50 protein-coding genes are annotated in these 49,691 nt (G+C 47.5%); 6 read left to right on the top strand and 44 right to left on the bottom strand.

What is annotated here, in order from left to right:
* Positions 1–146: 146 nt before the first annotated feature.
* The 25 genes from rpiA to ACWP87_RS10235 all read right to left on the bottom strand — a co-directional run bounded on the left by rpiA (position 147) and on the right by ACWP87_RS10235 (position 22,878).
* On the bottom strand, positions 147–836 hold the full coding sequence (gene rpiA, locus ACWP87_RS10115) for a ribose-5-phosphate isomerase RpiA (protein ID WP_005688260.1): 690 nt from the start codon (positions 834–836) through the stop codon (positions 147–149).
* A 265-nt stretch (positions 837–1,101) separates the two neighbouring features.
* On the bottom strand, positions 1,102–1,401 hold the full coding sequence (locus ACWP87_RS10120) for a hypothetical protein (protein ID WP_005688258.1): 300 nt from the start codon (positions 1,399–1,401) through the stop codon (positions 1,102–1,104).
* 301 nt (positions 1,402–1,702) lie between these two features.
* Positions 1,703–3,088 (bottom strand): 6-phospho-alpha-glucosidase, encoded by a 1,386-nt coding sequence (locus ACWP87_RS10125; protein WP_029943973.1) that lies wholly within the window; start codon positions 3,086–3,088, stop codon positions 1,703–1,705.
* A gap of 11 nt (positions 3,089–3,099) precedes the next feature.
* On the bottom strand, positions 3,100–4,704 hold the full coding sequence (locus ACWP87_RS10130; protein ID WP_005688255.1) for a PTS transporter subunit EIIC: 1,605 nt from the start codon (positions 4,702–4,704) through the stop codon (positions 3,100–3,102).
* Between the two features lie 215 nt (positions 4,705–4,919).
* Positions 4,920–5,114 carry a hypothetical protein gene (locus ACWP87_RS10135; RefSeq protein ID WP_005688254.1) on the bottom strand — a complete coding sequence of 65 codons (195 nt, stop codon included), beginning with the start codon at positions 5,112–5,114 and terminating at the stop codon, positions 4,920–4,922.
* Positions 5,115–5,195: 81 nt separating this feature from the next.
* Entirely contained in the window at positions 5,196–5,939 is a 744-nt protein-coding gene (locus ACWP87_RS10140) for a MurR/RpiR family transcriptional regulator (RefSeq protein ID WP_015765087.1), read from the bottom strand.
* 68 nt (positions 5,940–6,007) lie between these two features.
* Complete coding sequence (locus ACWP87_RS10145) at positions 6,008–6,493, bottom strand: PTS sugar transporter subunit IIA (protein WP_005688252.1); 486 nt, start codon at positions 6,491–6,493, stop codon at positions 6,008–6,010.
* A 625-nt stretch (positions 6,494–7,118) separates the two neighbouring features.
* Positions 7,119–7,238 (bottom strand): putative holin-like toxin, encoded by a 120-nt coding sequence (locus ACWP87_RS10150; protein WP_005688430.1) that lies wholly within the window; start codon positions 7,236–7,238, stop codon positions 7,119–7,121.
* A 235-nt stretch (positions 7,239–7,473) separates the two neighbouring features.
* Positions 7,474–8,238 (bottom strand): 2-dehydro-3-deoxy-phosphogluconate aldolase, encoded by a 765-nt coding sequence (gene dagF, locus ACWP87_RS10155; RefSeq protein WP_005687726.1) that lies wholly within the window; start codon positions 8,236–8,238, stop codon positions 7,474–7,476.
* A gap of 14 nt (positions 8,239–8,252) precedes the next feature.
* A complete protein-coding gene (locus ACWP87_RS10160) occupies positions 8,253–9,353 on the bottom strand; it encodes a DgaE family pyridoxal phosphate-dependent ammonia lyase (protein ID WP_005687728.1) in 1,101 nt (366 codons plus the stop codon).
* Positions 9,350–10,471, bottom strand: a complete 1,122-nt coding sequence (locus tag ACWP87_RS10165; protein WP_005687730.1) for an amidohydrolase/deacetylase family metallohydrolase — start codon at positions 10,469–10,471, stop codon at positions 9,350–9,352. The genes ACWP87_RS10160 and ACWP87_RS10165 overlap by 4 nt, the downstream gene beginning before the upstream one ends.
* Before the next feature lie 276 nt (positions 10,472–10,747).
* A complete protein-coding gene (locus tag ACWP87_RS10170; protein ID WP_005687731.1) occupies positions 10,748–11,443 on the bottom strand; it encodes a DUF4310 family protein in 696 nt (231 codons plus the stop codon).
* A gap of 14 nt (positions 11,444–11,457) precedes the next feature.
* The gene (locus ACWP87_RS10175; RefSeq protein ID WP_005687733.1) at positions 11,458–12,237 is read right to left on the bottom strand and encodes a DUF4311 domain-containing protein; all 780 of its coding nucleotides are present in this window, start codon (positions 12,235–12,237) and stop codon (positions 11,458–11,460) included.
* 1 nt (position 12,238) lies between these two features.
* The gene (locus ACWP87_RS10180; RefSeq protein ID WP_005687734.1) at positions 12,239–12,607 is read right to left on the bottom strand and encodes a DUF4312 family protein; all 369 of its coding nucleotides are present in this window, start codon (positions 12,605–12,607) and stop codon (positions 12,239–12,241) included.
* A 15-nt stretch (positions 12,608–12,622) separates the two neighbouring features.
* Positions 12,623–12,982, bottom strand: a complete 360-nt coding sequence (locus ACWP87_RS10185) for an SFCGS family glycine-rich protein (protein ID WP_005687737.1) — start codon at positions 12,980–12,982, stop codon at positions 12,623–12,625.
* A gap of 86 nt (positions 12,983–13,068) precedes the next feature.
* On the bottom strand, positions 13,069–13,425 hold the full coding sequence (locus ACWP87_RS10190) for a PRD domain-containing protein (protein ID WP_005687739.1): 357 nt from the start codon (positions 13,423–13,425) through the stop codon (positions 13,069–13,071).
* Positions 13,400–15,271 carry a BglG family transcription antiterminator gene (locus ACWP87_RS10195; RefSeq protein ID WP_015765088.1) on the bottom strand — a complete coding sequence of 624 codons (1,872 nt, stop codon included), beginning with the start codon at positions 15,269–15,271 and terminating at the stop codon, positions 13,400–13,402. Before ACWP87_RS10195 ends, ACWP87_RS10190 begins: the two co-directional genes overlap by 26 nt.
* A 592-nt stretch (positions 15,272–15,863) precedes the next feature.
* On the bottom strand, positions 15,864–16,535 hold the full coding sequence (locus ACWP87_RS10200; RefSeq protein WP_005687742.1) for a transaldolase family protein: 672 nt from the start codon (positions 16,533–16,535) through the stop codon (positions 15,864–15,866).
* A gap of 3 nt (positions 16,536–16,538) precedes the next feature.
* A complete protein-coding gene (locus tag ACWP87_RS10205; protein ID WP_005687744.1) occupies positions 16,539–16,919 on the bottom strand; it encodes a PTS glucitol/sorbitol transporter subunit IIA in 381 nt (126 codons plus the stop codon).
* A gap of 27 nt (positions 16,920–16,946) precedes the next feature.
* Positions 16,947–18,062 carry a PTS glucitol/sorbitol transporter subunit IIB gene (gene srlE, locus ACWP87_RS10210; RefSeq protein ID WP_005687745.1) on the bottom strand — a complete coding sequence of 372 codons (1,116 nt, stop codon included), beginning with the start codon at positions 18,060–18,062 and terminating at the stop codon, positions 16,947–16,949.
* A gap of 52 nt (positions 18,063–18,114) precedes the next feature.
* Entirely contained in the window at positions 18,115–18,684 is a 570-nt protein-coding gene (gene srlA, locus ACWP87_RS10215; protein ID WP_005687747.1) for a PTS glucitol/sorbitol transporter subunit IIC, read from the bottom strand.
* A gap of 12 nt (positions 18,685–18,696) precedes the next feature.
* The gene (locus tag ACWP87_RS10220; protein WP_005687749.1) at positions 18,697–19,206 is read right to left on the bottom strand and encodes a transcriptional regulator GutM; all 510 of its coding nucleotides are present in this window, start codon (positions 19,204–19,206) and stop codon (positions 18,697–18,699) included.
* Complete coding sequence (locus ACWP87_RS10225) at positions 19,207–21,075, bottom strand: BglG family transcription antiterminator (RefSeq protein WP_005687750.1); 1,869 nt, start codon at positions 21,073–21,075, stop codon at positions 19,207–19,209. It lies immediately after the preceding gene.
* 26 nt (positions 21,076–21,101) lie between these two features.
* Positions 21,102–21,902, bottom strand: a complete 801-nt coding sequence (locus ACWP87_RS10230) for an SDR family oxidoreductase (RefSeq protein WP_005687752.1) — start codon at positions 21,900–21,902, stop codon at positions 21,102–21,104.
* Between the two features lie 247 nt (positions 21,903–22,149).
* Positions 22,150–22,878, bottom strand: coding sequence for an L-ribulose-5-phosphate 4-epimerase (locus tag ACWP87_RS10235; protein ID WP_014571689.1), 729 nt, complete (start codon positions 22,876–22,878; stop codon positions 22,150–22,152).
* A gap of 196 nt (positions 22,879–23,074) precedes the next feature.
* Here ACWP87_RS10235 and ACWP87_RS10240 point away from each other — a divergent pair, with 196 nt between their 5' ends.
* Positions 23,075–23,896, top strand: a complete 822-nt coding sequence (locus ACWP87_RS10240) for a Cof-type HAD-IIB family hydrolase (protein WP_005687759.1) — start codon at positions 23,075–23,077, stop codon at positions 23,894–23,896.
* 66 nt (positions 23,897–23,962) lie between these two features.
* On the opposite strand, the gene ACWP87_RS10245 is transcribed toward ACWP87_RS10240, so the two are convergent.
* The 7 genes from ACWP87_RS10245 to ulaG form a co-directional block, all read right to left on the bottom strand.
* Positions 23,963–24,850, bottom strand: a complete 888-nt coding sequence (locus ACWP87_RS10245) for an L-ribulose-5-phosphate 3-epimerase (protein ID WP_015765089.1) — start codon at positions 24,848–24,850, stop codon at positions 23,963–23,965.
* A gap of 311 nt (positions 24,851–25,161) precedes the next feature.
* On the bottom strand, positions 25,162–25,941 hold the full coding sequence (locus ACWP87_RS10250; RefSeq protein WP_005712191.1) for a DeoR/GlpR family DNA-binding transcription regulator: 780 nt from the start codon (positions 25,939–25,941) through the stop codon (positions 25,162–25,164).
* Between the two features lie 67 nt (positions 25,942–26,008).
* A complete protein-coding gene (locus tag ACWP87_RS10255) occupies positions 26,009–26,650 on the bottom strand; it encodes a 3-keto-L-gulonate-6-phosphate decarboxylase UlaD (protein WP_005687764.1) in 642 nt (213 codons plus the stop codon).
* Between the two features lie 338 nt (positions 26,651–26,988).
* A complete protein-coding gene (locus tag ACWP87_RS10260; RefSeq protein WP_005687767.1) occupies positions 26,989–27,282 on the bottom strand; it encodes a PTS sugar transporter subunit IIB in 294 nt (97 codons plus the stop codon).
* A 72-nt stretch (positions 27,283–27,354) separates the two neighbouring features.
* A complete protein-coding gene (locus tag ACWP87_RS10265) occupies positions 27,355–28,875 on the bottom strand; it encodes a PTS ascorbate transporter subunit IIC (protein WP_005687769.1) in 1,521 nt (506 codons plus the stop codon).
* Between the two features lie 19 nt (positions 28,876–28,894).
* Positions 28,895–29,353: a PTS sugar transporter subunit IIA gene (locus ACWP87_RS10270; protein WP_014570171.1), complete on the bottom strand. Its 459-nt coding sequence runs from the start codon at positions 29,351–29,353 to the stop codon at positions 28,895–28,897.
* A gap of 23 nt (positions 29,354–29,376) precedes the next feature.
* Entirely contained in the window at positions 29,377–30,447 is a 1,071-nt protein-coding gene (ulaG, locus tag ACWP87_RS10275; protein WP_014570172.1) for an L-ascorbate 6-phosphate lactonase, read from the bottom strand.
* Between the two features lie 854 nt (positions 30,448–31,301).
* On the opposite strand from ulaG, the gene ACWP87_RS10280 reads away from it, so the two are divergent.
* Positions 31,302–35,786 (top strand): S8 family serine peptidase, encoded by a 4,485-nt coding sequence (locus ACWP87_RS10280; RefSeq protein ID WP_014570173.1) that lies wholly within the window; start codon positions 31,302–31,304, stop codon positions 35,784–35,786.
* A 49-nt stretch (positions 35,787–35,835) separates the two neighbouring features.
* Positions 35,836–36,102, top strand: a complete 267-nt coding sequence (locus ACWP87_RS10285; protein ID WP_005687921.1) for a hypothetical protein — start codon at positions 35,836–35,838, stop codon at positions 36,100–36,102.
* A gap of 201 nt (positions 36,103–36,303) precedes the next feature.
* Here ACWP87_RS10285 and ACWP87_RS10290 read toward each other — a convergent pair whose 3' ends face one another.
* The 4 genes from ACWP87_RS10290 to ACWP87_RS10305 are packed head-to-tail and all read right to left on the bottom strand — an operon-like array spanning position 36,304 to position 40,249.
* Positions 36,304–37,200 (bottom strand): ROK family protein, encoded by an 897-nt coding sequence (locus tag ACWP87_RS10290; RefSeq protein ID WP_014570174.1) that lies wholly within the window; start codon positions 37,198–37,200, stop codon positions 36,304–36,306.
* 30 nt (positions 37,201–37,230) lie between these two features.
* Positions 37,231–38,193 carry a N(4)-(beta-N-acetylglucosaminyl)-L-asparaginase gene (locus ACWP87_RS10295; protein ID WP_005687925.1) on the bottom strand — a complete coding sequence of 321 codons (963 nt, stop codon included), beginning with the start codon at positions 38,191–38,193 and terminating at the stop codon, positions 37,231–37,233.
* Positions 38,190–39,509 (bottom strand): M20 family metallopeptidase, encoded by a 1,320-nt coding sequence (locus ACWP87_RS10300; RefSeq protein ID WP_005687927.1) that lies wholly within the window; start codon positions 39,507–39,509, stop codon positions 38,190–38,192. Before ACWP87_RS10300 ends, ACWP87_RS10295 begins: the two co-directional genes overlap by 4 nt.
* Positions 39,510–39,529: 20 nt before the next feature.
* On the bottom strand, positions 39,530–40,249 hold the full coding sequence (locus ACWP87_RS10305; protein WP_005687929.1) for a GntR family transcriptional regulator, LSA1692 subfamily: 720 nt from the start codon (positions 40,247–40,249) through the stop codon (positions 39,530–39,532).
* 361 nt (positions 40,250–40,610) lie between these two features.
* Here ACWP87_RS10305 and ACWP87_RS10310 point away from each other — a divergent pair, with 361 nt between their 5' ends.
* From ACWP87_RS10310 to ACWP87_RS10320, 3 genes are all read left to right on the top strand, one after another.
* Positions 40,611–41,813, top strand: a complete 1,203-nt coding sequence (locus tag ACWP87_RS10310) for an MFS transporter (protein WP_005687931.1) — start codon at positions 40,611–40,613, stop codon at positions 41,811–41,813.
* Positions 41,814–41,838: 25 nt separating this feature from the next.
* Complete coding sequence (locus tag ACWP87_RS10315; protein ID WP_014570175.1) at positions 41,839–42,873, top strand: alpha-L-fucosidase; 1,035 nt, start codon at positions 41,839–41,841, stop codon at positions 42,871–42,873.
* Positions 42,874–42,974: 101 nt separating this feature from the next.
* On the top strand, positions 42,975–43,124 hold the full coding sequence (locus ACWP87_RS10320; RefSeq protein ID WP_155404104.1) for a hypothetical protein: 150 nt from the start codon (positions 42,975–42,977) through the stop codon (positions 43,122–43,124).
* Between the two features lie 438 nt (positions 43,125–43,562).
* On the opposite strand, the gene ACWP87_RS10325 is transcribed toward ACWP87_RS10320, so the two are convergent.
* The 8 genes from ACWP87_RS10325 to ACWP87_RS10360 form a co-directional block, all read right to left on the bottom strand.
* Positions 43,563–44,120 (bottom strand): DUF4428 domain-containing protein, encoded by a 558-nt coding sequence (locus ACWP87_RS10325; protein ID WP_076638770.1) that lies wholly within the window; start codon positions 44,118–44,120, stop codon positions 43,563–43,565.
* On the bottom strand, positions 44,086–45,585 hold the full coding sequence (locus tag ACWP87_RS10330) for a xylulokinase (protein WP_005687934.1): 1,500 nt from the start codon (positions 45,583–45,585) through the stop codon (positions 44,086–44,088). The genes ACWP87_RS10325 and ACWP87_RS10330 overlap by 35 nt, the downstream gene beginning before the upstream one ends.
* Positions 45,586–45,609: 24 nt before the next feature.
* Complete coding sequence (locus tag ACWP87_RS10335) at positions 45,610–46,653, bottom strand: zinc-dependent alcohol dehydrogenase (protein ID WP_005687935.1); 1,044 nt, start codon at positions 46,651–46,653, stop codon at positions 45,610–45,612.
* A 16-nt stretch (positions 46,654–46,669) separates the two neighbouring features.
* Positions 46,670–47,524: a PTS system mannose/fructose/sorbose family transporter subunit IID gene (locus tag ACWP87_RS10340; RefSeq protein WP_005687936.1), complete on the bottom strand. Its 855-nt coding sequence runs from the start codon at positions 47,522–47,524 to the stop codon at positions 46,670–46,672.
* On the bottom strand, positions 47,517–48,284 hold the full coding sequence (locus ACWP87_RS10345) for a PTS mannose/fructose/sorbose/N-acetylgalactosamine transporter subunit IIC (protein ID WP_005687937.1): 768 nt from the start codon (positions 48,282–48,284) through the stop codon (positions 47,517–47,519). Before ACWP87_RS10345 ends, ACWP87_RS10340 begins: the two co-directional genes overlap by 8 nt.
* Before the next feature lie 12 nt (positions 48,285–48,296).
* Complete coding sequence (locus tag ACWP87_RS10350; protein WP_005687938.1) at positions 48,297–48,773, bottom strand: PTS sugar transporter subunit IIB; 477 nt, start codon at positions 48,771–48,773, stop codon at positions 48,297–48,299.
* Positions 48,774–48,786: 13 nt separating this feature from the next.
* Positions 48,787–49,200, bottom strand: a complete 414-nt coding sequence (locus ACWP87_RS10355) for a PTS sugar transporter subunit IIA (protein ID WP_014570177.1) — start codon at positions 49,198–49,200, stop codon at positions 48,787–48,789.
* A gap of 19 nt (positions 49,201–49,219) precedes the next feature.
* Positions 49,220–49,691: PTS sugar transporter subunit IIA (locus ACWP87_RS10360; protein ID WP_029943981.1), on the bottom strand; the 472-nt coding region annotated here is incomplete at its 5' end.

Consider the following 49,691-nt stretch of genomic DNA (forward strand, 5'->3'; position numbering starts at 1 on the left):
AGGCTGCGGGGGTTTTGTGTATCGTTTTGTACTAGCCTTTTAATTGTTCTAGAACTTTAACGTTTCTCCAGTTTACCGACAATGGCTACCCAACTTAAAAGAGACAAATTTGATTCCTCTAGTACGTACCTATCTTATAAAAAGCCCTAACCGCGATGGGCATCCAAAATCTCCGGACCATGCGTTGTTCCGACAACCACCGTTTTAACCAGATCAAGGAACAAGCCGTGTTCGACAATCCCAACCTGCTTATTGAGCCATTCCGCCAACAAATGCGGGTGTTCGATCCGGCCAAGATGCAGATCGATAATGTAATTCTTAGAATCCGTCAAAGCTTTGCTGCCATCCTCATTCAAACGATAAGCTGGTTTCAGGCCTTCATCCGCCAACCGCTGTAACAGCTTGCCACTACCAAACGGAATCACTTCTAGCGGCAACGGAAACTTTCCAAGTGTGTCCACCAGTTTGGTTTCGTCCACGATCCAAATATTACGTGCCGAATTAATCGCGACAATCTTTTCGATTAAGTGAGAACGGCCACCGCCTTTAATGCCTTGAAAGTGCTTGTCGACTTCATCGGCACCGTCAATGGTCAGATCAATTTTATCCACATCGTCCAGTGCTTTCATCGGAATTTCCAACGATTCTGCCTGTTTTTGCGTCCGGACACTGGTGGCAACGCCGGTTAAACTAAGATGCTCTTCTTTAATCCGCTGAGCGATGGCTTCAACAAGATAAAAGACTGTGGAACCCGTTCCCAAGCCAATTGTCATCCCGTCTTCAACAAACTCCGCTGCCTTTTGAGCGGCTTCTTGTTTCAACTTATCTTGGTCCATAGCTAACCATCCTTTTCGCTTTGTTGTCTTCATTATAATATGAAACGAACGGCAAATGGTGGTTTGTGAAGAAAATGACAAATTGACATTTTGCATGTTTAACCGTAATCTGCATTAGTTAATGCTTTTTCACAAACACTACTCGACAACCTATAAGTAAAAGTTCAAAGCAAAAAGGGCATTTAGGTCAATAATAGGCCTGATCAAAAGCAACTCCGTCAAGGGGATGCAAAAAAGACTTACCTTATCAAACCGGGTATAGCTTTTATATAGCCTGTTTTTGCTCAGTGGTTAGCGTATTCAGAATATGATTGACCCGTTGCTCGCGTAGTTGATAAAGCCCGCAATGCTCCCTACAAAAAGCTGTCCGGTCTTTCTTAATTTCGGCTAAAATCTGATCCACGATATCATTCGTCTGTTGGTTTGCCTGACGTAAAGCCCTTATCTTAGCATTACAGTCATTTCGTTTTTTAGCCATTGATAAGACTTTTAGAATCGTCTGTGCCTTATATTCACGAATCGGATGGCATTCTTCAAGCTGGTGTTTTATCAATAAATCTTTCATCAATCAAGTCTCCCTCGCATTTGTTACTTTTTCGATGGGGCCAACGAAAAAGTAAGCAACTACACTGATCGGTTGAGTGTTGACGCATTCTGCAACCACTGATTAAAAGGCGTTGACTCACATCCTTCAGACTAAAATTCGTAAATCGTAATCATTACGATTTACGAATTTTAGATTATTCCCAAAGCCTTGTTTTGTCAATATAAGCAGGGTTTTAAATGGCAAAAAACTAATACCGTCAAACCCTTAGTTAAGGGAATGGGTATTAGTTTTTGTTTTGAGACTACTTATCAGGTAATTATTAAGCTTCACTCATCATACTTTCACTCATCAAATGGACCTCATGATCAGCATGCCGCAATTCAGGCCAGTACTCTCGATTCGCCACAATCAGATCGTCCAGCACTTCTTTTGCCACTTGCGCACTAGGCAACGTCTTCGATAGCGTAAGTGCCTGCCAGAGTTCCTGATAATCATGATGAATCCAAGCGTCCACTACCAGCTTCTCTACCATCGCCTGATTAAGGATCATCCCGCGCTGAAACAGTGGAATTTTCCCTTGCGTTAACGGTTCGGCACCATCTTTTCCGACGATACAAGGCACTTCCACCATGATGTCGTCATCAATATTGGCGATTGCGCCATTATTTTCCACAATGAGCAACATGCGTTCATGTGTATTAAAGGCAATTGCACAGGCAAGATCCACGATAAATGAGGCGTGACTGTCGATTGGAAACGCGCCGACCTCACTCGTACCCGCGTCAATGATCTTTTGTGCTGCCGTGAAAACTCGTTTTTCTCGACCGTCCTCAACCTCATTAGCGCGTGTGTATTCAGGATCAGAATGGGCAACAACATAATCTGGGTATAAATAATACTTGAGGTACGTATTTGGCAGATAGTTAGGATCCACTGCAAGCAGATCCTGAGCTTTTTTGTAGGTCGCCTGCCAACTCGCATCCATGTGCTGCGTGTCCACTTCTACTTGGGTCAGATAACCGTGATGCGCTACATAGTCTCGAATCTGTGGTAAATATTCATGGCCGGCTTTATCCTTGACACTCGTCCACCAGCCAAAATGATTCATGCCAAAATAGCGCACCTCTAAATCTTCTGGTTGTAAGCCAACAATTTGTGACATCCGCCGCTGAGTTCCAACCGGCATATCACAAATATTCAAAATTTTGGCATTTGGCCGCAGCCGGCGACATGCTTCGGCCACAATCGATGCTGGATTGGAATAATTTAGCATCCAACAATCCGGTGAATACCGTTCCATAAAGTCAATGAGTTCAATGATGTCGCCGATACTGCGCATCCCATAGGCAATTCCGCCTGGGCCACAGGTTTCTTGTCCGACAACGTGATGCTTCAATGGAATCTTTTCATCCTGTTCCCGCATCTTGTAGCCACCAGAGCGAATGTGTGCAAAACAGAAGTCAACATCGGTAAAGGCGGTTTGGGGATCAGTCGTCCAAGTAAACTCGATATTAGGTGCTTTTTCCTTTAATTCAATGGCGATCGCCTTTGCAATTATCGCTTGGCGGGCTTCGTCAATGTCGTACAGTTTCAAAGCCCGTAACGGAAAACGATCCGCATTTTCCAGCAGCATCATGACAATACCTGCTGTATAAGTACTGCCTCCGCCTGCAATCACAATAGAAAACTTCTTAGTCTTAGTCATCATAAACTCTCCTATTCAACTTCTGCTTTGTCGAACCCTAATGCTGCATCCACCGCGGTCCGTACTTTAGTGACTGCTAATCCGTAGACAACATGGACATTGTTGCCTTTTTTGATCACCCCACTGGCGCCGGTAACATTCTTTAATGTCGCTTCATCAACCAGATCAGGATCTTTTAAAACCGTTCGCAAGCGGGTATAACAATTCGTCACACTTTCAAAGTTGTCCGCTCCACCAAGTGCTTCAATAATGGTCGCGACTGGCACATCTTGGGAACCTTTGGGAATTTGTACAGGTGGCGTTTGCTTCTTCGCCTGATAATCGGCTTTACTATAAAGTTTGGTTTCTTCGGTATCTTGCTCACGCCCAATGGTTTTCAAATTGAATCGTCCAATCAAAAACCTGAACGTAAAGTAATAGATGAAGAAGAAGGCAATCCCGACGAGTATATACATCGGCCAGTGAGTTTTTCCGATACCCAGTGGCAGGTTATACAGTAGAAAATCAAGGAAGCCATTTGGTCCAATTGCCCGAACGTTAAGGAGGTTCAAGACGACCATGCTCAAACCGCTCAGCCCAGCATGAACGACAAACAGTAACGGGGCAATGAACATGAACGAAAACTCGATTGGTTCGGTGACACCAGCTAAGAAAGAAGTCACAACTGCAGGAATTAGGATTGCCTTGACTTTATTCTTGTTTTCCGGTTTCGCCATTTGATACATCGCTAAACATGCGCCGATCAAGCCAAACATTTTCGAAATACCACGTGCATCCCAGATAACCGAGCGCGATAGTAGGTGAATACCAGGATCGGCCATCTCCGCGTAATAAATATTTCTGGCACCTTCAAAAATGTGACCACCGATTTCTTCAACCCCACCAAGCGAGGTATAAAGAAACGGCGTGTAAATGAGGTGGTGTAAGCCGGTCGGAATCAGCAATCGTTCCAGTGACCCATAAAGGAATAACCCAAAGTTACCGGTCTGATTAATTACGTGGCCCAAACCGGAAATACCCATTTGGATGAATGGCCACACATAGGTCAGTGCGACTGCCAATAAAACCGTCACCGGAATCAGTACAATAAAGACAAAACGACTGCCACCATAAATCTGAAATGCACTGTGGAATTCAGTATCAACAAATTTGTTATGGATATAACCAAACGTAATACCGAGAATAATGCCCAGAAAAACGCCCATATCCAGAATCTGAACCCCAAGCACCGCTGCCTGGCCGGTTCCTTGAAGATTCTCAGCTTTGGAAAGAATTCCCCGCAGCTCCATAAACTTATTCATGGCATTGATGAAAACTAAGAAAGTCAGCAAAGCCGTGAATCCGGCCTCTGCTTTTTTCTTCTTCGCCAAACCAACCGCTAACCCCACACAGAAAATCACCCCAAGATTGGTCAGAATTGACACCAATGACCCCGACAAAATCAAACCAAAGCCCTTGGTCACTGGATTATTCATAAATGGGACAACTTCAAGCAATTTTTGATTCGTAAAGATATTGCCGATCGCGATCAAAATACCCGCAATCGGTAGAATTAGCACCGGCACAAACATTGCCTTTGAAAATCGCTGTAAGCCATCCATGACCTTTTGCTTCATCCCTTTTCACCTCTCCGATAGGCATATTTAGTAACCTGATATCGTTGCTGGTTTAAACTTAACAAAGTATCGGTGGTATGAAAACCCTTTCAAAGTCATTGGGAACGCGTTACGCTCGCTTGGAACAGGTTCCATTCAGCTCATGAAAGCCAAATAAAAAGCCATACGTTTTTCACGTACAGCCTTTCTCTACACTATAATTGTTCGATATCCACTTAAAGCTTTTTGTCTTTCAAGCGCCCGATATAAAACGTCAAACCTGAAACCAATCCTGCAATGACTGGACATAACAGCAATAGCCACACTGATTCAATGCCAAAAATTTCAGCAAAATAACCAAACAGACCAACGACGACAGATACAACAATACTGGCAGTGACAACGCGCTTCTGATCTTGGGAACTGGCCACTCGCACTCACCCCTTCAAAACTTTATTTCAGGGTATGCCATTGTTTCTGTTCATGCAAGACTTGTTGCAATGATGGTGCAGCTAATTCAGTTTCTCCACCTCGCCGATCTCCAGCTCAAACAAGGCCAGCATCTGCGGGTAAAACAGCGATGCCCGTTGATTTAACTCATCCAGTGGAAAATCATCCGCGACTTTAAGCGTCCAGTCAGCCATTTTAGCCAATGTACTGTCTGCGTTACCAGTGAAGGCAACAACGGGAACCGGCAAACTGCTGACTAAAGCCGCTTTATCAATCACACTCTGCGTCTCGCCAGACTTTGAAACAACGATAAACAATCCCAAATCCTCTAAATAATTCTCCAACAACGCAGCCGAATCACCTGGGGTTGAGAAAAAACACCGCTTACCTAGAATCTGAAATTTTTTAAACATATACTGCCCAATTACGCCTGAAAAACCAGCCGCATACAGGTACAAATATTGACTTTCAACCGCCGCGATTTGTTGAGCCACTGCGCGAATGGTCGTCGCATCATTTTGATCAAGCACCGCTGATTGCAACGGATCCTCAGTAGCGTCAACGGGTTGCATGCCGGCCTCGCCATGACGCAACATTGTCATCAACTTATACTGCATCTCTACGAAACCGCGATAACCCATTTTGTGTGCTAACCGCATGACGGTCGTGGCCGATGTGTAATTCGCTTTCGCCACGCCGCGTACGCCCAGATCTAACACACGGTCAATGTTGGCCACCAGATACCGCAAAACCGTGAACTCAGTCTCCGTCAAATTCTTCCCCGCAACCAGCTTTTCTAGTTTCACAATTGTCAGCGATCTTTTCATTGTTCGTCATGCTGATTTAACAACCAATCCTGCGCAAGTGAAAATGTTCAATCGGCATACGTCAATGTCGTAACCTGATCGCCATGCGCAACCGGCCCCGCTTTAATCGCATCGAACGCTTTCACCTTATCCATATTTGTAAACACAACCACCACAGCCGGGTCACGATTTGAGGCTTTAATCGCGGCAATATCGACTTGCGACAAAACATCACCCGCCTGAACTTCATCCCCCGCCGCAATCTTAGTCTCAAACGGTTCCCCGTCCATCTCAACCGTATCCAATCCCATGTGGACTAACACTTCAAGTCCTGCTACGGATGTAATTCCAATGGCATGTTTCGTCGGGAAAACCGAGCTGATGACGCCTGAAATTGGCGCATAAACTAGCCCTTCTTCGGGCGCAACTGCATACCCATCGCCCATCATCTTTTCCGAAAAAACGCCATCTTTGAGCGCCTCCAACGGCATTAACTCGCCTGTCACCGGTGCAGTGAAAACGTCACGCTTTTCTTTTTTGAACAACCCGAACATTAATCGCCATCCCCTTCTGAATTTAACTGAAACCCTGCAAGTTCACGGGCGTTATTTTTTATTGTACAGGAAAAAGGAGAAATATGTAAACGGTTTCTCAGCTGGGAAATACGCCAAGCAAAAACATTGCGATGACTATTTGAAGCATGCTATCATTATTTCAGTCAAAAGATTATGGACGGTCTTTTTGATTGTCTACTATTACTATTTCCAAAAGCTCCATGCTCGAAAGGGAGTATAGGCGTCCACCAATACTCCCCTGACAAGACCGTTCAAGACGGTTGACATTAAGTTGAACAATCAAAGGATCGTCGCCTTCGTCAAAAGGTTATCGACGGTCTTTTTGATTGTCTAGGATTGCTACCTTCAATGGCACCATGCTATAATAAAACGCGAAAACCGTTCAAGACGGTTGACATAAGATTTGCAATCAAAAGACCGTCATCTTCTCCAAAAGATTAGCGACGGTCTTTTTGATTGTCTAGGATTGCTACCTCCAATGGCACCATGCTATAATAAAACACGAAAGGGAGCATCGGTGGCTGCCGATACTCCCCTGACAAGACCGTTCAAGACGGTTGGCATTAAGTTGACTAATCAAAAGACCGTCATCTTCTCCAAAAGATTAGCGACGGTCTTTTTGATTGTCTTGTATTATCAGCATAATGGTGATGATCAGCGCAATCAACGATAATAAGAAATCACCGAAGACCAGCATCAGCATCAACGCATCAGCAACAGACAACTAGGCACCTCCTTCCGTATAGATTTTGATCATCGCGCATAGGCGACCACCTCACAATACGTTGGATTTGCCAACCGTCATTCACTTTCTTGTCTTGTTCATTATGCCATACAAAACGTCAAAACGCCTGCTATCTCAATGATTTCAGGCGTTTTTTAATATTTGGATTGTACTTTCTGATATATCAAACAGCGTTAGCCCTGGAGCCTCACAGCCAAGAGTTAAACCTCAGTCACTAATCCGCCGCAACCAGCTCACTCGCATCCACCAGTCGCTTGGTCATCTCCCACAGCTTGGCCACGTCTTCCGGTCGCGTCAGGCCAGTTGCCTTGTCAATGATCGAACTGTAAACATGCGGGATCACCTGTTTAACGCCGGCATCCAAGGCAATTTGGAGAATCGCTTCGTAATTATCCAAGTCAATGCCGCCAGTAGGTTCGAGGTTAAAACCTTCCGCGGCACAAGCTTTAGCCACTGCGCGGAATTCGGCTTCATGCTTCAAGCCGCCCATGGGGAAGAATTTGAAGCTGGTGCCGCCCATGTCTTGCAATAGGGCAATGGCGGTTTCAACCGGAACTTCTGCGGCCGGCTTTTGGCTGCTCTTCGGTCCAGTGGCAAGATTAACGATGCCGACTTTGCCAGTTGGTGAGACCAAGCCATTAATGACGGTCTCATTTTGGCCTAAAAGTGCGCGACTGGTACCAACGCCGGTGAAAACTTGATTAACGTGTTGGGGTTGCAAGACTTGCGAAACCCGACTCACCATGGCGCTTTGATTCGGGTCGCCTGCGCCTAAGCCAACCGATAACCCATTAGCGGTCACGGCTTGATATTTTTTCATATCTTCAATCGCCGCTTCATCGGTTGCGTAGTTCTTGGTCAAAACGCCGACCACCACATGGCCTTCCGCAGCTTCATAGATGTCTTTGGCATTGTCGACGGAACCAGCGAGCACATTTAGAGCGACACGATTTTTATAATAGTTTGGGGTTAAGTTCATGGAAGACAACCTTTCTATGCGAGAATTTCTTTGAGACGATTGACGATCAGGTCCATTTCCGCTTGATCAACGGCACGAATATCGAATTCGATGATCCCTTCATTAGCCCGATATTCGCGCGTGTAGATAGCCGGATCCCCTACCTTTAGTTCGGCTGTAACCTGCTTGGCATTCTTGGGACTGGAGGCTTCTACCGTCACCGCGGCCCGGAAAATCGGGCGTCCGGCGCCATCTTGGACTTCCTTCACGTTCAGGTGTGACACCTCATTCAAAGCGGCCACGAATGGGTGTAGCCGCTTCTTCATCGCGTCACCGGACTCTGGACCGTGATCCAGATATTGGCTAAGTGCGGTGGTAAACCCGAGCAGATTTTCCTTGCCGATTTTCATGGCCCGGCCAATCCCAAGTCCTTGCAGTTTCGTCCAACCGATATACGGCTCCTTGCCGAAAACCAAGCCTGACGCTGGGCCTTCAATCGCCTTGGCCCCAGAAAACAGCACCACGTCAACGCCCATTTCGACATACTTGTGCAAATCCTCTTCCGCCGCAGCATCGAGAATCAACGGAAGATCGTGGCGATGAGCAATCTCCAAGGCTTCCTGAATTGTCAGCATGCTTTTTTGCACCGCGTGATGACTTTTCACATAGAAAATTGCTGCAGTGTTGGCTGTGATCATCATCTCCACATGTTCCGGCGTGCACATATTGGCATACCCGGCCTCAACTACCTGACCGCCGCCGAGTTCAATCATGACTTCTTCCGGCGTGCCATAATCAACATTCTGTCCCTTAGGCAAAATGATTTCACGCTTGGTATACCGCGAAGAAAACGGATGATAAACATGATACTTACTACCTTCACCGATAATTCCGGCAACAGCTTCAGCAATCCCGGCCGACGCTGAGTTCACCACCACAGCGCCTTCAGTTCCCAGTTTTTTGGCAATGTACGCGCCAGTTTTATCAACCAGATCCTTCATTTCAAAAAAGTGGGTATCCCCAAACTGCTGCGCCTGAATCGCGGCCTCCGGGACTTTGGAAACGCCCAGAATGGTCATTTTACCGCTAGCGTTGATCACGTGCTTCAAATCGTAAGTGCTGTAATAATCTGTCATGCGTGTTGTTCCTCCAAATCGTAAACCGCCCCGCCAACAACTGTGTAAATTGGCGCGATGAGTTGCTGGCCGGTTTTTGTGTTGCCATTAGAATCCGTTAATACCTTATCACCTTTTGTTAGGTTAAAAATGGTCACGTCCGCATCTTTTCCTGGTCGCAACCGGCCTTTATTCAAAAGATGGAAGGTGTCCGCCGGTGCAAAAGTCACCATCCGAATAACTTCTGGTAAGGTATAGCCGAGCAGCAACATCTTTTCCATCGTCGTCGCCATGTCATAAACGGGACCATTTTCACGATTGCGGTGGTAAATATCCGTGCTCAAGGATTTAGGATCAAGGCCATGATCGCGGGCAATCTGCATGGTTTTAAAATTAAACGAATCTGTCCCATGGCCCACATCGAAAACAACCCCACGGTCATATGCATCATAGACGAATTCCTTGATCTCACCGTTTTCATCAATCATCCCATTTGGCTTGCCGTTATAAGCATGCGTCAGAACATCCCCCGTGCCCATCGCCTGCAAAATATCTTTGAGTTCAGGCGGATTGGCCCCGACATGCACCATAATCGGCAGATGTCCGAGCAAAGCCGCATATGATCTTGCCGCCAATAGTGGCTTGATGCCATTATCAATCACCACCGAATGGCTTTCACGGGCCTTGATGCCGACGATAAAATCAGGTAAGTCCGCAACCACATCAAACAACGCCTGCTTGTTGACTTTATCTAGGTCTCCGAGCTCATCCTGCGCTAAAATACCGGTGCGACCGATATTGATCAGTGCGTAAACATTGGTCTTTTTAGCGCGTGTAATGTCGTAAAAACTCCGAATATTGTCCGCACCGGTTGATCCCGCATCGATCACGGTTGTTACGCCGGCCTTGTACCCATCTTCATCGGGATCGTCATAGTACAAAGATAGCTTTTCATAGCAATGCACGTGATCGTCAATCCACCCAGCCGTGACGTAGGATTGCTGGTGTAAGTCAATTTCCTGATGACCGCCTGCTCCTTCCAGTTTTGGTGCTACCGCAGCGATCCGGCCGCCATTAATGCCGACCTCGATCGGCTGTTCACGTTCTGTTTTACCGTTCTTAATTAAGACATCAAACACAAGTGATTACCTGCCTTTCGATTTGATTGTAGCCATTTTTGGATGCAACGCTTGGAGAAGTTTGAAGTGCGTCAACAAGTGGGGAATCTGAACATGAAAATGGTTACTCCAGTGTGCTAGGCTCTCCAAAATCTTGCTCTTCTGCCACTCTCCGAAACGCGCAAACTGGCACAGAAACCTGTACATAAGGACCTTAGACCGCCAATGACCAAAGACCAGTCATTGGCGGTCTAAGGCCACTTATGCTCCGGTTTCTAAGCGCGCCAGTTTACGCTCTTAAAGTTTCACCGGGAAGAAGAATCCCATAATCATCGCGCCAATAATCGCACCGCCTGGGATTGGTTTTTTCCAAGCGTAGAACAACGCTGCGCCGACCGTGCTGCCAATGCCAATCGGAATGCTGGCAGTCACGGCACTGAGAATAATCAGCGGCCCAAGGAAGCGGCCCGTTTGGTTACCGGCTCCCATCATAACGTCGGCACCAAATGTCGCATTGCTTTGGTTAATCGTGAACTTCCGCACCAGGAAAATGATCATCCCGATGATTAAGCCCAAAATCGCCCCAGTTAACAACGCCAAGGCAAAGTTTGACACCAGCGACTTGGCGCCAACCGACAGTAAGATCGCCGGAATCCCGATCCCGACCCCTGTCAAAATCGAACCGCCAAGATCCAGAATGCCGACAAGTGACCCTTCCAGAATCCGGGCAAACAGGAAACTTGCCCCAAACGCCGCCGCTGCGCCATATGAGCCACCGGTCATGCCGGCTTTCAACATGGCCACAATCGCCACTTCATTGAAGGCCCCAACGCCATAATTAAAATACATGGATGTTCCGGCAAAAACGCCTGCCGACATCATTGCAACAATCGCGACAAAACCCCAATCCGCATGCCAGAAATCACGATCTGCGGCTTCTCTCAATTCTTCTTCAATTGGTGCTTGATTTGCTACAGCTTGTTTATCCGCCATCAGTCAATCCACCTCTACTTTCCGCTTAACGTGTTATGAATATTCGACAACCAGTCAGGTGCATTTAAGTTAAAGGACTTCAGCAAGTTGAGATCGAATCCGCGGAAGAACCCTGATAAGACGAAGAGCAAAATGGCCGCAACCAAAATTGATTTCGTAATTCGAGTCCATCCTAGTTCATCAACACCTTTACCGACAAGAATGCCTAAAACCACCCCTGGTACCGCATTACCCATAATCATGGCCGACAAACCACCAAACACGGTTCCAAACAGGCCTGACCGTCGACCGGCATCAATTGCCGCCAACCAGAATAAGATTGGCATGACAAGGTTAATCAACTGATTCGCCGCCGGAACAAGCACTTTAACCGCCGTCACTTGCAGCGATTCGGGAATCGAACTGGACGTGACATTCAAGAAAGCAACGACCACGATACCGGCAATCGCCCCGGCAATCCCCATTTTCTTAGGATTATGCATGGTTTGTTCAACGTTACGATTTTTAACCAGTAACCCAGCAGCCGCCCAGTTCGGAATGACACGGTGCGTAATATCCTGCGTAAAGGCGCCGGCCCCAACCGTTGACGCCCAGGCATTGAAGAAGAAGCCCAACCCGAAACTAAAATGCGAAGCCGGATCGCCTTCTGCCGCGTTCATTTCGCCCAGTGTTCGAAACGCGCCCAAAGCTTGTGTCTTTGGCGCGGTGAACATCCGTGCTGCCCCAACCCCTGCCGCAAAACCAACCAATCCGCCAATAATGATGGACTGGAATAAAATTGTGAGAATTGGCAATTCATTTCACACCCTTCAAAATATTCTTTAGATTCGGCAATGACATGGCATCCGGCGATGGTGCCGCGACGTCTTCAAAAACCAAAGCGTCAAGGTCAATCGCCGTAACTGCAACTGTCACTGCCAGTGTCACTGCATAAGTGGTACGCGTGCGTTTAAAAAAGAAAAACAGAAACTTTTCCGTATAACTCGACTTAACCAGTTTCAGCGGCTCGACTTTTTCGGGAACGATCCGCAAAATCGCAGTTTCGGTATCACCAATCAGCTGTTTTTGGATATTGCTAAAAGCGGCTGCAAAGGCTTGCTGCTTGGTTTCACCTTTGCCAGATACCGTGACGACTTGATGTTTGGTTTCATTGACGACTGTCATTTATAACCGCACTCCTTACGCTTCGGGATACTTCTTGTTCCACGCTTCGACCAGTGCTTTACCCAACGCTTCTTGATCCATAAAGCCAAAACCGAGAACTTTAGTGCCTTCCTCGATGGCAGTCACACCTTCTTGAATCGAGCGCATGCCATGACGTTCCGGCCATCCATATTGCGTATGCGCGGTAATCGCCCCCGCACCACCGGAACCACAGAAGCTAATGCCCATATCGGCTTTTTCTTTATCCATCACCTGACCCAAACGCATATCCGCCCCCATACCAGGCACCACAACGGCAGTACCACCAGCGGCTTCAACCCCTTTAGCAACGTTTTGACCCTTACCCATCCGATCTGCGATAACTACTTTAACCATGATATCTTCCTCCTGAGCGTGAACTGGCGCGGTTAGAATCTTCGCCAGTTAACACGAGATAATTGCAATCGTAAAATATCTCCACTTCAAATCTTGTTCTGCGCCGCTTCAAAGTGAATCGATAACACATACTTCTCCGCATCCGCCAAATGACCGATGCGCCGAACCACTTGATCGGCTAAATCCAGCGACTTTTTCGAGACTTCCGCAAACATTTGGGGATCGACTGCCGGCAACTGTTCGCCTGACTTTGAGCGGTTGATCATTTCAATCAGATGATTCGTTAACACTTGCAACTGAACCGCGGTAAAATGAATATCCGCTTGTTCGGCTAACTGAATCACGTCACTGACAATCACTTGAACCGCCTGTGGATCTTGGCTTTGGGCAATCATTTTTTGCACTTCAACAGGTAGCTTAATTTCGGCTTCCAGTGGTGACATCCCCCTTCTGAGACACAGCATGACCTAAATTCAAATATTCAAGAATCGCATGGATTTCCGCGCGATTGATGGCAAGGCCATGATCGGTAAAAATTCGTTCCACGGTGCCAGCTAATTTGGCATCGTCATGATTAGGTTTTCCTTGGTACTGCTTGCCAAACATAATGCGCTGGGCAGCTAAAAAGACGTGCATCATGAACGCATCGGCATAATACGGGTCAATCTTGGTTGGCAACTGGCGCTTGAGTTCTGAATAAAGACTGAACATGGTCAGAATGGTTTGTTGCGTCTGCTTTTCCAGATCAGGCTTAGGCTTAATCGGGACTACCGGCGGCTCTGCTTTGAGTTGTTCAAGTGACACCTGCAAGCGTTTGGCCACCGCACGTCGGATAGCGGCAATATCAGTCGCGTTTGGCAACGGTTGGACTTCAATGACTTGCACATCCAGATGCTTCAGTGGGAAAACGCTAATCACCAGCTCAGGATGCTCGCGGGCAATCAGCGCCCGTGCATCATCAATGGAGGCAAATCCGACCAATTCAATGTTGGGTATCGCCGAAGCCACGCGCTGTTGAATCAGATTGGTGATCCCAATACCGGTGGCACAAATATAAGCGACCCGCACCGTTTTCAGTTGGCTGTCCCGATTGAGCGATACCATGAAATGCAAGGCGATAAAGGCCACAAATGCATCGTTCAAAATCGGGCGATAGGCGGCCAGCTCCTTATGCACCGTCTTTTCAATTGCTGCAAACAACTGCGGATATTCGTGCTTGATGTCCTGCGTAAACGGACTGTATTGAAGCAGTTGATTCTCCTTGCCAAGCGACTGGCTGAGGTGCAGGTAGAGATTTTCCTGAAGTTGACTGTCGTGACTGAAATCGTGATCAACCAGCGCCCCAACTGCCAGGATAATTCGGTGCGTCATAGCCACAAAGTTGTCGTTCTGTGCCACCGTTAACTTCTGACCATCTGCTCCAAGGTAATAAGCAAAGTCGTCGGCCCAAACTGGCAAGTTGTAAAACGCCAGTGCTTTGAGAATCAACTGCCCGGTAAACGTGGTGCTGTCGCCTTGCTCCACAATCCGATGATAACTATTCACCGGCTGATTAATCCCTTGGCGCACAATGCCGATTGCAAGCCGAATCATGGTCGTGATCAAAGCGCTGGGATCAGGCATTTTCTGATCCTGTTTTCCCAGTTGAATCGCCGCTTTCAGGATCGTATTAAACGCATGATCAAAGGTCGGCTCACTCGTCAAAACGAGCGCCCGTTTCGGTTCAACCAAGGCATTGAGGCAATCCACCAGCTCCGCCATCAACGTCTTACGATTCAACTGCTGAGCGATAATGCGTTCCAGCAACCGGCGAATATCCAGCTCCGTCCCCGTGAGTTTGTAGCCATAATAATTCTTACTCGTGAGCTTCACATTCACTTGATGCAAAAAGGCTGCCAGTTTCTTTAAATCGTTATTCACCGTTGTTTGACTGACATTCACCCGCGCTTGAAGCTGCTGTTGCGTCGTATAGTCACCTGTTTGCGCCAAAATCAGAATCATGCGGATAATCCGTTCATTCGGGGCCAAATAGTTATCCGCCAACTGCTCATCGATTTTCTCGCGCAGTGCCATGCGATCTTCAACGCTTGCTTCAATCCAGACGCCTTTTCGTGGTGCGCTTTCGAGTTTGGAATGGTGCAACGCAAGCCATTCACGAATATCTGCCAAGTCATACTTCACGGTGCGAATACTGACCGCCACGGCTTCTGCCAACTGCTTAGATGTCACCACCCCTTCAGCATTCAATAACTGCAACACAATTTGCCGCTGCCGAGTACTCAATTGCAACGTGTTCACCCCCTCGTAAAACCACTTGCCACAACGATGCCAGACGCCTGCCAGCACGCCATTCACACCGTCCATTTCCAACCTCCACCGTCACTTTAAAGCGCTTTCTAAAAAGAAACAATACGCAATCATTGCACGATTAATCGTGCAATCGCATGTGATCGGGCAAACAATGGCAAAATGGTCTGTTCCAATTATAACGAAGACTGTATTCATGCCGCTAACTTTCACCCTTATAAAAATGCTTATGTATAGGGATTAAAATGATAAGTAAACGCTGACTATGCCTGTATTGATATGGAACAATCGCCCAGACAGGTTCAGACACTTTTCACATTATTAAGAACTTAATCATGCAAAAATATGTTTCTCACACCCTCAAATACAACTGTTATCTGATTTTGAATTTATAAACCACATCAAGTTTTTGAATGCTTCACATAAAATAATAAATAGTTAGGTGGCACATCCACAAAACCCCATAACTTACCTCATCGTCACTAATCGCAGCGGCTTGCGTTCATCAAAAAAGCCTCCTGTTGCTCAACTTTCGGCAACAAGAGGCATCTTTATTTTGCTAGTGCTTTTTCTCTTAAACTCCCGCGGTCCTATCAAGCTGGCGTCCTTCTTCATTGAACACCCGAATCGCATCGTTAGCAGCTGCGTTTGTCATTAGCTGTTTAAAGATATCATAACTGATCGTCACATTAGCAGCGCCGGCTTTGATCGCGGCCATGACTTGTGAGGCGTTTTTGAAACTTGCCCCCATGATCTTAATATGCGTATCGGTACTTTGATAAAAGCTGTGGGTCTCGGCGATCATTTTATATGGATCAATGTCGAGCTGCTCCATGCGATTCACGTATGGCGCGATATAGTCGCAATCCACAACGCAAGCCATGAAGCCTTGGCGCGTTGAATATACGGCCGTTCCCAGCAGACATTCATCGGGCTTTTTATCCCTAATTGCAGAGATTGCCTGATAGCCCGGTTCAAACAGCGGCACTTTAAACGCCATTCGGGTATCATCCGTGTCCGGAAAACGGCGGCGCAATTCATGATAATCAGCCAACAGTTCGTCCTTGGTATCACCCACCAGCTGAACGAATAAAACGCCGGGCTTTAAGGCGCGAATCTTAGTCAGCTGTTCAAAACGCGGCTGGCCTTCCTTAAGCAACAACTTAGGATTAGTCGTAACGCCTTCAAACTGGTTAAACTGCAACATTTCCTTAATCTGGCTGAGATTAGCAGTATCAATGAACATCGCTTATTCCCCCTTCATAACCTTAATGACGGTGCCGACATCCAAATCCGGATAGGGCTTTTTCTCCAAGTACAGTGATCCGGCCAGTTCCGGTGTGGTCGCACCGTCAAAAACAATCGCGGTGTGGCCTAAATTGCCTAAGTTCGTATTGACTTCGTTGCCCACCGCCGTAATGGCATAAGTCTGATCACCAAACATCATCACATCGCCGGGCTTAATCGGCTCAAGAATTTGATTCACTTTGATAATGAAGCAGGATGATCGCAACGCGTCAGGCGCCTCATCTCCAAAAAGAATCGCCATGTTAATATCCTTAAACCCGCGCGCTTCGGAACCAACTTCAAGAATGGTGGTTTCATATTTCACTGTTGCTACTGACGACACCGCACTCACCTCTCTAAAAATCCTGCTTTATTTTGCATACAAACCAAAACTTGCCAACCAAGCGACTACGACTCGGGGTACCCCGTTTAAGAACCGCGAATACAACACTGAAACCACGCCGACTTCAACGGTTTTTGAGTCTGCTTCTTCAAGCCCTAAACCAACAGGAATGAAGTCAGCCGCATTTTGCGTATTAATGGCAAACAGTGCCGGTAATGCATATTGCGGTTGAATGTTACCACGGCCGATTTCAACCCCGATCAGCGTCCCGATGACTTGGGCAATAACCGCGCCTGGACCGAGAATTGGGGATAAGAATGGCAAGGAACAGATAAAACCAATCGCAATTAAGCCAAAAACATTCCCAGCCAGTGGCGTCATGAGTTTGGCAAACCAACTGCCTAAACCTGAGCCCTGAATAATCCCGATTAGCAACGCGACAAAGGCCATAAACGGAATTACGGTGTTAAGCATGGTCTGGACAGAATCTTTTGCCGCTTGGTTAAAAGTCGCAATTACCTTCCCGGCACCAATTCCGATTCGAGCAATAAAGTTAGGCTTTTTCATTTGGGCAGTGATCGTTTTGTTCGTGTCAAACTTGGCTTCGCGAGCTTCAGCAGCTTGCTCGTCGGCTGCTGCTGTTTGCTTTTCTGTGGTCGTTGTTGCCGCCGACCCTGCTTCTGCCAAGGCAGCATGCTGCTTGCCGGCTTCACCGCGCTGGTCAAATGGAACGCCATTTAACGCCTGATCCGGAACAGCATCATCCGGCAATGCGGTAATCTGATTCACATCAACATTGGAAACATACAATTTAGGCACAATATATTTTGCCAGTGGTCCGGATTTTCCGGTGGGCAACACATTGATGGTTAAGATATTTTTCTTCGGATAAATCCCACAGCGCAGCGTTCCGCCACAGTCAATGATCGCCAATGCCGTTTCGTCTTCAGGAATGGATGTTTTAAATCCATCGACGGCTTCCATTCCGGTCAATTCCGCAATTTTGTCCACGATGGCCGGCCGGTTACCGCCTGTCACGTAGATAAACTTATGCTTCTGTTCGGTCGGTGTAATTGTCAACGGCCCGCCATAGCCGCCTGATCCTTTAACGACTTGAATGCTATGCCATTTTTTCTCAGCCATGATCCTAATCTCCTCATTTTAAAATCACTTCAACTTCACGCTATGACCGCTGCTAAACTTCTTGGCCGTTACGTGCAGACAGATCAACGGTTTTGCTCAGAGTAATGCCAGTTTGCTTGGAAACATAAGCAGTTGTGAAGTCGGTAATCCAGCCACCGATAAAGTTCATGACAATCCCGACTAACATATAGCGAATAGCCAGATCCATTTGATTCAGTCCGAGTTTTTGCACCCCTTGCGCAATCCCCAACCAGACAAACAGTTCACCTGGATTGATATGCGGGAAGACGCCATTACTCGTATGACAAAACTGGGCTTGAGCGGCATAATAACTAGGCTTGTAGTATTCAGGCAGGAACCGAGCCAACGTGAAACACATTGGATTGCCCAGCATGAACGCCGCAAGAAAAGGTAAAACCAGATAACGCATTAACACATTACGACTTGCTTTTTGGGCAAACCGTTCGATGCGTTCTTCCCCGATAAAGGCAATAATCGTATTCATCAGTACCAACAACAGCAGCACAACCGGCACAATGTTGGTCATCCAGCTAATAAACGTCTTGCCGCCAGTTTGAAACAGCTTCATAAAGCCAGCGGCAAAGTCAGAAATGTATTGCATGATGGCATCCCCTTAGATCGTATTTTTTCTAAAAACATGCGCCAATGCATCAGGCAATGCTTTGATGCGCTGACCGATCTCATTAAAAATCGGCAGTGCAAACATGCTGACGCGGCTCGTATCAAAATCTTCGAAACTAAGATTATTCGTTTTATAATTCACATAATTACGGTAAGCATTCAGAAAACACTCACGCTCGGTCCGACTCAGCTTCTGCAGGGCCGTATAATCAGCGCCGACTTCAGCGACTAACTCACCATCAAATTGAGCAACTTCGCGAAACCGGCTAAAAACGCTCAACCCTTTCATCACCCGAATTTCCTGAATCCGATCATCGTGATCCAACCCAATCAACATCAGACTGCCTTGCCGAAAACGCCGCGGATTCTTACCGATTAAGACGCGGCCTTCCTGACGAACTGCATGATAATTGCGGGCAAAATTACGAATTTGAAAATAGCCCATTAACGCCTGCAATAAAAAGGCGGCAGCCACAAAAATACCTAGTATCAAAATGTTCATTCATAATCCCTCCGTTACAATGGTTAACGGATCGCGACTGTCTGTAATTTTCTGAAGATTAGCCATCGCCGTTTCATTCACCGCCAGCAAAAACAGCAAATCATACAACATGGATAAGTCCTCCAACGCTTTTTTGCCTAAGGTCCGCGGAATCCCGATGACAAAAATATAACTAACGGACTTGCCGCCAATCGTGATGGCATGTGTCAACACACTCAGATGCAGAAACAAGCGATTCTGATCAATATCGGCAATCGCATGGGGAATCGCCGCGCCATTATCAAGCACAAACTTGGTGGTGGCTTCATGTTGAATGAGCCGCTCGATAAAACCGGCATCGACCAATCCTGCCTGGCAATCTGCCTGAAGCGTCGCGCGCAAAACAGCTTCATACGATTGCCCCGGGTGATTGTCATAGATTTGCGCCCGCCAGATAATGCGGCCAGCATCAATTTCATGTTGCACAGCCGAGGCGCGCACCTTCGTCTCAAGCACCCGATCCCGAAAAATGTCGCCAATCATGACCACGGGAACTTTCAATCTGAATGCCAATGGCCGGTCTGTAAAAACCATGATGAGTTGATCCTGATGGGCAAGAATATCGGTCTCATCCTGAAAAGTCCGAATGCTGACTTGCGATTCAAACATGGTGTTCAATTGACTTTGCAAATATTGCAACACGCTTTGCCCCATGCTTGAAAAGAATCCAACTTGCGGCTGATCCAGCGACGCCCGATCCGCATGTTGCAGCGCCATTTCGAAGTAAACGGTCAAATAATTAATCTCAACATCCGCAATGTGAATCCCTAAAATTTCTTCCAGCTTATCAATCATCACCATCGCCATATCGGCCGCTAACTGAAACCGCTGAAGCATCTTATCGGTTAAATAATCCGATGGCGAAATATGAAAAATGCCGCGATTGATCAGAAAAATCAAATGATACTTCGTCGTTTGATAAAACTGATCATAATCAATTTTGGCATCAACCAAGGTCCGAATGTCAGCCGCAATTCGATCGAAAATGACTTTGTTTGCCTGTACCTTTTGGGCTAACTTTTCTGCTGATAATAATTTATTTGCATACAGGTTAAACGGAAACGCCAAAAAGTTATATTCTTCCTGATTGAACTTGACCCGACACCGATCCTCAATGTCCGCAATGATGTTAATGAACAAAGGTGAATCTTCCATTAAGTTCGTGTAATACTTGCTGATGCCGTTAAGTTCATAGTGATGACGCTTCAGGAAAACGACAATTTGCATCACCTTTTGGAAGATCTGGGTGGTACTCGTTTTGATCTTGGCCGCATTGAGTCGGCTAATCACCGCCGCGACTAAAGTCTTATCGTCAAAAAGCCTTGCCTGTACATAGTCGAATAAGTGGTTATAAATCAGCATCGTTAAATCGACCGTTGAGCCCACCTGCAGCTTAATGCCGCGACTCGTTGCACTTTCAATGCCAAGATCGTAATTTTTTAACCAGTGCCGACACGCGTCTAAATCTTTTAGAAGTGTGCCACGACTCACGGTCAGCTGGTCGGCAATCTCGTCCATGGGTACAAATTTCCGTTCTTTGATCAACCGAAACAGAATCTCCGCCTGCCGTTTTTGCTTGTCGTTATTATCAATGTTTTGCTTGAACACGCCTGACTGAATCAGTGAAAATTTTCGATAATTCAGAATATGCAGGAAGTACCCGCTTTTGTTAATGCGAATTTCGGCTGCATCCCCCAACGACTCGCCTAGTTCATGGATATATTTTTGCATCGTGCGTGTCGAAACATTCTCGCTTTCAGCCAATTTGTCCAGGCTGGAGGTACCATTTGCCAAAAGATAACGCAAAAGCCGATAATCCAAACTATTCAATCAGGTGACCTCCTCCAAATTACCGATTAGCCGCGCGATTTGCCTCCTGCCACATTTGTTGTAACGCCCGTGATATAACTTGCTCGATTCGATAAGAAGTAGTTCACCAAATCCGCTACTTCACTGAGTTTCCCACTGCGACCCAATGGCGTAGTCGAAGTCGAACGATAACCGGCGCGAATGGCGTCAACCGTGGTATCGCGCGTATATGCCAAGGCTTCTTCATAGCTCGGTGTCCGCAAGCCGGTTGCTTCCATAATCCCCGGGGCAACCCCGACCACGCGAATGTTGTATTTACCCAACTCTTTAGCCCATGAACGCGTAAACCCATTAATCGCGCCTTTACTTGCCGAATAAACACTTTGACCAACAGAGCCTTCCAAACCGGCTTCAGAAGACATATTGACCACGACACCGTGGCCTTGCTTCACCATTCGCCGCACCACTGCCTGAGAAACCAAGAACACGCTTTTGACATTAACACTGAAAATCTGCTCAAACGTTGGCACGTTCAGTTCATACTTGCCATGCGGATCTTTGGGGTCAACCAAAATCCGCGGTTTATTGATGCCTGCATTGTTGACAACGCCCCAGATTTCACCGTTTATTTTTTCGGCCGTAGCAGCTAGATTTTCAACCGCTTCCGGATCCGTGACATCGGTATGAACGTAAGTCAGCTTCGGATCTTTCAAGTCGCCTTCCTTCAGATCGCCGTTAACTACATTGGCACCGTTATGAATAAGTTCTTTAACAATCGCGGCCCCAATTCCTGATGAGCCACCCGTTACAACAATCGTCTTACCATCTAAGCCTAACCAATCAGACATATGCTATCGCTCCTTTTCATCTTTCGTTTTTATGGTAGCGTTTTCTTTGGCTAGGCTTAATCCAGTGATTTTCCATCGACCCTGAAAATTCGTGAACCATGTCGTTTAGTTTCAGGATTATAAAAAAGCAGATGGATCTTTCGTAACTTACGAAAGATCCATCTGCTATTGTTTTCTTGTGTTGTTCCACGTTTATCTATAAACTTGGTTATCAGAATAATATAACAAAATTGCCTTCACCCAACACTCACGCTTTTGTCGCATGGCTCATTGACTTTGCTCCGTCCTGACCGTAATACGCATTGGCCCCATGCTTCCGATAATAATGTTTATCCAATAAATACTGCGGCAAGTGCACATCCTGATGCGTCAAAGTCAATGCATGATAATCCATTTCGGCGATCACTTCCAAAACTTTGGCATTATAAACCGCCTTCGCAGGAGTCGCGCCCCAGCTGAATGGCCCATGCTGGCTGACTAAAACAGCGGGGACTGCGTTATGATCAATGCCGCGATCCTTGAAAGTTTTGACGATAACCTTGCCTGTATTTTCCTCGTAAGCTTCTTCAATCTCTTGTTGGGTCAAGGCTTCCGAAATGGGAACATCACCATAAAACGTATCCGCCGCAGTGGTATTCAAATTCGGAATATCCATGTGCGCCGAAGCAAATGCAACGGCCCACGGTGAATGGGTATGGACAATTCCGCCAATGTCAGGAAAGGCATTGTACAAAACGGTGTGGGTTGGCGTGTCGCTTGAAGGATTCAACTGGCCTTCGACAACTTCGCCTTGGAGATTCACCACCACCATGTCATCAGGCGTTAAGTCCTCGTAATCGACCCCGGAAGGCTTGATGACAAACAGGCCTTGCTCGCGGTCAATTCCTGAGACGTTCCCCCAAGTAAAGGTAACCAGATCCAACTTTGGTAACTGCATATTAGCGGCATAAACTTCTTGCTTCAATTTTTCTAACATTGTTAAAACACCCCTTCTCAATTCATCAACCGCGTTACTGTGATACAGCGCGGTCCGATTTAACATGTCGCTTTAGGCACCACCGCTTAAAAGTAACGATAGGTTTTCATTTGCAAAATCTATGAAAGCGGTTTTAAAGGCAAAAACTCTGATATAATGGGACATAACCACGTAAAGTCGGAAAGGAAGTTTACTTATGCTCAAAGCCATTGCACTTGATATGGACAACACGTTACTGAACAGCAATAAAGAAATCAGTGTCACCAATCGCGACGTGCTTCGTTACCTGAATCGCAAAGGCATTCGCATTATTCTTTGTTCGGGGCGCCCTTTTGCCACGCTGAAGCCCTTCTTGGACGAATTGCATGTGACCAAAAATGATGATGTGTGCGTCTGCTTCAACGGCGGTTTGGTTCGCCTAGTTCGTGATCACACCGTCATTAAGGCAAACACCTTGAGCAAGGAACAGATCAAGCCGGTGTATGACCTCGTTAAGGAAAACGGGTTTAAGCTCGATATTGTTGCCGAAGATGAAGTGTATTCACTCACCGAATTTGGTAAATCAAGCTATCAGACGATGATTCCTAAGCAGATGCCGTTTATCGATACCACGTTCAGTAAAGTGCCGGCCAAGCTTCCGATTTTCAAAGTCGTGGTTGCAGGCGAGCCTGCTATGATTGATGCCGCATCAGACGCTGCCCAGTCACTCAAGCAGCTGACCGTCACGCGATCCCGGCGCACACTACTTGAAATCCTGCCGCCAAATGTCAATAAGATGAACGGTTTAAAAGCCGCACTCAACTTTTACCGCATCCCGCGCGAACAACTGGCCGCATTTGGCGATGAGGAAAATGACAAAGACATGCTAGAGTATGCCGGCATCGGGGTGGCCATGGGTAACGCGATTCCTGAAATCAAACAAATTGCGGACATTACCGTGGGCTCAAATGATGATGACGGGGTTGCCAACTATTTAATCGATTACTTCCAGATCAGCCCCACTGCCATTCGCCTATAGTTAAATGAATCGTCTAAAGCCGGCAAGCAATTGGCGGCTTTTTTCGTGTGCAGGTCAGCAGGCGCTTCATGATGGGACATTGGTTTTTGCCACTGGCTCCTGAACAAAACCAGCCTGCACAAACAGCGGATCGAAAAAGTCCTTGGCCTGCTTCACTTCTTGGATCGGATCGGCGGCCTTTTCCGTCCACATCTCGATCGTAAAGGCGCCGCTGTAATCAAGGCGTTTGAGCGTACGCAGGCAGCCGGCAAAGTCCACCACGCCAGCGCCAAACGGGACATCGCGGAATTGCCCTTTGCTTTTTACCGTCACCGCTTGGGTATCCTTCAAATGAACCGAGACGATGTTTGCAATTCCCAGTTCAAGCTCGCGACCGACATTGTTTTCCGGCCAGGCTGACAAGTTGCCAAGATCCGGATACGCCTGCAACCACGGACTCGGAATCTCATCTTTAATCGTCTTAATCTTGGAAAGTGAATTCAAAAACGGATCGTCCATCGTCTCAATTGCCAGCATCACTTCTTTAGCCGCGGCATAGGCCACACCGCGCTTCAGGTTCTCGATAAAATATTCTCGTGAAGCTAAGGTTTTCGGCTCATAGTAGACGTCATAACCGGCTAGTTGAACATTGCGAACGCCCAGATCACTAGCCAAATCAATCGCCTTACATAACATCGTCAGACTTTTTTCACGGATCGCCGGGTCTGCCGAGCCTAATGGAAACCGACGATGGCCGCTTAACATTAAGGTATGGATCCGCACCCCTGTTTGCCAACAAGCATCACGCACCTTCGCCCGTTTTGCTGCCGTCCAATCCAACCGGGCCAACCGTTCGTCACTTTCATCAACCGATAACTCCAAAAAGTTGAAACCCAAATCCCGGACCATTTTCAACCGTTCAACCCAAGATTCGGTCCTGGGCAGTGCTTTTTCGTAAATTCCTAGTGAAATCACAAATATTCCCTCCTTGTGAGCGCGAGCCGGCGCGCTTAGAAGTCGGCGTGTAAGCGGCCTCAGACGTGATGACCCGGGCTTGGTCATTGCGACTGGGGTCCTTACACGCAGGCTTCTGCGCCGGGGAGCGCGTTATGGTGAGCTGAGCGCGAGCCGGCGCACTTAGCATCAAACTGCCTATATCGCCCACTCATCCCCTATTTTTGGCAACAAAAAGCTGGCGGGCGCCTTTTGTCCATGACCGATCAACCGAATTGTTAGGCTGGATCGGCTAAGCTAAGGGCCTTCGCCAGCTTGCTGTTTCTGAATAGTTAATTAGCAACCTGCACAACATCAATTCCTTGACGGCGCAAGTCACGCACTGCTTTTTCATTGGCAAAATTATCCGTGATCAACACATCGACCGCAGCCAAATCCGCAACATGATAATTGCTGGTAACCCCGACCTTGCGATAATCAGCCACGCAAATTACTTTCTGTTTCGTCCGCCTGATCATGGTGGCATTCACCTGAGCCTCAAAAATATTCTGTGTCGTGACGCCGCCTTTTTCACTGATACCATCGCAGCCGATCAACGTGAAATCCGACTGCATCGTCTCAAGAATCTGAACCGCAACCGTCCCCACCAACGACTCTTTAGGGTAGCGAATTTCGCCACCAGTCAAGATAATTGAAGTTTCCGGATGGCGGACACATTCGGTGGCTCGGATATTATTGGTGATGATCGTCAAAGGCATCGTTGCCAATTGATTAATCGCCCGCCAGCACAGCGAACTGGAATTCACGAATAACGTACTGTTTTTGACAATATAGCTCGGGACCGCAGCCGCAATCGTATCCTTCAACAGTTCAATGCCGGAACGCGAGGCATGATTGGCAGGCGTTGCAACGTTAGCCTTTTCAACCAGCCCGTGATGCCAGTGAACCTGCCCCATTTCTGCCAAGGCTTTCAAGTCGCGGCGCAAAGTGGTAATCGAAACGTCAAACTGCCGGGCCAATTGTTCTACCACCACCGGCTCGCCTTGATCCACCGCTTTTAGGATCTTCTCTCGCCGTGCTTGAACATTCACCATCGAGTTTTTCACCATCATCACCTCATAAACCTAGACCGCCGCGCTTAGAAGCTAACGAACGCGTCATCATAAAAATCAATTCGTCTTATTTACCCCAGATGCGAATAATTTCATTCTGGAAATCTGTGGCCGCTTTGGCTGGATCAGGTGCCTGAGTGATCGCCCGGCCTGCAATGAACGTATAAACATCGACACCTGCAAATAACTTCAATGTGTCCACGCTCAAGCCACCGGTTACGGAAACCCGAAAGCCCATATCTACCAACATCTTCACCTTAGCAAGATCCTTTTCACCCCATGAGCCCCCGGAAAGCAAGGCATCGCGGCTTTGGTGATAAATTGCCTGGGTAACGCCAATGTCCAACCAGGATTGAGCATCTTCTTTGGTCCAGTTGCCATATAATTCGATCTGAATTTCTTTAACCTGCTTCTGGGCCGCCTGAATCGTTGGAATTGTTGCGGAACAGATACACGTCATCCAATCAGCACCTGCATCCGCCATATTCTTGGCTACGGTAGATCCGGCATCGGCACATTTTGTATCGGCAATCACCACTTTATCCGGGAACAACGCCCGCAACGCACGTACCGCAATCGTTCCTTCCTGCAAGATCAAAATGGTGCCCGCTTCCACAATGTCGACAATGTTGCCAACTGCGCGAATATCGCCTAACGCACTTTCCAAAGTGTTGTTATCCAAAGCCACCTGTAAATTTGGTTTAGCCAAAATCGTTCCTCCTTGTCTGCCATATTGCTATGACTGTTCTGTTAACGTGATGATTGATAAGACGCCAGCTCACGGCCGACTCGCGCCTGTCATAACGCGTTCGCCCGCGCAGAAGTCTGCGTGTAAGGACCTCAGCCGCAATGACCAAACCCGGGCCATCACGTCTGAGGCCACTTACACTCCGACTTCTAACCGCGCTGGCTCACGCTCAGCTTTCCATAACGCGCTCCCCGGCGCAGGGATCTGCATGTAAGGACCTTGGTCGCAATGGCCAAACCCGGGCCATCACGTCCAAGGCCACTTACACTCCGATCCCTAACCGCGCCGGCTCGCGCTCACTATTTCACCAAATCCGTATCTTCACGCACTCGTTGTTCAACTTCTTTATCACTCATCACATTCTTAACGCCAATCACCTGAACGCCTTTTTCCTTGGCATCTTTGAACATGTCGACAAAGTTTGTGGTGGTGAAGACCATGTCATATTGTTTAGCCGTGCTTTTACCTTCTGCCAAGTTGGTGTGTTCAATTTGGGTAATTGGCAGATTCAACCGCTTAAAGGCTTTCTGCACACTACGCATCATCATCAGACTGGTCCCTGAACCATTTGCACACGATACTAAGATTTTCATGATATTTTTCCTCCATATTTTGCGTTAGCTTGGTCTCATTCACTTTTTACGTCGAGACCCGAGTTGAAAAGACTACTGAGCTTCTTTTTTCTTTGCGACATTTTCCTTATATTGCTCATAATCGGTGACCATTAAGAAGTAGTTTTTCGGATCATGCCGATATTCGAGTTGGGGAATCAAGACGAGGATTAAGACAACCACCACGATGCCGGCAATGCCCAAGATCTTCATCAAGACAGTGAAGAATGGCCATACGGTATCCCAGTCGAACATGCCGAGGTAGCCGCCAAACTTCGATAACCCGATCCAGGTGGCAATGAGCGCTGCGCCGAAGACTTGGATCAGACCGCTGAAGAATGGCAGGATCATCGCCGCCTTTGCCCCGGCTCGCCGGTTAGCAAAGACCCCAAAGGCTGCATTATCAAAGAAGAGCGGGATAAAGCCGGCAATGATAATCGTTGGCGAATGGAACAGGAGCAAGGCGCCGATTGCGAGAAACTGGCCTAATGCCCCAAACAGGAACCCGATTGTGACGGCGTTGGGTTCGCCAAATGCGAAGGTCGCAGCCACGTCAATCCCCGGAACCGAACCTGGCAACAGCCGGTCGGAAATGCCGGTAAAGCTTTCCGTCAGTTCACCGACGAAGGTCCGAACCCCGAGTTGCAGAATCGTGAGGTTAACCGCAAATCCAAGTGATGTGGTCATGATATAAAACAGGAAACTGCCATTTGGCGCCAAACCAGAGGCCCCTTTTGAAGCCGTAAACACGCCGATAAAATAATCCCGACCAAGAATTAACATAATGATGCCGAAGAAAAATAGCATTAGAATTCCGGTAGCGACCATGTTTTCATTGAAGATCTTGAGGAAGCCGGGTAGTTCAATGTCTTCCAGCCGCCGTGCCTTTTTCTTGGCCTTCACTTCATGCGCCTTAAACTTGTCTGCCAGCCACGATACGAAGGCAATCCCAAACATTTGTTGATGCGCGACTGCAAACCCGCCGCCATCGGTCAAATCCTGGGTATAACGCACGGTCATGTTCGAACCAACTGCCCAGTAAAGTCCCAAGACAACGCCCATCACGAGTAAAACTTCGATCCGGCCCATTTGCGGGAAGCAAAACAGCAGAATCCAAAACGCCGTGGCTGCTTGTTGCACCTGCACATTACCTGTCGTAAACACCGCGCGCAGTTTCGTCCATTTCTGGAACCGTACCAGTAAAATATTGAAAACAAACGCAAACAATAGTAACAACATGACATCGCCAAAAGTTCGACCAAATGTCTTGTCTAACCCTTCCGTCACGGCGTTTTGCCCGAAGTATGGGTCAATCACCGTTGCCGTTAAGTTGAACCGATCTTTTAACCCGGTCAGAATTGGTCGGAAGCTGTTGACCAAGCCGCCAGACCCAACCATTAAGATCATGTAGCCAATCACCGCTTTAAGGAAACCGGCGATGGATTCGTATAATGGCTTACGTTCCAAGATGTACCCGAGTAAGACGATAAACCCGATCATGTAAGCAGGTTGCGTCAAAATATTTGCCGCAAAATAATCCCATACGCTCACTAAGAAATCTAGAATTTGCTGCATGATGTGCTACCTTTCCCCTTCAGCTCCCCGCGTCAACAATCGCCTTAAAATCATCAACGCTATTGACGGCCAACAGTTGGTCAATCAATCCTTCCGTCATTAACAAGTCGGAAAGATCCCCAATATTTTGCAAGTGCTGCTCTGGATCCTTTGCTGCTAACGTAAAGAACAATTGCGCCTGTTTTTCCGGATCAGCTGGATCGAAAACAACTGGCGCCGGGAATTTGGCAAACCCAATCGCCGTCCCCAAAACATTTTCGCTTTCTGCCATCGCATGCGGCATCGCAACGCCGGGCACAATCACGATATATGGGCCGTTCTTCTCAACATTGCCGATAATTTCATCTACATAACCCGGCAAAATGTATTGATGCTCAATCAGTTTACCGGCTGCTTGTTGCAAGGCATCGTGCCAATCTTTTACCGGTTCGGGCCGAATATCGACCAAATCCTTGTCCAAAAAGTCTTTCAGTAACATTGTTGATCCCCACCTCACCTGTTTTATAGAAATGCCGGGAATGGCGTATCATTTGGTACCGAGAATGTATCGTGGAAGCCGCGGTCATACATGAATTCCATCCGATCCTTGTCATCTGGAAAAGTGAATTCACCGCCGACTTGCCAGATAAACGGCTTGAACTTGTATTGCAGCCGGTCTTTCCGCATTTTCCATAGCGCTTCGATTTCCTTCGGGTCAGCCATAAAGTTTGTCCAGATATCGTAATGAACCGGAATAACGACTTTTGTCTTCAGTGATTCAGCCATGCGTAAAATATCGATTGAAGTTACTTTGTCGGTAATGCCACGAGGATTTTCGCCGTATGCCCCTAACGCAACGTCAATTTTGTTTTCGTTACCATGCTTGGCAAATAGGTTGGAGTAATGCGAATCTGCGGCGTGGTATAAATTCCCGCCCGTGGTTTCAAACAGATAGTTGACGGCAATCTTGTTCATATCCTGTGGCAGTTTACCCGCAAGGTGAACATTCGGATCGTCTTCGGTCACTAATGCGGTCCGATCAAAACTTTCAAGCACTTTGACCTTGGTTTCGCCAATTGTCACAACATCCCCCGGTTTGACAACCACCGTCTTTTCAGCCGGAACGCCCCAGCCTTGCCAAATTTCACAAACTTTTTCCGGCCCATAGAATTTTGCATCCGGGCAATTGGCATTAACTGCTGCAGCGGTGTTGATGTCGAGATGATCGCTATGAATATGACTCACAAACAGCGCATCCACATTCTTAATGGCAAATGGGTCAATCACAAATGGCTGGTTGCGCAGGTTTGGCTGCATCTGCTGCACCCCGCTCATCCGCATCATTTGGTGACCTTTGCGCATCATCCCGCTACCATGCGACCGCTTACCAGTGCCGCACCACATATCAACTAAAATGTTGGTTGCTTCTGCCGTCTTCAACCAGATGCCGGTACATCCCAGCCACCACATTGAAAAAGTCCCTGCTTTGACCTGTTTATCCGCGATTTCTTCATTCAACCAAGTACCCCATTCTGGAAAAGTGTTAAGAATCCAGTCTTCGCGCGTCACGTTATTGATCGTCTTATCTGCCATGATGTTCCTCCTTAAATTCGTTTCCCGATTTCACTTTTTATGTTATGGAATATTGATTGCGCTTACAACACTGCTATATGCACCTTTTGCGGATTATATGACCTTTTATGAACTTTATATGCATCTTAGCAAAGACGATCGGCTTATTTTTATGAATCAAATCATATTCCGTATTGGATAAATACATAAAATACATGTTGAAATAACTGCCAACCTAAAAAACGAGCCAGAATTCTCGTTGGAAAAATTTGCGACCATGTCTGTAAAAAGCATCACAATTTAGTTAAACCTGATTTAATCTATAAACCTTATCTTCAGAAATTGTCTAATCAGTACCACCATCCTTCGTGCATAAATTTATCCACTTTTACTAGTAGATTTATTAAACGCTATTTGAATTTAAATTAAACAAATTATTCGGCAAAATAGGGCGCGAACCGTTTCTGAATATTTTGACGATTCTTTAAGATTTCATTACTTTCGCCACCACCCAAAAGCGCGTATGTTGCTCGGAAACCGTCTATCAATCAAGTAAAATATGCGTCAGTTATATCAACTCATTTTTGCTTCACTATTTTGGGATACCTAACTTTTATTTACCTATCGCATTGGTTCTGATTGGCAGCAATGAAATGCCAACAAGAAAACGCTACTTTAGCCGCCACTATCGGAAAAGCTTTCACTGACCAAAATTTTCATTTGACGCTTGACACAGGCGTCAGGGGGTTATAAGCTTGCGGTTATTAAGAAGAAATGAGATTATTTTGTCTAAAATGTGATTTCTTTGGGTATTTTGGTGTTTTATTTTCAGATTCATTTTTTCTTAATACCATTTAAGAGGGGGACGGGCGTTTATGAACAAGAATGCGACGACCGAAGCGAAACGTCACTATAAGATGTACAAGGCCGGATCTAGATGGATGACGGCTGCCATTATCACATTTGGGACGAGTTTAGTTGTTTTAGGCGGTACTGCCACCCAGTCGGTTTCAGCTGATACCAAGACACCGACTGCAGACAAAACGACGCAACCTGTCAACCAATCTCAGACGCAGACGGCGACATCAACGGCAAGTAGTCAAGCGACCACTGCTGATGCCAAGGATAAGACAGCTGAGACACAACCAACAACCACCACCACGACTAAGCAAGTAACCGCGCAGTCGCAGGCCGCACCATCGACAGCTACCAAGGCTCAATCACAGGCAAGCACAACGAACCAGGCGCAACCGGCAGCGGCAACTAAAGTTCAAACCGGTACGCCGTCATCTGGTGCCAACACGCAACCAGCCGCCAACACCGCCACAACCAAGAGTGCAACATCCACGACATCATCTGCCGCGACACAATCGGCTGCACCGGCTAGCAATGCTGCAACCACGAACGCCGCCAAGACCCAATCTACGGCCGCAACCACAACCGATCCAGGACCGGCCAACCAAGACACTTTGACTAAAGGTAACGTCAAAGGTTTATGGAATGAAGGCTATCAAGGCCAGGGAATGGTTGTCGCAGTCATTGATTCAGGGGTTCAGGCTCACGACGACTTGCGCCTCAGTGATGACAGCACCGCCGCCATCACCAAAGAAAAAGCCGAAGCTGCCATTTCCAAGTTAGGCTATGGCTCGTACGTCAACAGTAAGATTCCATTTGCTTACGATTACGTCAATAACGACAGCGTCAACACCGGGACCACGGTGGCTGGCTCTACCCACGGCGAACACGTTGCCGGTATCATCGCGGCTAACGGCACGACCGCTGACGGCGCAACCGGCAATGAAAAAGCCACCACTTACGTAAAAGGAGTGGCTCCTGAAGCACAAATTCTTGCGATGCAGGTCATCGATGAATTCGCGGATGAAAATGCTAATGATATTTCGCGCGCAATTCGCGATGCCGTAACGCTCGGTGCCAACGCAATTCAAATGTCACTAGGCATCGGCGTTACCGAGCAGGATCTCACTGACGAAGAACAAGCAGCCGTGCAGTATGCCACTGATCACGGTGTTTTCGTCTCCATTTCCGCTGGGAACAATGCCAACGCAGGCAGCATTATCGGTTCCAAAACGTCCAATGATATCTCCACGGCTTACTCGCCCAAAAATGATTCAACCATCGGCGATCCAGGAGCGGCGGCTTCTGCAATGACGGTCGCAGCCGAAAAGAGTGCAACCGGTGACAAATCAGAAATGGACGGCTTTTCATCATGGGGGCCAATGGCGGACTACACCTTGAAACCGGATATTTCCGCGCCTGGTGATAACGTCATTTCCACGGCGATTGATCCAACGACCAATACCCAAACCTATGCCACTGAATCAGGAACTTCCATGGCTGGTCCTTACAATGCCGGCGCGGCTTTACTTGTGATGCAAAAAATCAAAGCAACTCGGCCTGATCTGCAAGGAGCCGACCTTGTCAAAGCGGTCAAACTCGCGCTCATGAATGCCGCCGATCCAATGAAGGATATCAATTATCCTGATACTTACATCTCTCCTCGACGTCAAGGTGCTGGTCAAATCGACGTCTCTAAAGCCGGCGATCTAACCGTTAGCGCTGAAGGCAACAAAGACGCCGGTTCGGTTTCGCTAGGCAAAATTGGTCAAACCACAAGCTTCACCGTGACACTGACCAACCATGGTAAGACCGCGCAAAATTACGTTGTCGATACCAACGGCGGTCCGCTCACGCAAGTTCAAGACACCAGCAATGGCAACACCGTCCACGATCAGACCCTCATCGGCGCAACTGTGAATACGGACACAGCCAACTTCACGCTTGCTGCTGGCGAAACCAAGACTGTCACCTTCAAGTTATCCCTCGACAATACTGTCGCGGCTAACCAGCTTGTTGAAGGCTTCCTCACCTTTAAGGCCGGCGATACCTCGCAAACGATCAGCGTGCCGTACTTAGGTTACTATGGCGATCTCACCACAGAACAGGTAGTTGATGCGTCTGCTAACAGCGGCGAGTCTATTTTTAATGGCGGCTATTTGGTTGATGGCGCCAACACACCACTAGGGGTCACCGACTCAGCGTCACTCAGCAGCCTTGTCAACACTGATACAACCGGGAAGTATACTTGGACACTGGTTCCAACCTACGTCGACAATAAAAAGGTTTCATTTTCACCCAACGGCGATGGCGCCAGCGACACCGTCTATCCATATGTATTTTCCAAGCAGAACCTCAAATCCGTTACCATCCAGATTCTAGATGCACAAGGCCATGTGGTTCGCGTGTTGGATAAGGAAAACAACACGACCAAGTCCTACTTGCAAAATGGTAATACGTATAACTCCGATCTTGGCTTGAGCACGGATATGCGTCTCGATCCAAATGCCTTCACTTGGGATGGCAAAGTTTACGACCAAGCAACCGGTAAATATGTCACTGCCCCAGACGGCAAATATACTTATCGTCTGGTGACCGAACAATACAACACCGGCGCTCAGCAAAATCAGGACTTTGATTTACCGGTCACCGTGGATACGGTTGCACCGACTTTGACAGGTCTGAGCTATCAAAACGGTCGCGTCACCGTTAACTACAATGATCAAGGTGCGGGCTTCACCAAGTTCAGTGACATCGCGTTGAAGATCGGTGGCAAAGCTTATGGCGTCAGTCTGAACAACAACGGCCAGAATAACGATGGTACCTTGAGCTTTGACCTCACCGCAGCCCAAAAAGCTGCACTTGAAAGCAGCGATGGCAGTTTAACTCTGACGCTAACCGATGTCGCCGGTAATAAAACCAGCAAAACGCTGCAGGCGGTCACCGGTACCCACCAAGCAACAACGCCAACAGCAACAACCGCCAATGTGGCACCGCAGTTCAGCTGGAAAGTTGGCGATGGCCCATACAACCACTGGCGCACAGATGGCTTCGTTCAAGCGGTATCCGACCAAACCAGCTTTACGGCCTATGCCCAAGTTCCAGCTGGCGTTGATTGGATTGTCTATGCCACCGACGCCATGACTGGTAAAGTCTTCTCCGGTAAAGTTGACACGAAGACCGGCAATGTCACCTTTAACTTAACCGCATCCGCTCCATATGGCGACTTTGTGGGTACCGTCCTCGCGCCAACAGCTGATTTTGGTACCTATGAACAAGCCGGCCGCGCTAACGGAGATGAAATGGTCGTCTTCCTGGATACAGATGGCACCGCGGGATATGGTCACTTCAGCCAGAAGGATCCTCACGTCGCGGTACCGCTGCAAGATAACGCTAAAGCCGCGGCTAATGTGAAAACAACCAGCGGCGCCCCGGTACTGGGTGGTCGTGCCTTTTCTCAAATCACCACCCACGCACAACCAACGGAAGGGCTGACGTTTGATAAATTCAACGACAATTCCTTCACCTTGGTCGGCGCCGATAAAGTAGCTGACATCTACAATGCCAAAACAGGTCAATTAACCATCACCGGTCATGTTGATCAGCCAGCCGGCAAGACGTTAACCGTCACCAGTGCTACCGAGCCTGCGAAGACGGTCACGATTGGTGCAGACGGAAAATTCAGCTTCACCGTGCCATTCAAAGCCGCAGAGCAACAAGCAATCGGCTATCGATTGACTTCCCCTGCCACTGATGGCTCCAAATCGACGCAAACCGCGTATGGCGAGCTGCAAATCTACCTCGACACCATTTTCCCAACACTGAATATGCCGCAAGCTGATACGTTGCAGGTTGATGACAAAGGCAATTACGAAATCACCACAACCAGCGACACCTTCACCGTTTCCGGAACCGTTAACGACAACATCAATGGCTACCGTCTCTACACAAACGGCGATAACATTGTGCACCAGAAGAATCTAGCTGGGTTCAACAACCACCTCGATCCGCTGTCAACGACTTCCAACCCATACGGTACGGCCGCCTTCACGCAAACCTATCAATTAGCAGACGGCGACAATTACTTCACCATCACCGCGGTTGATATGGTCGGCAATAAAGTCACCAAGGTCTTCCACGTGATTAAGACCAAGGCAACAACGCCAACGACGCCAGAAACACCGACGACGCCAACGCCGACGCCAAAACCAGGCACGGGCGATCAAACCGGCACGGAAAATCCTAAAGGGCCTACCACTACTCCGAAAACGGATGAGCAAGGCAAAACCAATCCGACACCAAAATTCGTTGATTTGACAAACACCACCAAGGGCCAAGACAAAACCGGTACTACTGCTGAAACTGGCAAGAACACCAAACAAACCGCCGCAGCCAAAACCATGCCGCAAGCTGGTGAAGCGCAAAGTCCACTGGCTGTTCTTGGCCTTGCAATCCTAAGCATGCTCGGCTTGGCAGGATTCGTATCACGTAAAAAGCGCGTCTAAGCCAATCAATCTTGGTTAAGGTTGAATAGGAAAGGAAGGAGTTGAGAGTATGCAGCCCGTCACCATTACAAATCTTGATCGGCTCTTAACGGCGCTGATTCAAGCCAAACAACGCGGTGACCTGGAGCAAACCGTTATTGACTGTCTGCCAGTCGAGCCCGGCGATGCCCATATTTTCGGCGTCCGGGCAGACAACGGTGAAATCAAGTCACTCATCCACTTCCGCTTTGATCAACCTTTGCCTTCCGATTATGCTGCCGTACTCAAGCGTCATGGATTTCAGCTTACTGTTGAGCATTTTAAGCAAGCGCCATGAGTGAATGGCAGCGCATTGAGGCGTAGATTCGGTTGGGATGTGTTTTATCTGTAAATTAAAACAGGCATTGTACCAGTGTTTTGGGCTGGTATAATGCCTGTTTTTTTGCTTTGCGAGCCTTCCAGGATTAGGTGAAATGAAAATAAAACGATTGATTTTTTACATACAAACCATTTTTGCATCATCACCGCGTTACACTTCTTAACGCGCCACCAGCGGCACCACCGCCCCAACTAAATTCGCATCGTTGCGATACTTAGCTGCCACAATCTCCGGAAGCTTAATCGTCCTCGCTGCAAGTGGCGTTACTTGCAGATAGGTAGCAACCCGTGCCCGGATTTCGTCGATGACACGTGATTGAACGCTAATCCCGCCGCCGATGACGATCTTTTCCAGGTCTAGAACGGTTTGTATGTTGTAGATCATCGCCGCCACGCCTTGAGTGAAGGTGGCTAGGATTGCAGCGGCGGGTGTGTCAGGCTTGAGGGTTTTAAAGACGCGTGGGCCAAGATTGTGGCCGCGAATGTGTTGGGCAGCAGCCATGGCGTTGACGGTTTTGACTGCTGAGAGTCCGGCGGCGGTTTGCGCACGGGTGATGGGGTTGAGGCCGTTGGTAATCATGAAACTCGGCTCACCGCTGACATCATGGCTGCCGGTATAGAGTGTCCCGTTTAAAAACAGTGCGGCTCCTACCCCAGTCCCGAGCACGATCATAGCGCTGTTGATGGTGCCGGCGAGCTTGCCTTGCCAATGTTCGGCTAGGGCAGCAGCATTGCCGTCATTTTCAATCACGACTGGTGTGTTTAAATGAGCAGCATCCTTAAGTCGCGCAGCCAGTGGCATTGTTTCTAGAAACGGGAGAGCGGCACAGGTTTTGACGATGCCTTGCTGCTGATTGACGACACCCGGCAAGGCCAACCCGACGCCAGCAATTTGTCCTTGATATCGGTGGATCAGCATCGTCATTGCCGCCATAAATTCAGCCCGACTGTTGCGCGCGGTCGGCTGTTTATGTTTCTCCGCGAGCTCGCCTTGCTCCGATACTAACGCATATTTGGTCGAGGTGCCGCCGACGTCAATTGCCAAGTACTGCTTCATGGTAATCCTTTCTTCCACAGTGCACGATTGCTACTTAATCGGCGCCTTGATTCGTTTTTCATACGCATCCAGCCATGCTTGGGTGACTGGCGTAATCGTGGTCGTTTGATTCGGACCGGGATTTGCCATGAGGATCACCGGTTTCTGGCTGGCAGTGGCGACGCTGAAGGTAAATTCCACATTCGTTGCGACTCCCCAATTGCCGGCGCGGTCTAAAGCGATGAGCGAAAATTCACCGGCTTTACCATAACGGCGCTTTAACTTTTCAATAAACGGATAAACCGCTTCATCGCAAGCTTCTTGCGGCGTACGGCCTTCACCCATGCGGCGTACGATTTCGTAGGATAGACAGCCTTTCATGATATCTTCGCCTAACCCGGTTGCCGCGGCGCCCCCGATGTCACTGTCAACATAAAAACCGGATCCGGACAGTGGCGAATCGCCAACTCGACCCGGGCGTTTCATAAATAAGCCTGATGTTGAGGTTGCCGCGGCCATCGATCCTGTTGGTGCCAGCGTAATAGCGCCCACCGTGTCATGGCCATCGTAAGGTTTGATTTTGGCGTCAGCAAGTTCTGCCCGGCGCTTTTCCCAACGTTTTTTGGCTCGGTCTGTTAACATATTTCGCATTTCGAAGCCATTTAACTGGGCGTACTGGGTGGCACCTTGGCCGACAAGGAAGCTGTTGTAATGATCATGACTGAGCGCGCGGGCGACCGAAACCGCATGGAGTACTTCATGGATGCCAGCAACTGCGCCTTGGGCCAAAGTGTCGCCATCCATGAAGGCCGCATCCATTTCAACTTCGCCATTTTCATTAGGCAAACCGCCATACCCGACCGATTTGTAATAAGGGTATGCTTCAACGGTTTTGATCAATGCCTCCACTGCATCCCCGGCTGTGCCGTTTGCTTGCAGCAGCTGGCTGGCTTTCTTCACGCCATCGTGGGCCATGCGCCAAGTGGCAATCACGCCCCAAGCTGTTTCGTTCATTTATCCATCGCTCCTAACCGAATCATCGCATTCATATCAATCATCATATTTAACTTGAGATCGTGCTCATCCATCCACTCGTCCGCCTTATGCGCAATGCCTTTTTGACCGGGAAAAGAGGGCCCGAATGCCACAATATTTGGCATTTTACGGGCATAAGTCGCCCCAGTTGTGGTGACCGGTTGACCCTCTCGCCCCGTCACCTGTTCATAGGCTTGCGTCAATGCTGCCAGCCGCGGATCGTTTTTGTCATGCAGGATCCCCGGCATGCTGCGAATCACGGTTATTTGGGTGCGGGGAAAAACGGCTGCAGTCAGCGCGCGGGTGACGTCATGCTCTTGATAAGTCACAGGATAGCGGACCGCCACTCGCAGACTGATGACCGCGCCGATTTTTTGCAGCTGATAAGGTGTCACAATCAATCGGCCACTTGCGGCATCGGCAAAATCCATCCCTAGCCCTTCGCCGTGGTGCTGGTTCGCCAGCGTTTGCACCAACCATTGGCAATAGTTGGCAAACTGTCCGTGGATCGCGTGTTCGTCTAGCAATTCCTTGGCTAAGGTTGTGATCGCATTTTTACCTAACTCTGGGGCATTGCTGGGCGCGCGGATGCCACTGGCAGTATAGCGCTTGTCATTGATCGTTGCTTGCAGGTGGTCAGGCACATGATCGCTTGCTTGGTCGCCGGTGATGGTGGCTACTTTGTCGAGAGAATCATCGGTGATGGGCGTGCGCAGGTTAAAATTCACAATGCCGCGTTCGCCATATACAACCGGAAATTTGCAGTCTGGCGTGAAACCAAACTCAGGCGGGGCTTCCTTGGCGAGATACAAAGGGACATCCGCCGAACCGCTTTCTTCATCCGAGCCTAAAATCAACCGAATCGTCCGCTTAGGCTGAAAACCGGCATCCTTGAGCAGCTTCATCGCAAATAAACAGGCAATGCTTGGGCCTTTGTTATCGAGAATTCCCCGCCCATATAAGCGGCCAGCCTTTTCCGAAAGGTCGTATGGTGGAAAATGCCAATCCGTTTCGCCCGCTGGTACCACATCCAAGTGACCGACGATGCCGATATAATGCTGGTCATCGTCACCCCACTGAATATACGCCATTGCCGAATTAACAATCCCCGTTTTAAACCCATAAGCCTTTCCCAGTTCTGCCGCAGCGGTTAAAGCCGCCCGCGGGCCCCGGCCAAACGGTGCATCGGCTTGTTGCGACCCGCGAACACTTTTAATTTGCATGATTTGGCGCAATGCTTGGATAAAAGTCATCCGTTGCGCCTCATATAAAGCTGCTAGCGTTTCATTTTTCATTCGCACTTACTTCCTTAAATTCACACCCGATCCCGCGTTAACGTGGACTTAAACGAATATTTGTCAGCGCGATAGTACGAAATATCGTAAAGAATCGGCTTGGCATCGGCAGTATAGGTGACGGAATGGACGAGTAGTAACGGATCGTCTTTTTTCCCGTGGAGTAATTTGATCATGTCTGGGTCGATCAGCACGGCTTCGACTTCCTGATGCGAATAGGCAATCGGCACCCGCTTTTCAATTAAGGCAAAAAGCGAGCCCTCAAAGTCGTGTGCTTGCAGGCCTTCAATGTATTCATGGCAAATTGCAACGTGCTCAACGGTCATCGGTTCTTCATCCCAAAACCGCCGTCGCACGAGCAGGTCAACGGTTTTGTTTGCCTGCTGATCCCGTCCTAGCACGCGCGCAATTTCTTCCGGGATCGGATCCAGCGGGCCAAAACTCAGCACTTCGGTACGACTCTTCTTGCCATATGCGCGCGCGGCTTCGGTAAAGCCTTGTAACCCCATGCGGCCGCTTTCGACTTTATCGGTATACGACATGACATAGGTGCCTTTCCCCGGTGACTTCACAAGTAATTGCTGCCGAATCAGTAGGTCAATCGCCTTGCGCACCGTGAGTCGGCTGACTGCGAACTCCTTAGCCAAATCATATTCAGATGGTAAGCGCTGGCTGGTAGTGTACACCCCGTCACGCACACGGCGGCTTAGTTCATCTGCGACCTGTTCAAATTTTGCCATTCGTTTTAGCCTCCGTTTTCTTTAACAACGCTTTTCGTAGGTTCGTTGACGTTACGTTCATTTTGTCATGGTTCATGGGTGAAGCAGCGGCTGCTTTAAGGCCACTTTTGCCGTTCATTCACATGCGACAATTGCGCGCGCTGCTGCGATTGTATGCCCTTCCATTTTTTGCTTGTTTTTCACGTGCTACCAGTTTATGCTTAGTATGCATTGAATAGTATATACTACAAGTTTTATTTTTTGAAGCGCCTTTTTCCCATGTATCATCGCGAAAAATCCGGTCTGCTAAATTCACTCGTCAGTGGTCTTTTTACGCATCTGCACGCAACCTCGTCAAAAATTAAATAAAGGAAGTGTCATCATGCTGTCATCTGCCCATGTTCCTGAAGACAAACGCTCGCCGCTTCTAGCGCTTGGCATCTTATCGATCTCATTCTTAATGTCGGTTAGTAACGCGGTTTCCGGAACTATCCCGCTGATGGAAAAATATTTTTCCGATGTTTCGCGGGCCAACGTTGAACTTTTAATCGTCATCCCTACTGGCGGCGTCCTACTGGGAACAGTGATTAGCGGTCTGGTTTCTAATCTGCTCGGGAAAAAGTATACGGTCATCGCCGGGCTGACGATTTCCATGATCTTCGGCATCATCCCGGCGTTTATTTTCAACTACCCTGCCATTTTAATTTCCCGGGCAATGTTTGGCGTGGGGATGGGGGTTTTCACGCCGCTCAGTGTGTCTTACATCACGGATCTGTTCCCTGAGGAGACGCGGAATCGCCTGCTGGGGTGGCGTAATTCGGTTGGCGCAATTGGTGATGCCATCATGCTTTTCATCGCCGGCTTCTTGATCAACATTAGCTGGCACACCACTTACCTAGTCTTTCTTTTCTTATTGGTGCCGATTATTTTAGTCATGTTTCTGGTTCCTAAGCGCTACGACTACATCGTCTCGGAAAATGGTAAAGAAGTCGAAGAAACTGCCAAGGTGAAGCCGACAACCAACGGCGGCGTTATTCAGCTGGCCATCGTCTTCCTATTCGTCTGCTTGTTCTACTCGGCTATTTCGTTAAAACTCGCTAGCTACATGGTGGATAATCACGTCGGTAGCGCCGCCGCAGCCACCCATATTTTCGGCTTTCTGGTATTGTGTTCGATCATTTCCGGCATTGCGTTTGAAAAAATCGCCAAATGGTGCGGCAAGTATACCGTAGCCATTTTCGATATTGTGACCGCCCTTGCGATGATGGCAGTGCCGTTTGTCCATTCAATTCCAGCCTTGTTGGTACTGGTGTTGGCGGCTGGTTTTTGCAACGGGATCATCAATCCGGCCTTAACCGCGCGCATGGTCCACTACTCGCCTAAAGGGTCCATGAACTTCACCACTTCGATTATCATCATCGGCATCAACATCGGCTTCCTCATCGCCCCTTACTTTTTCCAGTTCTTCGGCAGCATCATTGGCAATGCCGACCCTGCAACCATGATCTTGTGGAGCGGTATTTTCTATATCTTGTTAGCCGTTTACGACTTGGTAATCGTTAAAAAAGACCGCTTAAGCATTTGATCGCAAAGATTAGGAGCCGCTACTTATGAACGACAATGTTACTTGGTTTAAACACGCTAAATACGGCATGATGATTCACTGGGGATTATATTCGCTGCTGGCAGGTGAATATCGCGGTGAGTCATCGAGTGCCTACGCAGAATGGATTCAGTCCAAATTTCAAATACCAAATGTCGAATACGGCAAACTTGCCACCGCCTTCAATCCGCTTTACTTTGATGCCGATCAAATCGTGGCTCTTGCCAAAAAGTGCGGTATGCAGTACCTGGTCGTCACCACCAAACACCACGACGGCTTTGCCATGTATCATTCAGAGGTTGACAGCTACAACGTATACGACGCCACCCCGTTCCACCGCGATGTGATTGCCGAACTAGCCCAAGCCTGTCATCAAGCAGGCCTCAAGTTCGGTCTCTATTATTCCCAAGACCTCGATTGGCACGAACCGGATGGCGGCGGCTACAAATCAAACGACCTCGAAACAGCCGGCACCACTTGGGACAACAGCTGGGACTTCCCGGACGAAACACAGAAGGATTTTGACCGCTGCTTCAATCGAAAAATACTCCCGCAAATCAAAGAAATCATGACCAACTATGGTGACATCGCCACAGCCTGGTTCGATGTCCCGATGACCCTATCCGAAGCCCAAAGCCAAACCATTTATGATACCGTCCGTGCCTTGCAGCCTAACTGTCTCATCAACTCACGCTTAGGCAATGGCAAGTATGATTTTGTCTCACTCGGCGACAACGAAATCCCCAAAGACAAAGCTGCCATGACCCAAACCGATGTCGACTATAACGACATCACCGGCTTCAAACCGTCACCGCTGGGGTTATACGAAACAGCTGGCACCATCAACGACTCATGGGGCTTTTCCTATCACGACCAGAACTGGAAAACCCCGCGCACACTCTTCCGCTACAAACAACACCTTAACGATTTTGGCATCAACTATCTGCTCAATGTCGGGCTTGATCCGCTAGGCCGCGTGCCGATGATGGCAGAGGAGAATTTGCTGGCGGCTAAGGCGTTGGAGGATGAAGCTAGGATTTAGGTTTGGTCGACCTTAATGATTGCTTGATGCGAGGTTCTGCGCATTTCAAAGTTTAAAAACACCTAAAGTAGAAGATAAGCCATAATTCCGGCTTGGTAACCATGACTGATCAGATTCCGAACCAGTCAAAAATCGATGTTGGGAGTACCGAGCCAAACTCCTCAATCTCCGGCAAGATGGGGTGGCGACTCGAAGCTAGAGCTGTGATGGCACTTTTAACTCGCAAAGACCGCGATTTCAAAGTCTCCTAACAATACCAGACGGGTTGTTTCCACTGCTGAACCCCATCTGGCCTACATTTGCTCCGCCTTGGCACTAAAACCATTAAAGCCCATTCAAATTAATGTAATGAATCTAAAAGGCGTACTATTTTCTCAATGAGATGTCAAAAAATAGTACGTCTTTATTGTGTAGATATGAATTATGATCCAGCCTCTTCGTTTGCATTCCCGCCAAGTGGTTCAGGCATTAAAGATCCTTTAGGCGTCATTTATTGATGTCTGAATCTCACACAGGCTGTGTTGCGCGAACCAAATTATCAAGAGATGCTCATCTTCTGTTGAACCGCAGCATTAGCATCCCCATAAGTTTAAACCAATCGTGAATAAGCCGTAAAAAAGCGATCCACTATACGAAAATAGAATCGCTTTGCTTTACGCCAATTAATGGCGGTGTTAAAGCTTCTTAAATTAATTCGAATCCTTCACAGTAGCCAGTGTTCGCAGTTGCGATGTGATCTGTTCTGCCAAATTAAGCATCGTATGGTATACATTCGCCTGCACTTCAATTGGTTTCGGAATGAGAACAATAGATCGCGTCGTTTCTCGGGGCTTGGAAAAAACAATCTTCACTTGAACGGTACACAAGTGTTTGCCTTTGACCACTATCTCTTCATTCAATGTTTGAACGACTTCAATGCTGTCATAGGGAAAATACTCTGGCTTCAAGTTGACGGCAGAAAAGCGTCGATTGTTAGGTAAACATAAGAGTTCATGTTGATCATCAAATAAAACATAGCCGTTTATTCGACGTGTGATCATAAAGTTTGCGCTATCGGTTATCATTTTTTCCTGTGGTGCTTGTTGTACCACTTGCTTAAGATCCGCCAAAGTCATGCTGGTGACTGTCTTAGTGTAGTCCAAACTAGAAATCCTGTAACAGTATTTACAAATATACCCATCAGCAGTTTTGAATTTGACTAGGCCCAATTTTTTATGACAGAGAAGACATTTTCTCAACCTCTTCATCTCCAGTCCTCAAGGCGTCGCTTATCAAGAGCGTTGCCATTTTAAGGTATTTCTGGTATTGCACATCGTATGCTTGCTTCAAGGATCGGTCAGGTAAAATGACCACATCATCTTCTGCTTGCGCAGTTACGTTATCACCATCACCGATAAGTGCTAACATGACGGCGCCATCAATTGCTTCTCGTTGAACCGTTCGTTTGTGTACAGGCAATCCGAAGACATTTGCGAAAATTGTTAGCCAAAGTGTGCTCTTCGCCCCACCACCAACAATACGTATAAAGTTAGTTGCCGCACAATTGCGCATCTGCTCGTATAACTGGCGACATCCAAAGGCTAATCCTTCTAGCACGGCTAAATACATATTATCTTTAGTTGTTTCGAGGCCGATACCGATAAAAGCACCTCGCAGGTTTGGATCGGCATATAACGTCTTTTCACCGTTCAAGTGGGGGAAAAACAAAACTGTGTTCTTCCCCAGCAATCTTCGGGGAATCTTCCGCTGTTCGGCATCAGCATCCTCGGTATTGATAATTGATCTCAACCACCAGTCATTGAGAACCGCACCAGTTTGCACGACGCCTTGTGTCAAGACACTTTCGTTTTCTGCGTCAACTTTGAACATGATATTCTTGCCAATCTGTTTCAGTTGGTGGCGGCGATTAGGCACCACGACGACGCCAGAAGTCCCAAGCGAAATCAACGGTTGCTGCTCCTGATCCGTCTTATTCGCTAGAGCAGTTGCTGCATTGTCACCGGTGCCGGCAACAACCTTAACAACTGAAGGTAATCCTAGTTGATTGGCAAGTGAAAACTTTAATTCGCCAATAACATCACTTGAAGTATGAATAGTCGGTAAAATACGCTCATCAATCCCGAATTCCTGACATATTTTGGTTGCCCATCGACTTTGTTTGAAGTCAAACAACGACGATGTCGAAGCATCACAATAATCAGTTGAATAGTGCCCTGTAAGCCGATAAACAATGTAATCTACTGGCATGAGTAAATGCTGTAAAGCTTTGAAATGGCTTGGCTCCTCACGTTTTAACCAAATCAGATTTACGAGCGGGCTTCCTGTGGAAACAATCTTAGCATTTTCCGATTCTCTAATGATGTTTAGCTGTTTTTTCAAACCCACTACCAGCGCCTTAGTCCGTGTATCATTCCATAAAATTGCGGGACGAACAATGTTACCGCTTTGATCCAGAAAAACGGTTGTATGCATTTGTCCTGTAATCCCGATGGCCGCGATGCTGTCCGAAGAACGCGCGTGTTTTACTAATTGATGTAGCCCAGTTAAGACAATGTCAAACCAGATGTTTGGATCAATCTCCCTGGCTCCGTTCGCTGAATTCATATATTGATAGGTTTGCTGATAACCGTGTTGCAAGGAAAGGTCCTGATCAAACAAACCCATTTTGATTGAGGAGGTTCCTAAATCAATGCCAATATATTGCTTGCCCAATGATTTCACCTTCCTGAGGATCGCCTAATCAAACGTCACCATCGTCTTCAGCGTTTCTGGCAGCATAGCATATTGAAACGCGCTTTCAGCATCCGTGTATGGGAACGTCTTATCCAACAACGGCCGCAGATTGAGTGCTTTTTTGCTTATAAGCTGAGTTGCTCGGAAATACGTTTCTCTGGTAGGACTCACGGTGCCCTTGATAAATTTTTCGTGTGCATGCACGGCACCGAGATCAATTGAAACGGGATCGTCTGGATGCATCGAACTAAACATGAAAGTTTGGCCGCCATTGGCTGTAAAGGCAATAGCCTGTTTAGCAATTGCCGGCACTGCGGTTGTATTAAAGACAACATCAGCACCGCGACCATCCGTTTCATTCTTGACTAACGCAACCGGATCTTTCTGCATAGGATCAAAAACAAAATCTGCCCCCAGTTCTAGCGCTAATCGGCGCCGGTTTTCATTGGGTTCGCTAACCAGAACGCGCGCTCCCTTTAACTTCAAAGTCATCACGTGTAACAAACCCATCACGCCGCCGCCAATAACCAAGGCATCTTGGCCAAGCTGCACGTTCGCCCGTTCGACACTGTTAATCACACATCCTAAAGGTTCCGTAAAGGCCATATCCAGGAAAGACGTCGTATGAGGATATTTGAACAAGTCAGTTGTCTTAACGGCCATCAACTGAGACATCCCCCAGAAACCCGAAATGCCGTAGTCGTTGTGAAATGTTGGTGACGAGTATATTTCCGTACATAAATTTGGCCGGCCAGTTTTGCAATAATAGCATTCACCACAGTTTGGCAGAATATATTTCACAACGTGGTCGCCTACTTGAAAATGCTTGGGATTAACAGCGTTGCCAACTGCAATAATTTCGCCGCTGAATTCGTGACCACCGACTCGCGGATAAGTCCATTTTGTATCACCCGTATAATCGCGAACGTCATTTTGGCATAATCCATTGGCTCTTATCTTCATTAAAATCTCATCACCTTGAATCACTGGATCAGGAAATGATTTGATTTCAATCTGTTTTGGCCCATTTTCTAGTACTGCTTGCATTTTGATACCAACCTTTCTAAGCACCCAATATACCTGTCCAGCCACCTATAATACCTATTAAAATCATGATCCCTATGATCTTCAAAGAGGACCAGCCGCGTTTGAGCATCAGTAAGATCAGCAGGGTAAACGCAAAGGGCAGAATGTTGGGCATTAAAACGTCAAGCAATTGTTTCTGAATACTGAACGTTTGCGTTGAGGTAACAATCTTAAGGGGCACTGTCATTTTGACATAGCTTGAAATCAAGCCCCCCATCACCATGCAACCCATAATTTCAGCACCTCTAAGAATTCGATCTAAGATGCCTTTTTCGAGGAAATCCATGACAGATTCAGCACCAGCGCGGTAGCCAAACATAAATGTGCCATAACTGAGACCCCATGAAATCCCGAACATCAGGACGAAATAAATGATGGAACCCCAGATCGTACCTTTTCTATTCATATCAATACAAATAGCCAGCAAGATTGGGATCAAAACACCTTGATAGATCGTATCGCCGACACCAGACAGCGGACCCATCATCGATGTCTTAAGGCTCGTTATGAAGTCACCAGGAATATCCTTTCCTTTTGCCTTCTGTTCTTCCATTGCAATGATCATGCCAATAATAACAGCGCCAAACTCTACGTGAACATTAAAAAATTCGATTTCGCGCTTCATCATATCTTTTTTCTTCTCAGGTTCATTGTTATAAAACTTCTTAACAATAGGCGTAAAGACATGAGCGATGGCTTGGCCCATCATCCGCTCATAGTTGTAACAGGTCTGCGGAAAATTTTCCCAAATGAGCCAAGATTTAATCAAGTCACCTTTTGTTAACAAGCTTTTGCTATCTTTTGCGGTCACCTGCATTTTATCGTCACTCATAGCTTGGGCCCCCTTCATCGGACTGATCCTGATTCTTCGTTACCTGAACATAAACAACTGCAACAAGCGCAGCAATAACGCCAAGTGGTAGCAGACCCAAACCGGAGTACGTTGCCAGCACAAACCCGATGTACAAGAAGACTCGCGAATCGCCTTTGTAAATGTATTGCAGCGTAATGGCGACCCCAAGCGCTGGCATCATACCGCCAATCACTTTAAAGATGGTTAGAACCGTGCCGCCTAATGCCGCCACAAAACCAGAAATGTAACTGGCACCGTAGTATGCTGCCAATCCACACGGAATGATGGTGATTAAAGCCGTCAACAATTGCGGGTACAAAACATTGGCTCGCCAAATCTTGTGATACTGGCCATCCTCAATATAGTGATCTGCAACATGCACAAAGATTGAACCATAGGTCATTCTCGCATACCAAACCAAGGTGCCCAGTAGTCCGATCGGCACCGCAATGGACAAGGCAGTTTTCGCATCCAACCCACCTGTGATTGAATAAGCCGTACCAAGAATCCCTGATAAAGCCATATCGGCTGGCATTGACCCACCTGCGGAGATAAATCCTAAATAGACTAAGTTAATGGTTGCCCCAACCATGGCTCCTTTTAAAGGATCGCCCAAGATGACGCCTGTTAATAAGCCACAGACAAGCGGTCGCTGAATCGTCCATAGTCCAACAAAGGGCAGATTCCCAATCGCGATAAAATACAAAAAGCCACAGAGGAATGCTTGAAAAATGCTCATTTTATTCTCCTCCTAAATAAGGTTGGTAATTTCAATTAGGCGTTGTTCGGGTACCAACTGATAAAAAACATGCACCTCTTTTGCTACAAGTTTCTTGATAGCATCAATTTCGGATGGATCCGCAGCAACATTCTTAACAAAGGGCTTACGATCCCCGCGCAAACCCATTCCGCCTAGGTTAACTTGCGGCAGTTGAATACCGTTTTCCGCCAGTTTTGCGTAATATGTTGGCGACTTTGTCAACAGTAAGATGCGTTCCTTCTCGTTGTTGTCTCCGTTCAAGTAATCCATTGCTTCTTTCACATTCATTGGGTCAACACGAACACCACGTGGGGCAAGCGTTTTCAATACTCTTCGTTGAAAAGGATCCCTGGCAACCGTATCATCTACAATGATGATGTGATTAATCCGATAAGTCGGCACCCATGCAGTGACAACCTCACCATGAATCAATCGATCGTCAACACGCGCAAATGTAATCTCTTTCATTTCGATACATCTCCTAATCATTAGTTTCCTTAGTTAAATGCTTATTGACATCAATAAAGGTTGATGGCGCCTCTTTAATCAACTTTTCGCAGATTGCTTCACGACCATTATTTGGATTACTCCTCATCATAAATGCTTCAAGCAGCATAGGTAGATTCATCCCTGTTATATGTCGAATATCATACGTACCCATCAACGACACAACTGTGTTGAACGGACTGCCGCTAAACAAATCTGTAAAACAGATGACTTCTTCAGTTGAACCGATTTCGTCTAAACGCGCCTGGATCTTTGCTCGCAGCGTACTGACGTCTTCAGTGGGTTCCAGCCCAAAAGCTTTAACACGCTCTTGTTTGCCAACAATCATCTCAGCACTGCCAAGCATTGCCTCTGCTAAATTGCCGTGTGAAACCATAATAAATTGCATTTTCCCATCTCCTGCATTCTCAATCTAATATTTGTGATAACTCCTGAATGAAGTAATCAAAGGTAGGATGTCTCTTTAAGCGTTCTACAAATGTCGCATCTTGAATTATTTTCCCAAGATAATTCCACAGCTGAAATACTTTCGCGTTATTCTTTTCAATGGCGACCAGGATAACCAAATCAACCTTATTACCATCTGTATCCCATTCGATTGGATGCTTGAGCAGGATAACCGAGACAAACGTCGCAATCGGCAATGGGCTTACAGGGTGAGGCAATGCAACTGTGCCGCCAAAGTAACTGCTTCCAAGTTCTTCTCGAAGGCGAATAGCTTTGTTTATTTCAGTCGTCTTACCAGCCACTGCGGGTGACGAAAGCGTTATCAAATGATCAACAACCTGATTTTTATCATGAAGATTCGCATAATCAAACCTGCCTTCTGAAAATAAGTTGAGAATTTCCTCTTTGGTCTTAAAACCATCAATGGCTAAT

Source organism: Lacticaseibacillus sp. 22 (genome assembly GCF_055413445.1).

What these genes read in the sequence shown, in the direction of transcription:
- rpiA (WP_005688260.1), bottom strand. Translation starts at nt 836, where the DNA reads ATGGACCAAGATAAGTTGAAACAAGAAGCCGCTCAAAAGGCAGCGGAG.
- ACWP87_RS10120 (WP_005688258.1), bottom strand. Translation starts at nt 1,401, where the DNA reads ATGAAAGATTTATTGATAAAACACCAGCTTGAAGAATGCCATCCGATT.
- ACWP87_RS10125 (WP_029943973.1), bottom strand. Translation starts at nt 3,088, where the DNA reads ATGACTAAGACTAAGAAGTTTTCTATTGTGATTGCAGGCGGAGGCAGT.
- ACWP87_RS10130 (WP_005688255.1), bottom strand. Translation starts at nt 4,704, where the DNA reads ATGAAGCAAAAGGTCATGGATGGCTTACAGCGATTTTCAAAGGCAATG.
- ACWP87_RS10145 (WP_005688252.1), bottom strand. Translation starts at nt 6,493, where the DNA reads ATGTTCGGGTTGTTCAAAAAAGAAAAGCGTGACGTTTTCACTGCACCG.
- dagF (WP_005687726.1), bottom strand. Translation starts at nt 8,238, where the DNA reads ATGAACTTAACCCCAAACTATTATAAAAATCGTGTCGCTCTAAATGTG.
- ACWP87_RS10160 (WP_005687728.1), bottom strand. Translation starts at nt 9,353, where the DNA reads ATGACAGATTATTACAGCACTTACGATTTGAAGCACGTGATCAACGCT.
- ACWP87_RS10170 (WP_005687731.1), bottom strand. Translation starts at nt 11,443, where the DNA reads ATGGCGGATAAACAAGCTGTAGCAAATCAAGCACCAATTGAAGAAGAA.
- ACWP87_RS10180 (WP_005687734.1), bottom strand. Translation starts at nt 12,607, where the DNA reads ATGACAGTCGTCAATGAAACCAAACATCAAGTCGTCACGGTATCTGGC.
- ACWP87_RS10185 (WP_005687737.1), bottom strand. Translation starts at nt 12,982, where the DNA reads ATGGTTAAAGTAGTTATCGCAGATCGGATGGGTAAGGGTCAAAACGTT.
- ACWP87_RS10190 (WP_005687739.1), bottom strand. Translation starts at nt 13,425, where the DNA reads ATGTCACCACTGGAAGCCGAAATTAAGCTACCTGTTGAAGTGCAAAAA.
- ACWP87_RS10200 (WP_005687742.1), bottom strand. Translation starts at nt 16,535, where the DNA reads ATGTTCATTGATACTGCTAATCTCAGCCAGATTAAGGAAATGTTGCAG.
- srlE (WP_005687745.1), bottom strand. Translation starts at nt 18,062, where the DNA reads ATGGCTGAGAAAAAATGGCATAGCATTCAAGTCGTTAAAGGATCAGGC.
- srlA (WP_005687747.1), bottom strand. Translation starts at nt 18,684, where the DNA reads ATGCAATACATTTCTGACTTTGCCGCTGGCTTTATGAAGCTGTTTCAA.
- ACWP87_RS10220 (WP_005687749.1), bottom strand. Translation starts at nt 19,206, where the DNA reads ATGAACATTTTGATACTAGGTATTTTTGTGGCTGCCGCCTTTTTATTG.
- ACWP87_RS10230 (WP_005687752.1), bottom strand. Translation starts at nt 21,902, where the DNA reads ATGTCTGATTGGTTAGGCTTAGATGGTAAGACGATTGTTGTAACGGGT.
- ACWP87_RS10235 (WP_014571689.1), bottom strand. Translation starts at nt 22,878, where the DNA reads ATGTTAGAAAAATTGAAGCAAGAAGTTTATGCCGCTAATATGCAGTTA.
- ACWP87_RS10240 (WP_005687759.1), top strand. Translation starts at nt 23,075, where the DNA reads ATGCTCAAAGCCATTGCACTTGATATGGACAACACGTTACTGAACAGC.
- ACWP87_RS10250 (WP_005712191.1), bottom strand. Translation starts at nt 25,941, where the DNA reads ATGATGGTGAAAAACTCGATGGTGAATGTTCAAGCACGGCGAGAGAAG.
- ACWP87_RS10260 (WP_005687767.1), bottom strand. Translation starts at nt 27,282, where the DNA reads ATGAAAATCTTAGTATCGTGTGCAAATGGTTCAGGGACCAGTCTGATG.
- ACWP87_RS10265 (WP_005687769.1), bottom strand. Translation starts at nt 28,875, where the DNA reads ATGCAGCAAATTCTAGATTTCTTAGTGAGCGTATGGGATTATTTTGCG.
- ACWP87_RS10270 (WP_014570171.1), bottom strand. Translation starts at nt 29,353, where the DNA reads ATGTTACTGAAAGACTTTTTGGACAAGGATTTGGTCGATATTCGGCCC.
- ulaG (WP_014570172.1), bottom strand. Translation starts at nt 30,447, where the DNA reads ATGGCAGATAAGACGATCAATAACGTGACGCGCGAAGACTGGATTCTT.
- ACWP87_RS10280 (WP_014570173.1), top strand. Translation starts at nt 31,302, where the DNA reads ATGAACAAGAATGCGACGACCGAAGCGAAACGTCACTATAAGATGTAC.
- ACWP87_RS10285 (WP_005687921.1), top strand. Translation starts at nt 35,836, where the DNA reads ATGCAGCCCGTCACCATTACAAATCTTGATCGGCTCTTAACGGCGCTG.
- ACWP87_RS10290 (WP_014570174.1), bottom strand. Translation starts at nt 37,200, where the DNA reads ATGAAGCAGTACTTGGCAATTGACGTCGGCGGCACCTCGACCAAATAT.
- ACWP87_RS10295 (WP_005687925.1), bottom strand. Translation starts at nt 38,193, where the DNA reads ATGAACGAAACAGCTTGGGGCGTGATTGCCACTTGGCGCATGGCCCAC.
- ACWP87_RS10300 (WP_005687927.1), bottom strand. Translation starts at nt 39,509, where the DNA reads ATGAAAAATGAAACGCTAGCAGCTTTATATGAGGCGCAACGGATGACT.
- ACWP87_RS10305 (WP_005687929.1), bottom strand. Translation starts at nt 40,249, where the DNA reads ATGGCAAAATTTGAACAGGTCGCAGATGAACTAAGCCGCCGTGTGCGT.
- ACWP87_RS10310 (WP_005687931.1), top strand. Translation starts at nt 40,611, where the DNA reads ATGCTGTCATCTGCCCATGTTCCTGAAGACAAACGCTCGCCGCTTCTA.
- ACWP87_RS10315 (WP_014570175.1), top strand. Translation starts at nt 41,839, where the DNA reads ATGAACGACAATGTTACTTGGTTTAAACACGCTAAATACGGCATGATG.
- ACWP87_RS10320 (WP_155404104.1), top strand. Translation starts at nt 42,975, where the DNA reads ATGACTGATCAGATTCCGAACCAGTCAAAAATCGATGTTGGGAGTACC.
- ACWP87_RS10325 (WP_076638770.1), bottom strand. Translation starts at nt 44,120, where the DNA reads ATGAAGAGGTTGAGAAAATGTCTTCTCTGTCATAAAAAATTGGGCCTA.
- ACWP87_RS10335 (WP_005687935.1), bottom strand. Translation starts at nt 46,653, where the DNA reads ATGCAAGCAGTACTAGAAAATGGGCCAAAACAGATTGAAATCAAATCA.
- ACWP87_RS10340 (WP_005687936.1), bottom strand. Translation starts at nt 47,524, where the DNA reads ATGAGTGACGATAAAATGCAGGTGACCGCAAAAGATAGCAAAAGCTTG.
- ACWP87_RS10345 (WP_005687937.1), bottom strand. Translation starts at nt 48,284, where the DNA reads ATGAGCATTTTTCAAGCATTCCTCTGTGGCTTTTTGTATTTTATCGCG.
- ACWP87_RS10350 (WP_005687938.1), bottom strand. Translation starts at nt 48,773, where the DNA reads ATGAAAGAGATTACATTTGCGCGTGTTGACGATCGATTGATTCATGGT.
- ACWP87_RS10355 (WP_014570177.1), bottom strand. Translation starts at nt 49,200, where the DNA reads ATGCAATTTATTATGGTTTCACACGGCAATTTAGCAGAGGCAATGCTT.